Origin of the sequence: Pectobacterium artocarpous, from assembly GCF_046159765.1 — a bacterium.
GTDB lineage: Bacteria > Pseudomonadota > Gammaproteobacteria > Enterobacterales > Enterobacteriaceae > Pectobacterium.
The window spans coordinates 115,343-173,013 of sequence record NZ_JBJXVK010000003.1 but is presented as its reverse complement, the minus strand read 5'-3'; the positions used below and the strand labels follow the sequence as shown (position 1 = coordinate 173,013).

The following is a 57,671-nucleotide window of genomic DNA, read 5'->3' as shown; positions in this document are numbered from 1 at the left end:
AAAGACGCGCTGAACAGCAACGTCTTTGGCGAGCCAGGCTGGATGGGCACGGGCTGGCGCGCAGGTCGTGACTTGAAGCGTCGTGATATCGGCGGTAAAACCGGCACAACGAACAGTTCTAAAGACGCCTGGTTCTCCGGCTATGGTCCGAATCTGGTCACCTCTGTCTGGATCGGCTTCGACGATCACCGCCGTGATCTGGGGGCCAGCAGTGCCTCTGGCGTCATCAAAGATCAGATCTCCGGCTATGAGGGCGGGGCGAAATCAGCACAGCCTGCGTGGGATGACTTTATGAAATCCGCGCTGGATGGCGTACCGGAACAGCCGCTGACGCCACCATCTGGCGTCGTCAGCGTGGTCATTGACCGCAGTAGCGGTAAGCTATCCAACGGTGGCGGGAACAGCCGTTCCGAATACTTTATTGACGGGACGCAGCCGAAAGAATATGAAGTACACGAAGTCGGCACCACGCTGATGGATAACGGGCAAAGCGAAGAGCTGTTCTGATATCCGGCATCATGTTCACTGATGGCCTTCCTGACGGAAGGCCATTTTTATTGCACATTTAGCTCGAGCTAGACCGGGCTATCGGCGTTCAATTCATCACTTCAAACCACATCACTTCGGCATCACGGTGACAATCGCCCGACGATAGGAGAACAGGTTCGGTGTTCCCTTATCTTTCGCCTGCAAAATGATATGGAAAGGCGTCGGCGTTTTAACGTCCGGTGCAACAAACTGCGTTTGCATCCCTGATGCGTTGGCCAACTTCACTTCTGGCGCAAAATGTACGCCTATCGCAGTGGCCGTAGGTTCCTTATATTGCCACCAGGTATAATTCACCTTGTCGCCATCACGATCGTGAGAACCGTCGGCGGACAGCGTCACGGTTTCTCCTGCTTTCACGTTAATTGCCACAATAGAACGCCCAGCCTGACCATTCAGCACAAGGTCGGGATTATGGTTAGCGTTGTTATTCTCCTTCGCCAGCGTCCAGTCCATACGAGCAGCAAAATCATTCTGGAATGCGTCACGCCAGCGCCAGATTGTGGCCGAGGCGGTACGGTACATTTTGCCGTTATGACTCATGACCTGATCGGAGGTGCTGACACGTAGCCCACTGGTGTCGCCCGGTACGATGGCCGCATAGCGGCCTCCCCAACTGCCATACTCCGCATGTTCTGGATCGCCAAGCCCGTTTTGAATCAGATAGAGGAATGAGGGCGTATCCCCTTCCATCGTATATTCTATCGCTGGGTAGACCGCACCGAGCGGACCTTTGCTACGGATATGTTTACTTAACCATTCGTTATTTACCTGACTCATGTCGCTGCCCTCGGCAAACGACGAGGAGATGCCGATCCAGGTAGAGAGGAAATAATCATTCCAGGCATGGATACTGGTGATATAGCGCAGCGTCGGAAAATTAGCCCGAATCCAGGCACCGGTATTATCCTGATCGGAGATCGCATACACGCGAATCTTACTGACAAACGTCGCCACCTGCTCCGGTGTGCGAGTGGCGCGTACGTCATGCAGCGCCTGCGCTAAATCTACCGCCCCGCCCCATACCGTAATCCACAGCGGGCGGGCGTCCTGTTTGTCCACCGCCTGAATAATCAAAGCAGAGGCCTCCGTCGCTTTATTCTCACCCACGACGTCCATACCAAATCCGGCTCGGCCAGACCTGACAACCTGACGTAATGCTTCCGCAGAAGGGTAGCCGGACGCGTGCTGACGCAGATTAGGCAACACCTGTTCGTAAGCATCAAGACGCTGCATAATCATTTCAGGATTGACCTTATCCCTCAGCCAGGTTGAGGTGGTCGCCACAATCCCTTCGACATCGAACTCGTTACTGTAGAGCAGGAAGCGAACCAAAGACTGCGAATCATCAGGTTCGTTACCAATGTCCGTCAGAATAAGTATTCGGGTTTTCTCCGGCACGGTTTCCGCAGCCTGACCCAGCACAGGACATAACAGCATGCTCACCAACGCCAGTAACATCAACGGCGCACGTATGATCCCCTTCGGTCTATTCATCATATTTTTCCTTTTTCGTCGGTGTTGTTTTACCCATTTATCAGGGCTGAAAAACAAAAAAACCCGCCGTGAATAGCAGGTTTTGCTATCCACGGCAGGTTCGCCTTCATTCATCAGTCACGCCCTGTGCAGACGTTATAGACGTCCGCATCGGTCACGACAACGAGTTAAAAAGGGATGTGTGACCAATATCACCGGAAAAGACGTGTGCTTTCCGTTATGTCACAGGAAATTAGCGGGGTGTACGACGCAGCCAGTCGTGAGCCAGAAACAACGCACTGACGTTACGTGCTTCACGGAAATCAGGCTCTTGCAACAACGACATCATGTTCTCCACAGGCCAACGGATTTGCGGCATGGGCTCCGGTTCATCCCCTTCCAAACTTTGCGGATACAACCCGCGCGCCACCACAATATTCATCTGGCTGGAAAAATAGGAGGGTGCCATGGTTAATGTCACCAGTAACTCCAACTGCTCCGCCCCAAAGCCGATTTCTTCCATCAACTCGCGATTAGCGGCTTCAAAGACCGTTTCACCGGGATCGATCAGCCCTTTGGGGAAGCCTAATTCGTATTCCTCAATGCCGACGGCGTATTCACGGATCAACACCAGTTCATCACCAATGACCGGGACGACCATCACTGCCTGCCGACCGCTTGAGCGCATCCGTTCATAAACCCGACGTACTCCGTTGCTAAATTCAAGATCGACGGATTCCACATTGAACAGGCGCGAACGTGCTACCGTTTCTACCTTGAGGATTTTAGGTTTTTGCAGGTTTTGACTCATTGATGCCCCCAGAGCGTTACGACCAGAACGGCATCTTAGTCCAACCCCCATGGGAGACTGCGTTTAATGCAATCTGAATATGGCATGCTGCTGGAGTAAGAAGAGATCGTAAATATTCTTTTTGATTCTGTTCACATTGTGCGTTAACAGTCGCCTTCGCTGCAACTATCGTGACGACGAATTTACGTGTGCGCAACATACAGGGTACATCCTGTATGAGAAAGCGCCGCTAAAAGTCAATAACGTAAGAAAAATAGGAATATCCTCATTCATGAAGCGTTTTTTGCTTGTTACTATTATCACCTTGTGCGATTAATTCTATGCACAATTATCTTATTAATCTAAGAAAACAATGCCATACGGGTTATCATCAATTGTATAATTTTGTTAAACTCCGGCGAAAACAAGGAGCCTCGCGTTTTGGAAGGGAGATGACATGAGCACAATATTTACCTTATTGGCGATATTGCTTGCCTGTCTGATCGTGACCGGAGGTCTTGTCGGCTACCGACTGCGCCGTCGTTTCTTATCTACCCCACCATTACCCGTTTCGCAATCGCTTCCCCGACGGCTAACTGAAGATGAACGCATCGCCGTTGAACGTTATCTGGCTCAGGAAAACAGCCAGCAAACCACGCCGCTTGATACACCGAATGCGCAGCCAAAACTGCCGCGTTCCCTGCAAAGTAATCGGGTTTACCCCATCACCCATACGATAACCCGCTACGGCCTGAGCACCGATGCCCAGAATAAGTGGCGCTACTACATCAATACACAAGAAATCCATCTGCCGCCCAGTTGGGAGCAGTTCATTACCGAAAATAACACCGTAGAACTGATAAAGACACGCTCGATCCCGCTGGTGATTTCCCTGAACGGGCACTCGCTAACAGAGTGCCTTGATGATCGCCCACTGGCTCCACTACCGAGCGAAATTCCTCTCCCTAATGCCTCCATCTATCAGGAAGGCAGTGAGCATGCCGAGTTGGTCACGATCCGTAAGGAAACACGTGAAGAACACGCCATGCATCACTCTGCGGGCTTGAAGGAAACCGCCGTACTCTGCCTGTCTTTTCTGCTCTTGTTCATTAGCCTGAATAGCCCTGTCACCCTGCTCCCTTGGCTGATCGGCACCGCATCCTTATCAGCGGGCTGGAGCCTGTGGCAACTTTTTCGATCGCCGTCCGCTCAGGAACTGCGGGATGTGCACTGCCTTCACGGCACGCCACAAGGCTTAGGCCTGTTTGGCGAATCCAATCAGGGGACGCTCGGCAATATCTCGCTCGGTAATATCGATTTGATTTACCCGCCTCATTGGCAACCCTACATCACACAGGATCTAGGCAGAAAAACGGATGTCGATATCTACCTCAATCGACAGGTCATCCGTCAGGGAGAACACCTGTCACTGCATGATGAAGTGAAAAATTTCCCGCTACAGCGCTGGGGCAGGAATCTGCTGCTGTCCGTTGGTTCACTGCTCAGCCTGATTTTACTGGTTACCAACGTGCAGCTTGAACTGCCGCTCAAGCTCAGTCTGGCCTGGCTTCAGGGCGCACAACGTATTGAGGTCACGCAGGTCAGCGATCTGGAAAAGGCTCAGATCCGCATTGGGGATACGCTGGCGGTGCATGGCAACGGCATGTGCTATGTGCCCTCAGGAATTCGTCCCGTCTCCACGCCGTCGTCCTACGCGTTCAGCCCATTCGACTGTTCCGCCATTTACTGGAATAAAGCCGCGCCGTTGCCATTACCGGAATCCGAGACGATTGAAAAAGCCTCTGCCTTGCTGAAATCCGTCAACAGTCAACTCCACCCACAAGCGGAAAAAGAAGGTCAGGTTAATTCCCAGCTCGCATCCACGATCCAGAAATCAGGGCTGATCCTGTTGAAAAACTTCGCTGACGTTGTCCTGAGAACGCAAGATCTGTGTAAACAGGAAAACGATTGCTCCCGCCTGAAGAATGCGCTGGTGAATCTGAGCGACGTCAAAAACTGGAATACACTGGTAAGAGACGCCAACTCCGGCACGCTGAAAGGCATGAATGTGGTGCTGCCCGCCGTCAGTGCGGAAACGCTGGAATCCCTGGTCAACAGCTCTACCGAGCAATTCTTCTATCAGGAAATCAATAACGCGGCAGAGTCGCTGAACAGCCCACCGCCGGGTGGATTCCTGATTCGCAGCGGCGAAGGAAAGCAGTTCGTCAGCCATCCGCTCCCGCCGATGCCGCTCAATGAGTACCGCCCATCGGATCAGTGGCAGGAACTCCAGCGGCTTTCAGCGATGCTGCTGCATACCCCGTTTAATGCCACGGGCGTTATCACCCACCTCAGCACCGATGCCAACGGAACGCAGCACATCAGCCTGCACAGCGAACCCGACGTTATTACCGTCTGGCGCTATCTCGGCAGTTGCCTGCTGCTGCTGCTGTTTTCTGCAACGTTTATCGTTAATGCGGTTCTGACCGGCATTAAAATGCGTAAAAGCCAGAAACGCGTTAGCGATATTCAGCGCTATTACGCTTCTCGGTTCAACATGATGACGAATGCGTTCCCGGACAACCGTCCCTTGCTCCCCCGCTAACGGCATCGTGCCCGTTCTGCGGTTATGCTAACCTAGCGGAATCGGTTTCCCGTCACTATTGCATTGCGCGCCTCCAGCTTCATCATCCCTATGGCACGGCGCAACATCTGGAGTCGTTATGAATCCCCACGTTAACTGGCACAACATCGACACTGTGATACTGGATATGGATGGCACGCTGCTCGATCTGGCGTTTGACAGCTATTTCTGGCTTCAACTGGTGCCACAGTCGCTCAGTGAAAAACGCCATATCAGCCTTGAGCAGGCACACCAGCTTATCGAACAAGAGTATCGTGCCGTTCAGCACACGCTAAACTGGTACTGTTTCGATTACTGGTCAGAACGTCTGGATCTGGACATCTATAAAATGACGACGGATATCGGCGCACGTGCCCGACTGCGCGATGACACCACGCCGTTTTTAGCGGCGCTGCGCGAATGCGGCAAAGAGACGATTCTGCTAACCAACGCCCACCCACACAGTCTGGCGGTAAAAATCGAACACACGGGGCTGGATCAACACCTTGATTTATTACTTTCCACCCATACTTATGGGTATCCGAAAGAGAATCAGCGCTTGTGGCAGGCCGTACAACAGCAAACCGGCTTCGACCCCGCCAGAACGTTATTCGTAGATGACAGCGAGCCGATTCTGGATGCCGCGAAAACGTTCGGTATCCATTACTGTCTGGGCGTACGTAATCCAGATTCCGGCCAGCAGGAAAAGGCATTCCTGCAACATCCGTCAATGAACGACTATCTTGCGCTGCTACCAGCCCTGCGCCACTCCGTTAACGCCGGATAATGCAGTGGCCTGAGGGGGAAACACGGCGATGAGGTTCCCGCAGGGATGCCTCGCGCCGTGGTCGCCCCCAGTATCTCGATCCTTAAACGATCGGCATTAGGATAATCAGGGGGATTGATGGTGAAAGCTACCGAGCAGGCCGACGACGCCGTTCGTCTGGATAAATGGCTCTGGGCCGCCCGTTTCTATAAAACCCGGGCCATTGCCCGCGAGATGATCGACGGCGGCAAAGTGCACTATAACGGACAACGCGGTAAGCCGAGCAAACAGGTCGAACTGAATGCCGAGGTTAAACTGCGTCAGGGCAATGATGAACGCACCGTGGTCATTTTGGCCGTCAGCGGCCAGCGCAGAAGTGCGACAGAGGCGCAGACGCTGTATCAGGAAACAGCCGAAAGTATTAAGAAACGAGAAAAGCTGGCGCTGGCGCGGAAAATGAATGCGCTAACGATGCCACACCCCGATCGCCGCCCTGATAAAAAAGAGCGACGCGATCTGATTAAATTTAAATACAGCGATCAGGAATAACGCTCCACCCTTCATTTGTTGGTCATCAAACTGGTGACAATAGGGAGAAGACCGCACCTCATCGCCGCACCATTACGACGAGAAAACACTATGGCTCACGACCAATTACACCGTTACCTGTTTGAAAATTATGCCGTTCGTGGCGAACTGGTCACCGTTAACGAGACGTATCAACGTATTCTGACCAACCACGACTATCCGTCTGCAGTGCAAACGTTACTGGGTGAAATGCTGGTTGCCACCAGCCTGTTGACGGCCACGCTGAAATTCAGCGGCGATATTACCGTTCAGCTTCAGGGTGACGGTCCACTGAAACTGGCGGTAATTAACGGCGACCACCAGCAGCAAATGCGCGGCGTTGCCCGCCTGCAAGGGGATATCGCACCGGGGAGTTCGCTGAAAGAGATGGTCGGCAATGGCTATCTGGTGATTACCATTACGCCGACGGAAGGTGAGCGTTATCAGGGTGTTGTCGGTTTAGAAGGTGAAACCGTTGCCGACTGTCTGGAGAGCTATTTCCAACAGTCCGAGCAGTTGCCGACACGACTGTTTATCCGTACCGGACAGCACGAGGGCAATCAGGCGGCCGCCGGCATGCTGCTTCAGGTATTGCCCGCACAGGATGCCGATCGTGATGATTTTGATCATCTCACGCAGCTCACCACCACGGTCAAAGCTGAAGAGCTATTTTCCCTGCCCGCGGCCGAGGTACTGTACCGCCTTTACCATCAGGAAGAGGTGATCGTGTATGAACCACAGGATGTCGAATTCCGCTGCCACTGTTCGCGCGATCGTTGCGCCGATGCATTAATGACGCTGTCCGAACAGGAGGTCAATGAAATGATCGAGCAGGACGGTGAAATCGATATGCACTGTGATTATTGTGGTACGCACTACTTGTTTAATTCACTGGACATCCGTGCCATACGGCATGATTCATCAGGAAATCTGTTGCATTAATCGTTTTAACGGGTACGAATGTACCCGTTGTATTTTGCTTATTTTCCCACCAGCAAACCACCATGATTATTTTTCAAACACCCTAAATAAGCAAAGTTATTAATGAATTTATTTAATTTTATGATTGCTATCGCGGTTAAAATAAGCTCACTCCCTACAATGTTTAGTAGTACGACTATAATTTGAGGAGTAGCAACATGCAGATCAACGGTATTACCCCACAAGCCCTGACGGCTTATGGAATCCACGATGTCCGCGATATTGTCTACAACCCCAGCTATGAACTGCTTTTTGAAGAAGAACGCTCCCCTACTCTACAAGGCTATGAACGCGGTATAGAAACTCAACTGGGTGCAGTAGCCGTCGATACCGGCATCTTTACCGGCCGTTCCCCGAAAGATAAATACATCGTGCGCGATGACGTTACGCGCGATACCGTGTGGTGGTCTGATCAAGGTAAAGGTAAGAACGATAACCACCCATTGAGCCAGGAAACCTGGACGCACCTGAAGCAGCTCGTCACCACGCAACTCTCAGGCAAACGGTTGTTCATCATCGATGCCTTCTGCGGCGCGAATCCAGACAGCCGTCTCAGCGTGCGTTTCGTGACGGAAGTGGCCTGGCAGGCGCATTTCGTCAAAAACATGTTTATCCGCCCGAGCGATGAAGAACTGGAAGGCTTTGAGCCGGATTTCATCGTGATGAACGGCGCAAAATGCACCAACCCGAACTGGCAGGAACAGGGGCTGAACTCCGAGAACTTTGTCGCGTTCAACCTGACAGAGCGCATCCAGCTAATCGGCGGCACCTGGTACGGCGGTGAAATGAAAAAAGGGATGTTCTCCATCATGAACTACCTGCTGCCGCTGAAAGGCATCGCCTCCATGCACTGTTCGGCAAACGTCGGTGAAAAAGGCGATGTGGCGGTGTTCTTTGGTCTGTCTGGTACCGGCAAAACCACACTTTCCACCGATCCCAAACGCCAGTTGATTGGCGATGACGAACACGGCTGGGACGACGACGGCGTCTTCAACTTTGAAGGCGGCTGCTATGCCAAAACGATCAAGCTCTCCAAAGAAGCCGAACCGGATATCTTTGGTGCCATCAAACGTGATGCGCTGCTGGAGAACGTCACGGTGCTGGCAGATGGTACTGTAGACTTCAACGACGGTTCCAAAACCGAGAACACCCGCGTCTCTTATCCGATCTACCACATTCAGAATATCGTTAAACCCGTTTCCAAAGCGGGCCATGCGACGAAAGTGATCTTCCTGACGGCTGACGCGTTCGGCGTATTGCCACCCGTTTCTCGCCTGACGTCCGACCAAACGCAGTATCACTTCTTGTCCGGCTTTACCGCCAAGCTGGCGGGAACCGAGCGCGGCGTAACGGAACCGACGCCAACATTCTCCGCCTGCTTCGGTGCGGCCTTCCTGATGCTGCACCCAACGCAGTATGCTGAAGTGCTGGTAAAACGCATGAAAGCGGCTGGCGCGCAGGCGTATCTGGTGAACACCGGCTGGAACGGAAGCGGCAAGCGTATCTCGATTAAGGATACCCGCGGGATTATTGACGCTATTTTGAACGGCAGCATCGATGATGCAGAAATGCAGACGCTCCCTGTCTTCGATTTGGCTATCCCAACCTCACTACCCGGCGTCAACCCTGACATTCTCGACCCGCGTGATACCTACGCGAGCGTCGAACAGTGGCAGGAAAAAGCGGACGATCTGGCACAGCGCTTTATCACCAACTTCGATAAATACACCGATGCTCCGGCAGGCGCAGCGCTGGTGAAAGCAGGACCAAAGCGCTAAACACTGAAGAGAGTCCATAACGAAAAAGGCGCGGACTCCGCGCCTTTCTTATTTTAGGACTGAAAAAGAGACTCATGATTCATACTGGTGCCTAAAGCCTCATTTTAGGAGAACACGGGAATGAGGTTCCCGCAGGGACACCTCGCCCCGTGGTCGCTCCGTGTATCTCGGTTCTTAAACGATCGGCATTAAGGTTATGACTCTTTTGCCGCACCATTATCTGCTACCAAAGCTTCCGAGAGCAGCGGCAAATACGCACGGACACAGAGCCCACCGCGTTCGCTGGTGCCGACATCCAGCACACCATTGTGCGCATCGATAATACGCTGCACAATCGCCAGCCCCAGCCCCGTCCCGCTGGTAGTGCGGGCGCTGTCGCCACGGACAAACGGCTGGAACAGATGCTTCAACTGATCGGGCGCGATGCCTTCTCCGTCATCTTCGACCTGAAACCACACGCGCTGTAGCTCACGTCCGGTACTGACTTTTATCCAGCCGTTACCGTAACGCGCCGCATTCACCACCAGATTCAGCGCCGCCCGTTTTATCGACAGCGAACTGATGCACACCAGCAGTTCGCCGGTAGCAAACTCGCTGTCGATCTGGCGTTCATAACCGCTCTCTGATGCCACGACTTCACCCATAATGGCGTTCAGATCGGCCACTTCCGTCTGCATTTCCTGACCAGTACGCAGGTAGTCGAGGAACTGCTCAATAATCGCATTACACTCTTCAATATCCTTATTGATCGACTCCGCCAGATAGTCATCTTCCTTACCCATCATTTCGGTCGCCAGACGAATTCGCGTCAGCGGCGTACGCAGGTCATGGCTCACGCCCGCCATTAACAGCGTGCGGTCATCGGCCAGCAGCTTCACGCCAGAGGCCATCTGGTTAAAGGCGCGCGTCACGGAACGCACTTCTGAGGCACCATATTCACGCAACGGCGGCGGAATAATGCCCTTGCCGACCTGCAAAGCCGCATGCTCCAGCTCAACCAAGGGTCGGTTCTGCACCCGGATAAATAGCCAAGCGCCACCAATCACCAACAGCATGATCGCCAGCGTATAGCGGAAGAGCGGCGAGAAATCGCCCTGATGAATTTCAGTGAGGGGAACGCGCACCCAAATGTCCGGTGACAGCCAGGTTTTCAGCCACACCACCGGCGTGTTCTTACTGACCTCAACGCGCACATCCGTCGGGCCGCCCAACTGTTGCGCCATCTGCTCACTCAGAAACTTGTAGTGCTGCGCCCAACGCAGGCCGCTTTCCTCCGCCGCCGCATTGGTGTACAACGATATACCCAATTCGCGGTAAATCTCACGCCGGAACGCAGGCGGCACCTCAAGCGTGGAGCCATCTTCCAGTTGCAGGCTGTCCGTCATCAGCATTCTCACTTCGTATGCCAGCACTTTATTGAACTGCTGCAAACTCGGCAAAATAGCAAAGTTGAGCACCACCAGATAAGTGGTGACCAAACTGACAAACAGCAACGTGACAATCAGTAGCAACGTCCGTGCAAATGAGCTGCGCGGAGAAAAGCGCCATTGCATCATGCCTTACTGCCGTCCGGGACAAACACGTAGCCAAGACCCCACACGGTCTGAATATAGCGCGGGTGCGCCGGATCCTCTTCCACCATACGGCGCAGACGAGAAATTTGTACGTCAATGGAACGCTCCATCGCACTGTATTCACGGCCACGGGCCAGATTCATCAGTTTATCGCGGGACAGCGGCTCACGCGGATGGCTGACCAGCGCCTTGAGCACGGCAAATTCGCCGCTGGTCAACGGCATCGGTTCATCATCGCGGAACATTTCGCGCGTGCCCAGATTCAGCTTGAATTTGCCAAACGCGATAATGGCTTCTTCCTGCGACGGCGCGCCTGGCAGTTCATTCGCCTGACGACGCAGCACCGCACGGATGCGAGCCAGCAGTTCACGCGGGTTGAAAGGTTTAGGAATATAGTCGTCCGCACCGATTTCCAGTCCGACGATACGATCCACTTCTTCCCCTTTCGCCGTCACCATGATGATCGGCATTGGGTTGCTCTGGCTACGCAAGCGACGGCAGATGGACAGCCCATCCTCGCCCGGCAGCATCAGATCCAGCACCATGAGGTGAAAGGATTCACGGGTGAGTAAACGGTCCATCTGTTCAGCATTGGCTACGCTACGTACCTGAAAACCCTGCTCGGTCAGATAACGCTCTAACAGCGCCCGCAACCGCATGTCGTCATCTACAACCAGAATTTTATAGTTCTCTTGCATTCTCTTTCTCCAAAGGCGTAATAGCGCCGACGCTGCTATTGTTCAGAAACATACGAATTACTGACAGTCGTTTCTGGTATACATTCTAGGCAAAATTGTTACAAAGCATATTAAAATTCGTGTAATCAATCATTTCCTTTGCCGTCAGTCATAAAATAATCGGCGAGTTACGATGGTTGCAGCGAGCGAAGATCGTAGCTTACGATGATTCTCTTGTTCACGATGATTATAGTAACGTCGCCGCTAATAAAAAAACGCGGTGGTGGCAAAACAGGGAAAAGGAAAAGCAGGAGGGGCTATCGCCCTAAGACGGGGCGATAGCATGAAGCGGTTAACGCATGAGTTGATCCAACACCACACTCACCGACGGCAGCGCGGGCTGGAAAAAGTGGCGCGTTGTTTTATAGGGAAACAGGCTCTTTTCCGTCACGATCGTCTGCATAATCAGATTCTTGCAAAAAGGTTGTCCGGTCTTCCAATGGTAAACCGATACGCGGGGATCTTCGTAATCGAGCAGCGCGCAAGGTATGTGCTTTAACCCCAGTTCGGTGGCCGCACGTAGCCGATGGTTGCCGTCCATAATAATCCCAGTCTCTTTCTCTATCGGCACCGGTGTCGTCCAGCAGCCACAGCGGCAAATATCCTCCATCAGACACTCCACGTTCGACATATCAACATTTTCAGAGGGAAGCAGGAACTGCACGGGCGTAAGAGCAATGTGGTAACTCATACCTTCAAACATTATCCACCTCCTGACGTTACGGTCTCGTGTAGCTCCGGTTTATCTACCGGAGCCGCCTCTTATTGACTTACTGCTCAAGACTGACGAAATAACCCGGCTGGTAGTCAACCGGTAAGAATTGCTGATGAAGCTGGCGGAAGGTGTCATCCGCATTGATATCGCGGAATAGATCAGGGTGGAACCACTCAGCCAATTGCTGAATCGCAATGAAATCATAGGGGCCGTTGTAAAACTGATGCCAGATGGCATGGAACGCGCGTTGCTGTTTCGCAACGGTGTTGGTATACGCAGGCCGTCCCAAAAACCATTCAAGCCGCTTGCGCCCTTCCGTCATGTCCTGCCCCGGCCCCAGCCCAATCCAGCGTCCGCCTGGCACAAAGGCTTCAAAGTTGCCGCTGGTGATCACCACCACTTCCGGGTTTTCCACAATCACCTGTTCCGGGTGCATCTGCATAAACGTGTTCGGCGCATTTTTCGCCGCAACGTTATCGCCACCGGCCAGTTGCACGAACTTACCGAAGTTATCCCGGCCGAAGGTCAGGCAGCATTCATCGGTGTACCCCCCCAATCGCTCAATAAACACGCGCGGAGAACGCGGTTTTTTGGCCGCCAATACGTCGGAAACGCGTCTTAGCTGCGCCTCACGGAACGCAAGAAACGCTTCGGCACGCGCTTCCTGATGAAACAGCTTGCCGAACAGACGCAGGGTCGGCGCGGTGTTTTCCAACGGGTGATAACGGAAATCGACATACACGATCGGAATACCGACACTATCCAGTATCCGGTCATAGCCCGCATCGACAATCGCCCGCTGCGCCTCAATGTTCATAATGATGACGTCCGGCTTGAGCGACACCGCCTGCTCCACGTCAAACGTGCCCTTCTCCGTGCCGTCGAACGTCGGGATTTTCGCCAGTTGAGGAAAACGATCGCGATACTGGTGCCACGTTGCCGGATCGGACTGAATCAGATCGCGCCGCCAGGCGACAATCCTTTTCGCCGGATCGTCTCGATCGAGCATCGCGACCAGATAAAGCTGACGCCCCTCTCCCAACATAACGCGCTGCACCGGCGTGTTGACTCTCACCTCACGCCCCAGCACGTCCTTGATGACGGTTGAGGTTTGCCCGCTTTTCTCTGCGTGTCCCGCCAGCGGCGACAGGCCTACCATCAACAGCGCACCCAGTAATAACCGACGGCCATGTTGCCGCGTCCAACAATTACACATTTTCGATATTTCCCTTTGTCGAGAGAGCGTCATGCTTTTCCGCCTGTCTCCGCAGGCGTCCTAGCAGCATCAGCGAAACCAGAAAGGTCACCAGATAGGCGGCGCCAACGCAGAAGAACAGCGAACGTAGCCCGGGGGAGTAGAGCACCAATCCGCCCAAAGAAATGCCCAGAATCGAGGCAAACTGGCTGACGCTTTGCGCCACGCCAAGTAGGTAACCCTGCTGTCCAGCCCCCGCGGCGCGGGAAATCAGCGCCATCAGAACCGGCGTCGTCGCCCCCAACAGCACGCCCCACAGGAAATAAAGCGGAATGAAAATAGCAATATTCAGGATCGTGGCAGCCATCAACGTCACAATGGCACAGGCCAGCATGACCACACACAGACGGCTCAGCGTCTGTGACAGCGTGAGATTTTCAAAATAGCGCGCCCACAGAGAAGCGGAGACAATCACACCGGTCGCCTGCAAACCATAGCACAGCCCGATAATCCATTTATCCACCTGAAAAAAACTGTCCATGTAGAGGGAAAACGGCGTTTGCGGAATCATGCGGCTGGTCAGCAGCAGGCCAGAAATCAGCAGCAGACCGGAAATCGGCGACAGTGCCCAAAACCGCCTGCGCGGCGTGTCCTTCACCTGCGCGTCCGCAGGCGGGGCAACAGGAACGTCGGGGGCGACATGCGGCAGGAACAGCGCTACGGTCATGCCGCACAGCGCACACAGGATCGCGGCACTCAGGTTGATCCAGAAGAAGTTCAGGTAATCGAGGATCAGCCCGCCGACAATCGCGCCCAGCAGCGATCCCACGTTGGTGGAAACCTGAAGCCAGGCGAACAGCCGCGTGCGCTGTAATGGGCTAACCACCGCGACGCCATAGGCCTGCGCGGGGGCGATATAGCCTGCACAGGCGCCCTGAATAAAGCGCAGCGCGACTATCGTCCAGATATCATTCGCCCACGCCAGCCCGAGCTGGGTCAACGCCAGCCCAAACAGCGCGCGGATCATCATGGCTTTGTTGCCCAGCCGATCGCCCATCCGTCCCCAGAAGGCGCTGGTCAGCATGATGCCCAGCATTGGCCCGACGTACACGGCAATCCCCGCGATACTCAGTTCCGCGCCGGACGACATACTTTCCAGATGCAGCGGCCAAAACGGCCCGCTCATCTCCATCGCCCCCATCGCCACCAGTTGTACGACAAACATAAAGTGGATGATGAACGCAACCTGCCCGCTCAAGCGCATGCGCCAGCTCCTTCTGCTTCCACGGCGTCACCCCGCCTCATTTCAGCCACTGTGACGGAAAATAGTCGGGACGATCCTGCGTGGACGCGCCCATATAATCGCTGCACCACCGGTAGACTTCCTCAATGTATGGCACGCTAACCGCCAGATTCTCCGCAATCGTCACCAGCAGGCTCAGACCGTAGGCGATATCCTCCTGAAATACCCGATGCTGCGTATCAAACACGTACCCGCCAGCATCATACTTGCGCAGCGGCAAACCGATGCCGTGGTAAGCCTGATTGGTGCGCAGTACAGAGAGCATCGTATGCGCATTGGCAATCTGATCGCCATAGGCATCGATAATCTCCTGTTTGAGCGGCAGTACCGAGTCCAGGCGCACGCCGAGGCGTGCTTCCAGCGCGGCGCACAGTTGCTGGTTCTCTTCATCCATGCGTTCCAGATAATAGGCGCCAAGCTCCGGGCAATCGTTCCACCAGCACAGCGGCTGCGAGAACGGTCTGGCATGCCATTGACCGTAGGGGCCAATCAGGCCATAAATCACCGCACTGTGCATAATCGGGTTACCCGGCGTCAGCGTGATCTCCAGATAATCCGGCAATAGCACCACCGGCGCGGAATAGAGCCGTTGCAGCAGCACCATCAGCGCCTGCTGGCTTTCAGCCGTTTCGCGCCGATGCGTGGCAACATACAGCGTGGCCTTTTCGCCGCCCATTTTGATCGACTGGCCGGGCAGCAAATCAAACGCGATGTGCGCGACGTCCTTCATGCCCCAAATCACCGCGTTTGGACGAGCAGCCAGCTCACGTTCGGCCAGCCAGTCAAAACCGCAAAAACCGGGGATCGCGCCAACGTAAACCGGCTTGTCGGCGGGCAGATGGGGAACGATCCGCGCCAGAAGATCGGCGCGGAAGTTGGCGGGAACGGTAATAATCACGACATCCGCGTCGCGGCAGGCTTCCGCCGGGTCGCAGGTCACACAGTCCGGCGTGGCCGTCAGCGTCTCGCCATCCGGCAGCAGCGCGTGTAGCCGTTTACCGTGCTGCTGATAGGCTTCCGGCAAACGAGGATGGCTGCCCAGTAACGTCACCTTGACGTCCGGCAGTTGCTTAAACAGTACCGTGGTGAGATGGCCGGTCTTGCCAGCCCCGCAAATCACCACGTTAAGCGGCTGCCCGCTCAGCGTTTCGGTCATCCTTGACTCCTTAGCTTGCCTGCTCCAGAGAAATCGCGTTGCCCAGCCAGCGATCCAGATCGTGCCACACGCTGCTGTCCGTCAGATTACGTGACGCCAGCCACTCTTCGTTAAACACGGTATGCAGGTATTTTTCCCCGCCGTCGGCGATCGCCAGCACGACGTTGCCACCGATACGATCCTGATAGATCAGCTCCAGCGCTTTATAGATCACCCCACCCGTCGAACCGCCGACCAGCAGGCCGTAGTGCCGTGCGATATAGCGTGCCGTTTCAAACGCCTGCGCATCCGACACCTGCTCACCACAGTCGATGCAGCTGTAATCCAGCACCAGCCCCACAGTATCCCCTGCTGGCGTACCGGTGCCGGATTGATAATAAGGTTTGCCGGGGTGGCCGAAGACGATAGACCCCACCGGTTCAACCGCAATGGTCGTGATATCCGGGTTATGGACTTTCAGACCGTGTGAAATACCGGTCATCGATCCGCCGGTGCCCACGCAGCCAACAAACGCGTCGATCTTACCAATCTGGCTGAACAGCTCGCGGACAAAATCGGCATAGCCGCCCGCATTCGCCGCGTTGTCCGACTGGTTCATAAACACCGCACCGGGAATGTCCTGCGCCAACTGTGCCGCCATGCGCTGGCGTTCCACCACCGCCACTTCATCCTCGCCATAGTCACCGGAGACATAGCGAATTTCCGCCCCGAGCGCGCGCATGATGGCAATTTTGTCCTGTGCCGCATGATGATCGACCACGGCGATAAAGCGCAGACCGTATTCAATCGACGCCAGCGCCAGCCCGATGCCGGTATTGCCCGATGATGACTCAACAATGGTGCCGCCGGGGCGGATTTTGCCTGACTTCAGCCCGGCGACAATCATGTTTCGCGCCATGCGGTCCTTCATGCTGCCGCCGGGATTGTTCTTCTCCACTTTTAAAAACAAACGCGTATCCCGATAGGGAACCGGAATTTGTATAACGGGCGTATTACCAATCAAATCAGTTACTTTATTCAGGATCATGGTTCTGCTCCATTCAGTTATCACTGGAAAAAATCAGATCACCTTTCTTACCTTTGAACGCACAAAGGCGCGCAGGCAGCGGATGCCGATGAAACGCGTTTTCCAGCAGGTCCATCTGGTATCCCGCCGTATTCGCGTAAATCAGTAAATCGCCAGGCTGCGGCACGGTTCGAAAATGAATCAATCGGTTCGTAATGACATCGTCGTCCAGACAGCTGTGTCCGGCGATCCAGGCTTTGCCCGGTACCGGACGTGTGTCTTTTTTGACGGAAAAAACATGCAGAGGATCAATCAAAAACTCAGAGTTAAACCAGGTTTCGCACGCGCTGAAGCTGCTGCCTTCCACAAACACGACGTGGTTGCCATCAGGCTGGCGGCGCGTGCGCGTGACGCGAAACACCGTAATCGCACTTTGGTCAGCCAGACTGCGCCCCGGTTCAATCGCCAGAATCAGGCCGTGCTGCTTGAGCACGTCCGCCACCCGGCGTTCTCCGATGGAAGCGGACAGAAATGCCTCAAGATAGTCAGCCGCCGAACGCTCACCGCCATACGGATAAAACGAGTCCGGCACCTGACCGTGGCGGTAATCCGCCTCATTCTGCTTCGCGACATAATCCTGATAGCGTGAAGCCGAAAGATATTGAATCGGCAACCCGCCACCAATATCAATAATAGCGGGCTGCAATCCCTTTGAGCGCGCACACTCCAGTAATGGCAGCACTTCAGCCAATGCGTCCACGCGGGTATCGGGTGCATAACCGCCCAGATGGAAGTGGAAACCTTCAAGATGCAGCACATCCTGTCTGGCGCTCAGCGTCTCCAGACAGAGTGCGACTTCATCAGCCAGCATGCCAAACCGGCTGTTTTGTGCGAACGACGGGCGATAGCGCAGCAGTACCCGCACTGACTCAGTCACACGCAATAACTCAGCCAGCGCAATCACTTCATCGAACTCTTCCGGCGAATCCAGCACGATAAGGGCACGGTGATGAACCAGCGCCGTCAGGAACTCGCGCGTTTTCGCCGGGCCGGTCGCGCACAGCCGCGTACCGTCACAGCCTGCCCGCAGTGCATCTTTCAGTTCCTGTAAGCTGGAAACATCCACGCCGACGCCCGCGTTAACGGCCGCCTGTACCAGCCCCGGCGATTTGTTCACCTTCGCGCCGTAGTACAGACGGCAATCAATGTCATGATGCTGCAACACCGTTCGCAATGCCGCGATATTGTTGGCTACGGTATGCGGCCAGACAATATTCAGCGGCGACCCATACTGCTCAACCAGCCATGACAGCCTTTGCGGCGAGTTGAACAGGAACTGCTCAATCTCACTATCCAGATAAGGTGTCAGTCTCTCAGGCCAGTGGGCCTGCGTGACAGCAGGGGAAGACACTGCGGCAAAACTAAACAGGTTGCTCATCGCCATCTCCTTAACGTTCGGTTCCTGAAAAATGCCTATCCTTAGAAATCAACCGCAACGGAGAGCATCAGCGTCCGCGGCGTTCCTTGCGATACCGTGCTGAACGACGTCACACCAGACCAGTAATTGCGGTCAAAGGCGTTGAGGACATCGGCACGGAACGTGGTAGGCGCGTTAGAGATTTTCGTCTTGTAACGCGCGCCGAAATCAACGGTGGTCCAGGAAGGAATAGATTGGGTATTGAGGGTGTCGACGTTCTGCTTCCCGTTATGGGTGACGTTGGCATTCAGCGTCAGATCGCGCAGGAACGGTAGGTCATATTCCACCCCGGCGTTAGCCTGAAAACGCGACGTACCCGGCGCGCGTTTGCCCTGTGCTCCCGGCGTCACGCTTTTGGTCAGCTCGGCATCCAGCAGCATCACGCCACCGGTCAGACGCAGATCTTCCAGCGGTGAACCGACCACATCCAGTTCGATGCCCCGATTACGCTGTTCGTTGGCTTCAACAAACGTACCGTCAACCAGCGCACCGCTCGGCTTGGTGATCTGGAAAACGCTCAGCGTAGAGATCGTCCCCAGCGCGTCCACTTTCACCCCAGCCTCGTACTGTTTGCTCTTATACGGCGACAGCACCTGCCCCGCATTGCTCGCCGTCGTGGGTGCCACATCCCCTTTACTCAGCCCTTCGATGTAGTTGGCGTAGAGCGAGACGTGCTGCCAGGGTTTAACAATCACCCCGAGCATCGGGGTGATTGCGCTCTTGTCATAGGAAGAGCGCGTTCCGTAATCAGGTGCGGCGAAATTATCTGAGTTGATTTGCTGATAACGTAGCCCGCCCGTCACTTGCAACGCATCATTCCAAAATCCGAGCGTATCCGCCAATGCGATACCGGATAGCGCGGTGGACGAACGTTTGTATATGCTTGACGGTGCAGCGATGTCCTGTGCTGGTACCGACACAGGGTTATAAATATTTGAATCAATTGCCGTTCCCGCTCTGCTGGCGCTGGCCTGACGATCGCGATAGTAGCTGGTCTGTGCCGACAATTTGTGTGTTACCGAGCCCGTTTCCACATCCGCACGAATACCGGTCGCCAGATTGTAACGACTGGTAGCAAAGCGATAATTCCCCACGGCGGAATTAACATCACCGTTATTATTAATCACCTGCGGCACCTGCTCCGACAATCGGCTTACGTGTGAGCTGGAGCCGCCCAGATCGGTAAACCAGGTCACATTATCCGCCAGATCGTATTCAGTATGCAGCAGCACCGACTGATCTTTGGAATGCCAGAATCCCCACGGTTGAGAGATATTGTTATTGCCATCCGGCGCGTCGGGCACGGTTACGCCAGCCGCAAACGAATAGGGACGAGATGGCGCACGGGTTTTCAGGTGTTGAGTAATGAGATCCAACGTGGCGCGAAAGCGTTCTGACGAGAAATCCAGCCCCAGTGCGCCGACCTGCGTACGCTTGTCGCTGCCGTCCCACACCGTATCGCCGTAGCCGTAATTACCGTTAAAGCGAATGCCGAGCAGATTGTTGTTTTCCAGCGCATAGACGCGGGAAATATCCGCATGCTGCGTGAGTTGAGAATCAGACTGCCAACTGGTAGTCAGTCGGGTCAGATTGCCCACGCTGGTCGGGCGTTTGGTGACGGCGTTAATCACGCCACCCACGCTGCTGTTAGGCGACAGTCCGTACAGCAGCGCCGACGGCCCTTTCAGCACTTCCACCCGCTCAATGTAATCGGTCATCAGTTGATAGTTGGGCGCAACACCGTAGACGCCGTTCATGGCGATGTCGCTCAGGTTCCCTTCGTTGAGTGGAAAACCGCGGATGTAATAAGAATCCAGCAGGCCGCCCTGAGAACTGCTCACCCGCACCGAGGCGTCATGAGCTACCACCTGCCCCAGCGTCTGTGCCTGTTTGTTTTCAATAAACGACGAGGTCATGTTGCTGACGTTAAACGGCGTATCCATAACATCCTTTTTGCCCAGCAGCCCGGTACTGGACGAACGCGCCGACATGCCGCCCGCTACCAGCCCCTGAACGGCTTCCGCGTCTTTGGCTTCAACCACAATCGTGGAATCATCGCGCTCGCCCGTTGCAGCTTGCACGGGTATCGCGATGCCGCTTAATACTGCCATTGCCGTCGTGACGGCGGTAGCCAACGTGGAGGGAATAGGAAAACGGGTCTTCCCGGTAGACGGAGTGAAGTTCTTCCTGGCGTTCATCAACAAAGTTATCCATCTCAAATGAGGATTGAAAAAGATGCTCCCGTTTCTCAGCCTGTGAGGCGGGAACATCGCCATACATCACGATCCCTTGCAGGTTTCTTCCTCTTCAATGAGGAAGGGATTGCTCAGGCCGTGCTGAATTCGATAGTCGCGATATTCCTGGATATGCATGCGCAGCAGCGAACGCGTATACCAGGGCTGGGTCAGAAACATGTCGCGTTCGGTCTGCCACAGCTCGCCATCAACGCGCGGCTTCACCGCATCAAACGCCGCGGCGGTTTCTTCTTTCATCACCTGCCACAGCCGGGCATCGGCAAAGCCGTATTCCGCACTCAGCGCCAGCGCCAGTTCGTGTAGGTGACTGACAAAACAGGCATCGACGACAAACATCCGCACCGGTTCGATGTCGTCTTCAAATACCGTTGGCAGAATGCCGGGCCAGACGTAGGGTTGCAGATGATGACCACGCTGGCGCAGCAGCGGCGCGTAGGTGCGTCCGTCGCCGAAATCGCGGATTAACAGCCCCTGCGCGACACCTTCGGGAGAAAAGAGGATCTGGCTGTTCTGCTGATGCGCTTCCAGCCCAATGCCGTACACCAGATAGATAGCGATGACCGGCCGGGTAATCGCGCGAACGTATTGACGGAACCACGCTTCAACGCCAAGCCCAGACAGCGTCACGAGCTCGGTAAACAGCGGCTGGTCGCGGTGAGGCAGCGCGGTAAACAGCGTGGCGACGGTCACGGGCAGCGCGCCGTCGGTTCGTTCATAAACGCGGGCATCGCGGAAGACGACAGAAAGATGCTTACCCGGTGCATCATCCTGATGAATCGCGTGCTTGTAGTGGAACGCGGCCTCTTCGCGGAAAAATTCCAGCCGCTGCTCAAACCCGCCTTCCTGCGCCAGAATCGCGTCGATAATGGTGCTGATACGCGGCCCCATCTGGATGGATTTCGCCTGCAAGCTACGCATTTCGCTGGTCATCCAGATAGCGACAGGCAGTTTGATGAAGGGAGAAGCGGGCGGTTCAACAGGTAAGACGGTACGGAATGACATACCCGGCAGCGTAATGAGATCCGGGCCGTCGGTGAGTAAAATCCCTTCGGCGATCTCCTCCGCGTAGTGGGATTTCACCCAGTTTTCCAGATGCCAGCTATGGATGGGCAGCGGGAGCCACTGCGTTTCATCCAGCCCTTGCTGATTCAGGCGCTGCTTCCAATCCTGCCAGAGTGCAGGAAATGCCTGAGCAAACCACGAATGAAAATCATCGACGTGCGGCATGCATTCCACATACGCCATATCGCGGCGCAGTGCGGTAATACGCAACGGCACGCGGGCATTGAATTCGGGTGACAGTTGCTGGACATCCTCATCACTCAGGCCAGGGCGGGATTTCCAGGTTGGGTAGTAGGGGTGGCCTTCCAGCGATCCCCACTGATCGAGGAACATGGCGGCATCGCGAGTACTTAACTGCCGGCGCAACCATTGCGTGAAATATTCCTGCCCGTCCCGCTGCATGGCATCAGCCACCTCAGCACGCCATTGGCACCGATAGCGCCGGGCATTGGTATCATTACGAATACTGTTACCAACATCTTTTTTCAGGCCGCTGATACCGCTCTCTTCAGGGCGAAAATCAAAATTATCCCGAAGTAAATCAATTAATCGATCGTGGTTGGTGACGGGAAAAGACGTGCCATCTGAATTAATGTGATAAATATTTCCATTATTAATATAAGTGTTTGCCGGTGATGGGGAAATATCATCAAATTTCAATATACCTTTGCCACCTTGCAAATTTAGTGTTGCTCCTTTGGAATTACCCGCAATAAATGTCAGGTCATCCCTATTCAAAATTCCCTCTGCAAAAAAACAGCGAATCAATCGCCTTAACGCATTTTTATTTGAATAATCAGAAAGAAAATCATCTACATCCTGATGTATATCCCTGTGTTTAACATCGTCAGCCTTGATATTCATAACCACTCCCCATACCGATAAAACAAGTAAAATTGATTGCAGTAACGTATAAAAGGGTGTCATTAAAGCCCGGGTTAACACATCCCGAAACTTAATAAAAATGTCGTGATAGATGGATTGAAAAATAATGAACCGAAAGCTAGCATATCATCAATGTCAATGTAAATAGGTATCATTCTTATTCGCGATCATTTGGTTAAATTTTAATTAAATCACATTTAATCAATGAATTAATGAAAGGAGAGCAGCATGGAACACGCTAAAACCTATCTCTTTGTGCCCGGTAATGCGCCCCACCGCTTTCAACATGCCGTCAACTGCGGGGCCGATGCTGTGATATTTGATTTAGAAGATGCCGTTCATCCTGATGAGAAAAATCAGGCCAGAGAAAATATTATCCAGTGGGATAAAAATGATACATCCGTCTCTGAAGAAAATTGCAAAAAATATATACGTTTAAATAAATTCGGTTCAATGGCGTTCAGCGAAGACATTAAGTTTCTGAATAAACTCAAGAATAAAAAAAGATTAGAAAATAACGAAGTATCCAAAAACAAAATAGTCACATGGGATATTGTTTTACCTAAAATAGAGTCCGCAGAAATGCTGAATGAAGCACGGGAAATGATAAATCGCAATAGATTGGAAAATGTGAATATTATTGCGATTATTGAAACCGCACGCGGGTTGCATAATGCAGAAGAAATTTGTGCGGCAGGGATAGAAAGAGTCGCATTTGGCTCACTGGATTTCTCGCTCGATATCCATTGCGATCAATCCTTGCATGCCTTGCTGTACGCCAGAAGCCGTATTGTCCTGGCCTCCAGACTGGCCGACTTGCCCCCGCCAATAGATTGCGTCAACCCTGACTTCACGCATCATGACCGGGTGTTAGCTGACGCATTACATGCGCGCTCGCTCGGCTTCTCGGCCAAACTCTGTATCCATCCCTCACAGATCGATGCCGTTCAGCAGGCATTCGCAACGGATCGTAGCAAAGTAGACTGGGCAAAGCAGGTCCTAAAAGCGGCCGAACACAGCTACGCTTTCCAGATAAACGGCGAGATGGTGGATTTACCCGTGATTGAGCAGGCCAGACAGCTATTACGGACACAAAATGTAGATGACTAAACTTGTAACACGAAAGGGGGGTCTTTCTCACGACCACATTCGCCCGGCTTACCACACACGCGTTGGAGCCGGGCCGCTTATTACTTAATGTAATCAATCGTGTTAACGAACCACTCACGTGGGCCGTCTGGCGTATTCACGGTGAATTCCTCATCAACCGCTTTTTTCAGCATCGCACGCGCCATGGGGGAATCGATCGAGATGTAGTCTTTATTGTCGCCGTAGATCTCGTCCGGGCCGACAATTCGCAAGCGCTTCACATCCCCTTGCTCATTTTCGATCTCGACCCAGGCCCCAAAGAATACGCAACCGTCCTGCTGTGGCGAGTAATCAACGATTTTCAATTCCGTCAGACATTTTCGCAGGTAGCGCACGCGACGATCGATCTGGCGCAAGAGACGCTTATTGTAGGTGTAGTCCGCATTTTCTGAACGATCCCCCAGGCTGGCCGCCCAGGAGACAATTTTCGTAATTTCCGGGCGCTTCACATTCCAGAGATGGTCGTGCTCTGCCCGCAGTTTGTCATACCCCTCGCGGGTAATCAGGTTGGTTTTCAAGTCATTAACCCCGTTGCGCTTTAGCGCGTACACCATTCTTCACGATTCACGTGTGCAAAAATCACACGTTCGTTACACAGATTTACAGTTTTGGCTAATAATCTATCAACAGACATAAATATGTCATTTCTATCCCGTACTTTTAGCCACGGAGAGCTACGGAGAACGATTTATGTTTAGCTTAGACGCCATTCTGCAAGATCTTGCCCCGCATCGCCATACGCCACCCTGGCAGAAAACGGTTTTACGTTCTCTGCTATTTGAAAATGAAATGCAACAATTTGCCCGGCGTTACCCACATTTGAAAGGATTGGATCTGGTCGAACAGATTCTTGATTACTTCAACTTCAATTGTGAAATGGTCGAGGGGGATTTAGAAAATATCCCCAGTCAGGGGCCGGTGGTGCTGGTTGCCAACCACCCGATTGGTTCACTGGACGGTCTGGCGCTACTGCGCACCGTCGCCAGCGTCAGGCCCGATGTCCGCATCGTCGCCAGCCAGCTACTCTCTTATGTCGCCCCGCTCAAAAATCTGTTTTTTTCCGTCGATAACTTCAATAACCGCACCAAACGCCAGCAGGTCAGCGCCATCCAGCAGCATCTGGAAGGTGACGGGGCGATTATTGTCTTCCCGGCAGGTGAGGTTTCACGTGCCAGCCTGCAAGGTATTCGTGATGGTCACTGGCACAACGGATTTATCCGCATGGCAAGCAAAGCCCGTGCTCCCGTGGTTCCGATTCATATCAGCGGACGCAACAGCGCGCTGTTTTATCTCTCTTCTATGGTTTATCGCCCGCTATCCACCCTCTTGCTGGTGAGAGAAATGTTTGGTCAGCGCAACCAAACCCTCAAGCTACGCATCGGTGCCAGAATTCCCTATACGTCCTGGAGTCAAGGTGAATGGAACGCCAACGATCTGGCGGCACGCTTCCGGCGCCACGTTTATCGGTTAGGACAAGGAAAACCCGGCTGTTTTTCTGGTGAAAAACCCATTGCGCTGGCCGAAGACCGTGTGATGCTGAAGCGCGCGCTGTCAGAATGTGAAACGCTGGGTACCACGCCGGATGGCAAGGTTGTCTACCTCTATCGTCGCGGTGAAGAGGATTACGTGCCACTGCTACGAGAACTCGGACGCCTGCGCGAAATCGCTTTCCGCGCGGTGGGCGAAGGCTCCGGGCAGCGTCGCGATCTGGACAGTTATGACGATGACTATCTGCACCTGATCCTGTGGGACGAGCACGAACTGGAGATTGTCGGTGCCTATCGTTTTGTCTCGACGGCAAACCTGATCGCTGAAAAAGGCAAAAGTGGTCTCTACAGCCATAGTCTGTTCCAGTACGGCGACGAAATGGATCCGATACTGGCGTCAGGCATTGAGCTGGGGCGCAGTTTCATTCAGCCCAAATACTGGGGCAAACGCGGGCTGGATTACCTCTGGTTAGGCATCGGCGCTTATCTGGCGCGTTATCCAGAACACCGCTATCTGTTCGGTCCGGTATCGCTGTCCGGCGCGTTGCCGCCTCATGCACGCGATTTACTGGTTGCCTTTTACCGCCTGCACTTTTCACCCGATCAGCCGCTGGCAACGTCGCGGCGCCCTTATCCAGCCTCGCTGCCTGATGTACTGAAACAGTTTGAAGGAACGGACTACCAGCAGGATCTCACGCGGTTGAAAAGCATGCTCAGTAACATGGGCTGCGCTATCCCGACACTCTACAAGCAGTATTCGGAGCTGTGTGAACCGGGTGGCGTGCGGTTTATCGACTTCGGCATCGACCCCGATTTCAATAACTGTATCGACGGCCTGGTGCTTGTCGACCTGCAACAGCTTAAAGAATCACGCTATCAGCGCTATATCGCGCCATTTGTCAGCGACAGCGTTTCTTGATTGACCGGCGCGTTAGCCTCTCCACGGACTAACGCGCCACGCCTCCCCCGCATTCTTCTCTTAGACCACACATTTCATACCAAATCCCGCTTACCGTAATTTACGTGTTCAACTGAACGCTTTTCCTGCCGAATTAAAGATATTCTTATCTAGCTATTTTTGCATGCGGCAACCAGCCTGCGCGAACAATCATCCCATCTGGTTACACTCATGAACCATTTCCACCTGCGCGGCACACCAGCAGCCCGTCCGGCACCAATGGCGAAGCAAGCGCAACCCGCCCGTTTAGCCCTCGCACCAACCGGCAACACACAGGATAACTGGGAAAAATTCTAGGTTTATTCCTGCTCGCACTCACCATGATGCGCCAGTATCAACATCATGGTGGTAATCGCGTCAGCCTTTCTGAGAGAAAGGCTATTTTGGGGAAAGTTTTATTTTTTTGGAAACTCATGTTTTTTTGAGAAACTCACGCTTTTTGAGAAACATAGTCCCGACGCGGCTGCCCGGTATAAATCTGGCGCGGACGGTAGATGTTGATCGCTTCCTGCTTGTGCATCTCATCCCAATGCGCAATCCACCCGATCGTCCTGCCAACGGTGGAGATAACCGTAAACATTGACGGTGGCAGCCCCATCGCTTTCAGAATGACCGAGGTATAGAAATCAACGCTCGGGTAGAGTCTATTCTCCAGAAAATACGCATCGGTCATGGCGATATGTTCCAGCTCCATCGCCACCTGCAACAGGCTGTCTTCCGTGCCGAGTTCGCTGAGCACTTCATAACAGGTTTTACGCAAAATCGCCGCGCGGGGATCGAAATGCTGGTAGACCGAGTTGCCGAATCCCATCAGGCGGAAAGAATCACAGCGATCTTTCGCACGTCGTACGAATTCAGGCACGCGATCGACCGTTTTAATCTCTTCCAGCATCCGCATGCAGGCTTCGTTCGCCCCGCCGTGCAGCGGCCCCCACATGGATGCCAGCCCGGCCGCAATGCAGGCAAACGGGTTCGCGCCGGAAGAGCCAGACGCTCTGACGGCCATCGTAGACGGGCATTGACCATGATCGGCATGCAGAATCAGGATGCGGTTCATCGCCCGTTCCAGCACCGGATTGACTTCATATTTCTCTGCCGGAATCGAAAACAGCATGTGCAGGAAGTTGCCCGTATAGGAGAGTGCATTACGGGGATAAACGGACGGCTGTTCGATGGAATATTTGTAGCACATCGCCGCCAGAGTCGGCATTTTCGACAGCAGCCGCACCGCCGCCAGTTCGCGATGCTCTGCGTTATGGATATCCAGGACATCGTGATAGAACGCAGCCAGTGCCCCCACCACCGCACACATCAGCGCCATCGGATGGGAATCGCGACGAAAGCCGCTGAACATACGAGTAATTTGCTCATGAACCAACGTATGGCGAGTGATGTTGTCGGCAAATTTCGCATACGCTTGCGCCGAAGGCGCTTCACCATGCAGCAAGATGTAACAGACTTCAGTAAAGTCACACTGCTCGGCAAGCTGCTCGACGGGGAAGCCACGATGCAGCAGTACGCTATTTACCGCATCAATATAGGTAATCGCCGACTCGCATCCTGCGGTGTTAGCAAAACCGGGGTCATAACTGCATAACCCGTGTTCACCGAGTGGGCGGATATCCACAGCGGCTTTCCCCAGTACGCCGGAACGCATGTCCAGCGCGATGCTCGCCTGCCCTTCTGCCGTCAACGTGGACGTTCTGACTGTCATGCACCTTTCTCCTGCCCGAATAATAGTTTGTTCCCATTCGCTCTCACGGCCTTCCGAATAGGCCATACCGTGCAGCATCCCCTGATTAAAACGGCAAAAAGCCAACGTATGTCATACGCTAAAATCGTGAGCGGGTTGCAAGAATCTGACGGAATATTGATTTAGGTAAATTTTGCGCTCTCGCTTCCCCTTTCTCTGGTCGTAATTTGGCGAATAGCAGCGTTATCGCCGCCGTATTCCAGACGGTGACGGCTGGCATTTTGCACGCTCAATCCGTATAACTGTCCTCACTTATTTACTCCACTATTTACTCCACTAACTTGATGACGATTGATATCAGACCCATGAATGATTCATTAAGCCACATCATCGCCCGCGAATTGCAGGCGCGCACGGAGCAGGTAGACGCGGCAGTCCGCCTGCTGGACGAAGGAAATACCGTCCCTTTTATCGCCCGTTACCGTAAAGAAGTGACCGGCGGGCTGGATGACACCCAACTGCGCCAGCTCGAAACACGCCTCGGTTACCTGCGTGAACTGGAAGCCCGACGCCAGACTATTCTGAAATCCATCGACGAGCAGGGGAAATTAACCCCACAGCTCGCCACCGCCATTAACGGCACGCTGAGCAAAACCGAGCTGGAAGATCTCTACCTACCGTATAAACCGAAACGCCGCACGCGCGGACAGATTGCGATTGAAGCGGGTCTGGAACCGCTGGCCGACGGCTTGTGGCAAGACCCAAGCCAGGATCCTGAGCTGACGGCACAGGCTTACGTCGATGCCGAGAAAGGCGTGGCGGACGTGAAAGCCGCGCTGGACGGTGCCCGTTACATTCTGATGGAGCGCTTTGCCGAAGATGCCACCCTGCTGGCAAAAGTGCGTAACTATCTGTGGAAAAACGCCCATCTGGTTTCCCGTGTCGTGGAAGGGAAAGAGGAAGAAGGGGCGAAGTTTCGTGATTATTTCGATCACCACGAACCGATTGCTCAGGTGCCTTCACACCGCGCGCTGGCCATGTTCCGTGGCCGTAATGAAGGTGTGCTGCAACTGGCGCTGAACGCCGATCCGCAACATGAAGAAGCGCCGCGCGAGAGCTACTGCGAACAGATTATTATCGACCACCTGAACCTACGATTAGGGAACGCGGCAGCGGACAGTTGGCGACGCGCCGTGATTAGCTGGACGTGGCGTATCAAAGTGCTGTTGCACCTTGAAACCGAGCTGATGGGCAGCGTGCGCGAAAAGGCTGAAGACGAAGCGATCAACGTCTTCGCCCGCAACATGCACGACCTGCTGATGGCCGCCCCGGCGGGCATGCGGGCCACGATGGGGCTCGATCCCGGTTTGCGTACCGGTGTAAAAGTCGCGGTAGTGGATGCCACTGGCAAGCTGGTCGCCACCGACACCATTTACCCGCATACCGGTCAGGCCGCTAAAGCCGCGACGGTTGTGGCCGCGTTGTGCCGCAAACATCAGGTTGAACTGGTGGCGATAGGTAACGGTACTGCCTCACGTGAAACCGAGCGTTTCTTCCTCGATACGCAGAAGCAGTTCCCAGATATTAACGCACAGAAAGTGATCGTCAGCGAAGCGGGCGCATCGGTATATTCCGCGTCCGAGCTGGCCGCACAAGAATTCCCCGATCTGGATGTGTCGCTGCGCGGTGCCGTATCCATCGCCCGTCGTTTGCAGGATCCGCTGGCGGAGCTGGTGAAGATCGACCCGAAATCCATCGGCGTTGGCCAGTATCAGCATGATGTAAGCCAGAGCCTGCTGGCGAAGAAACTGGATGCGGTGGTCGAAGACTGCGTAAACGCCGTCGGCGTTGACCTGAACACCGCGTCCGTGGCGCTGCTGACGCGTGTTGCAGGGCTGACGCGCATGATGGCGCAAAATATTGTGGCCTGGCGTGATGAGAATGGCCGCTTCCACAACCGCGAACAATTGCTGAAAGTCAGCCGTCTGGGGCCGAAAGCCTTTGAACAGTGTGCGGGCTTCCTGCGCATCAACCACGGTGATAACCCGCTGGATGCCTCTACCGTTCACCCGGAAGCGTATCCGGTCGTGGAACGCATTCTGGCGGCAACGGAACAGGCGTTGCAGGCGCTGATGGGGAATCCAAACGCACTGCGTAACCTGAAACCCTCCGACTTCACCGATGCACGTTTCGGCGTGCCGACAGTGACCGACATCATCAAAGAGCTGGAAAAACCGGGCCGCGATCCACGTCCTGAGTTCAAAACCGCCAGCTTCGCCGAAGGCGTAGAAACCTTAAACGATCTGCTGCCGGGCATGATTCTGGAAGGGTCGGTCACTAACGTCACCAACTTTGGCGCGTTTGTGGACATCGGCGTCCATCAGGACGGTTTGGTACACATTTCATCACTGGCCGATCATTTCGTCGACGATCCGCACAAGGTCGTAAAAGCGGGCGATATCGTGAAAGTGAAAGTGATGGAAGTGGATCTGCAACGTAAGCGCATCGCGCTAACCATGCGTCTGGATGAGCAACCGGGCGAGACGGCATCACGCCGTGGCGGTGGCAATGCGCGCGGCGATAACAATACCTCAGCGCGTCAGCCCGCAGGTAAATCACGCCCACGTCCAGCCAATGCCCCCGTCGCAGGCAATAGCGCGATGGGTGATGCGCTGGCCGCGGCCTTTAAAAAGCGCTAATCACCTCATGTCGATCGTTTAAGCATCGAGATACACGGGGCGACCACAGGGGTGAGGCCTCCTGCGGGAACCTCCCCCTGTGTTTCCCCTAATAACGGGCTTAAGTGACCTATACCCTAAATAATTCGAGTTGCGTGAAGGCGGCAACCGCGCGACAAATTCGTCGGGAACGAATTTGACCAGCCAACGGCTGGCCTTCGGTGAGAGACAGGATGTCTCTCATTTCATCCCCAGGAGCTTACTCAGGTAAGTGACTGGGGTGAGTAGAGGCGGCCAACGCACAAGAAGCTTGAAGTATGACGGGTATATATTAGCTAATAACCGTTCTACTATTTGCCAGATCTTATTTTCATAAGGTCTGGCATCTTTCTCTTTCCCGCCAAAATATCGCTATTTTGTTTCCCTAATAAAACCACATTTCACTTATATTGAAATATTCAACCATTTCTATATTTTTTTGTGATCTGTATCTAGGTAAATAAATTACCGTTGCGTTATTATTGTTCTATATAGGAAACCATAGTTTTATATATAGAACAATCATGAATATATTCCAACAGCTCGAACACAGTAAAGCGCCAGCAGCCGTCCGTTTGGTGATGATTATTGACTACATCGCTAAACATGATGAAGCCAGCTTCACTGAGATTTGCACTGATTTGTCTATCCCCAAAAGCAGCGTGCACCATCTATTAGAAGTGCTGGTCGTCACGCAATTGCTGCGCCAGCGCGCTGACGGGCGTTATGTTTTGGGATTAAGGCTATTTGAGCTGGGCGGTTTGGTAATAAAGAACATCGATCTGCGTAAAGACACCATTAATTTTATGCATGAGTTGGTCAAAGAGACCGAATTGACCTGCCATCTCGGTATTCTGGACGGCGATAACGGTTTCTTCCTGAGTAAAGTGGAATCGCCCAAGGCCATCGTAAAAACATCCTGGGAAGGGAAGAAAATCGTTTTTAATCGCATGTCTCTGGGAAAAGTATTATTAGCCTGGCTGCCACAGGAAAGAATTGATGCCCTGATTGCTGATTGTTCTTTTGAATATTTAACACCCCGGACCATTACCAAAAAAGAAGATTTCCTACAGCATCTGAAAATCGTCAAGGAACAAGGCTGGGCAATCGACGACGGCGAAGATATAGAAGAAATCTGCTGTATGGCCGCCCCGATTTTTAACCAGAACGGTGAAGTCATCGCCGCCATTGGCGTTAACGGCATGCAATCACAATATGCTAATGGAAAAAAAGAGAAACATCTGGCAAGCCTGATTAAAACCAGCAAAGCGATTACTGCGCATATTAACAGCAGGAATATCGATAGTAGATAATATATTTATCAAAAATAACCAGAGTAAATTTTAATGTGTGAATAAAGTCATGTACAAATCAGCGTGACGGATATGTCACGACATAACGACCTGTAAACGCTAATCAAGCATTACGGGAAAGCCACCTATCACTAAAAATAGGGGAATAGCCATAAATATCAAAAAAGAATACTATTCATTATCAATTTTATAATGGGGACAATCATTTTCACTCATTAATGAAATCGAATAATAACACCTCGGTGTTTTATTCCCCTTATTTATTACTTTATACAAATAACCCATCTGCTTTCACTGAAAGCGGGCTGAATATCTTTTTATTTTTAAATGAGGTCTGTTATGAAAATCAAACAAGCTATTGATAAAATCCCTGGGGGATTAATGCTGGTGCCGCTCTTTTTGGGAGCGCTCTGTAATACTTTTACCCCAGGGGCTGGGAAATACTTAGGGTCTTTCAGTAACGGCCTGATTACCGGCACCATTCCTATTCTGGCCGTCTGGTTTTTCTGCATGGGCGCGTCCATTGAATTTAAAGCAACGGGAACCATGTTGAGAAAATCAGGCGTTCTGGTGATCACAAAAATCGCCACCGCCTGGGTTGTGGCCCTGATCGCAGGCACATTCTTGCCGGGGGATGGCATCCAAAACGGCTTACTGGCTGGGATCTCCGTGCTGGCGCTGGTCGCGGCAATGGACATGACAAACGGTGGTTTGTATGCCGCATTGATGAACCAATACGGTTCGAAAGAAGAGGCAGGCGCCTTCGTCCTGATGTCTCTCGAATCCGGCCCATTGATGACCATGGTCATTCTGGGTGCCAGCGGTATCGCCACCTTTGAACCTCAGCTCTTTGTGGGTGCCGTCCTGCCTTTCCTGATTGGTTTTGTGCTGGGAAATCTCGATCCGGACTTGAGAAAGCTGTTCGGTAATTCGGTACAAACCCTGATTCCTTTTTTCGCTTTTGCGTTGGGCAACACCATTAATTTGGCCGTGATCCTCCAGACTGGCTTCGCAGGAATCTTCCTCGGCGTATTAGTCATTGTTGTCACCGGTATTCCATTGATTATCGCCGATAAATTTATCGGCGGAGGCAATGGAACCGCAGGTGTGGCCGCCTCCAGCAGCGCAGGGGCTGCGGTCGCCACACCTTTGCTCATCGCGAATATGGCGCCGGAATTCGCGCCGGTCGCTCAGCAGGCAACCGCGCTCGTCGCCACCAGTGTGATCGTGACATCAGTATTGGTGCCCATCATCACGGCATTATGGGCAAAACGCTTTTCACCTAAACACGCATAAAAAGGTAACAAAATGGACGTACGGCAAAGTGTACACAGTGAACATGCGAAAACGCTTGATACCACTGAACTGAGAAAGAAATTTCTGATTGAGCAGATATTTACGCCAAACCACTACACCATGACTTACAGCCACATCGACCGTATTGTGGTGGGCGGAATTATGCCGGTGGATGGCGAGATCACGTTTGATGACGGTATCGGCAAACAGTTTGGCGTGAACTATTTTCTTGAGCGGCGCGAGTTGGGGCTCATCAATATCGGTGGCCCGGCAAAAATCGTCATCGACGGTACAAGCTATCAGGTTGGCAATGAGGAGGCGTTGTATGTTGGAAAAGGCGCTAAAGCCTTAGCATTCAGCAGCCTGGACAAAGCCAAGCCAGCCAAACTGTATTATAACAGCGCTCCGGCGCATGCCGTTTACCCGACACGCATCATTACGCAGGATGACGCGATCAAAGCACCGCTGGGCGATGTGAAAACCTGCAACAAGCGAACGATTTGCAAATATCTGGTGCCGGAAGTGGTGGACACCTGCCAGTTGAGCATGGGATTAACGCGTCTGGCGGAAGGCAGCAACTGGAACTCCATGCCGACGCATACCCATGAGCGCAGAATGGAAGTGTACTTCTATTTTGATATGGCGGAAGACACCATTATCTTCCACATGATGGGTGAACCGCATGAAACGCGCCATCTGGTGATGCATAACGAGCAGGCGGTGATCTCCCCCAGTTGGTCGATTCACACCGGTGTCGGCACGAAAAACTATGCCTTCATCTGGGGCATGATCGGCGAAAACCTAACGTTTGACGATATGGATCATATCGCGATGTTGGATTTACGCTAATCCCTCTGGCGTTATGCCGATAGAGGAAGATGTAACAGGGTGAACCCTATTCACCCTGTTTTTTATAGCGTCGGTAAGAGGCCGAAGGACCTCCTTCAAGGTTATCGACACAGTTCGCCCCTCTCATCCTCTTCACGGCCACCGCGCTCACCATTTCAGTGCAATACCGCCGCCAACGCCCCACACCGTGCACCAAACCAAAGACTCGCTGCAATTGATTAGCTGACTAACAGATGAGTAAACATTGGTATAGAAGTTGCTTCTGTCCTTACTCTACTATGACAACAATAAGGACCTGCAATGCAACTCTCATCCATCGCCCGCACCATTACCGCCGCTTGCCTGATGCTATCGTCTCATGCGCTGTTGGCCGATGACGCCAAACCGGGCGTCACGATATACGCCACCGGCGGCACCATCGCCGGAAAAGCGGCCTCCAATACCGCCACGACAGGTTATCAGGCGGGTGCGATCGGCATTCAGGAGTTGCTGAACGCTGTGCCAGCGATTGGTGATGTCGCAACGGTAACCGGCGAGCAAATCGCCAACACTGCCAGCGGAAATATCGACCAGGCCATCCTGTTGAAGCTCTCCAAAGCAATTAACAAGCAGTTAAGCGATGCCAACACGCACGGCGTCGTCGTGACTCACGGTACTGACACGCTGGAAGAGACGGCGTTCTTTTTGGATCTGACGGTAAAAAGTGAAAAACCGGTGGTTATCGTCGGCGCAATGCGTCCCGCCACGGCTATCAGCGCAGACGGCTCCATGAACCTGCTGGAAGCAGTGACGTTGGCGACGAGCAAGAACGCAGAAAAACGCGGTGCCATGGTGTTGCTCAACGATCGCATCGGCTCCGCCTTCTACACCACCAAAACCAATTCCACGTCGCTGGACACGTTCAAAGCCAATGAACAAGGCTATCTGGGCGCATTCTACGGCGGCGTGCCGCGCTTCTTTTACCAGCCAGCCGCCCCGGAAAACAAGCCATTCTTTGACGTAAGCAATAAGGAATCGCTGGCGAAGGTCGACATTTTGTACAGCTATCAGGATCAAGACAGCGGCCTGCTGAATGCCGCCATTGAACAGGGCGCGAAAGGCATCATTATCGCGGGTAGCGGTAACGGCTCTACGCCCACTCGCGTTAAAGAAGACATTAAGAAAGCGGTCGCAAAAGGCATTCCGGTGATAATGAGCACGCGCACTGGCAACGGCTATGTCACCGATAAGAAGAAAGACGGCGCTATCGGCAGCGGATTCTACAACCCGCAAAAAGCACGCATTCTGCTTTCGTTGGCATTATCGAACGGCGACGACATCGAGAAAATCCGTACCTATTTCGAGCAGTAATCGCAAAGTCAGCCGTAATCAGCGGTATCCCGTCACGTGAAGCGGTCGGGATACCTTTGCAAAATCAGGTATTATTTTCGCGATGACCGCATTAGTAATCCAGCTCTACCGGTACGGGGTAATCCTGCAATTTAGCCGCCCCGCCTAACGTCTCACGAATCGTGGCGGAATAGCGCGTGGTTTCCATTCCACCGACAAGATTATCCAACTCGCTAAAGGCAAAGCGTAACGAACGATTATGAGCCCAACTTTCCAACGGTGCCAGATGATAGGTGAAATACACCACCGTCAGCTCCTGATTCACACGATCGATTTTCTCAATGCGGCTCACCTGCATACGGCCGTAGCACAGGTCGCCATGTTGACGCCAATTCTTCTCACCGACAGGCGATAACCGATAGACCTTGCCTGTTCCTTCAGGCGTCACGTGTGTCAACCCCGCTTCCACCAGCGCGTGTAAACGTCCACTGTTCCAGGGTGAATCCCCTTTAGGACTATGAACCGGCCACAGTTTCTCGCCCAGACACAGCGGCGGCTCCGCATCAAAAAACTCCTGTACGCGTTGCTGGTAATCCTGCTCACTGAGCTGCGCCCACGCCGTAAGAGGCGACAATAGTCCGAATGCGATTAATACCGATATTTTCATTTTGCCAGCATCGCCTCATTCACTTCCTTGTAGGCCTCATCGACCGATTGGTAGGACTGTTGCGTGATCACACGCTTGCGCTCCGACCATTCATAGAGCGGCACACCGGGATCGTCCCGTGAGGCTTTAAAGTCGTAAATGGTTAAAATGACTTTTGTGGGATCAAAGACATTTTCCCCCTGCTTCCTTGCCGTCACCAGAAAGTAATGCTTTCCAGACAGAAATAGCCGATTATCCTGCACCAGAAAATCCGCCGCAGCGGACAGACGATAGTCGAACCAGGTAAAGGTATTACTGTTGGCTACCGGCATAATGCTATGCCCACCGTCTGGACGGCGGACAAAAAAAGTCATCCCGAGATTAGGGTGTGAGGTATTGTTATCAAACTGGGCGACGACGACATAATCTTTCCCACCGTCCTGATTAAGATCCACCCGATTAATACCGTCTTTCAACACCACTGGAGACAGCGCCGCAGCCGTATTGCTGATCGCGCAGAGCGCCAGCCATCCTACAAATTTATTTAACATCACGTGTCCTTACTAATCGGAAGCCAATATCTGGCATAAAAAAACCGGGCGTGTGCAGATCGCAGCTTGCAAGACTGTGCGTCCGTTCCAGATAACTTCCACCGCAAAAGTAGTACATCGTTTTGCCACCCTCTACGGCATAAGACTCATTCAGCCATTCGGATACATTACCGCTCATGTCGTAAAGCCCCAGAGCGTTGGGACGCTTCGATGCCACCGGCACCGTGCCAAACGAGGATGAGTCAGAGGGAAACTGCGCCACACGCTCAGGATGTTCACTCCCGGCATAGCGCTGTCCGTACGTCCCTTGCGCCAGTCCCTTGCTGCCACCTCTGGCCGCAATTTGCCATTCTGCCAGCGTTGGCAAACGGTAACCCGAAGCCTGCGGATTCTCACGTATGGCTTTTTCACTGCCATCATCCGGCGCACGCTGTAGCGTTTTGCCGTCTGCTGTCAGGTAGTAAGGCGGCAGCCGTTCCCGTTCACTCAGCGCATTAGCGAAAATCACCGCATCCCACCACGACACATTGGTGACAGGATGAAGGCCGCCGTCCTGTTCAGGCGGCAAACAATCTTCAAAGGTCGCGCCGTTACAACCACCGCTGAGCTGATAACCGTGCGCATCAGCCCACTCCAGCAAAGCATGGTATTGCTGATAGGTGATTTCCGTTTTCGTCATGGCAAAAGATGCAACAGACGTGTTGGTATGGGCGGCATAGTCTTCCGAGCCGAAGACCGACCCAACATAGAAATTGCCCCCTTTAACCACCACCTCATCGGGAACAGCATTCTCTGCTTGAGCCACTAAGAGGGGAAAGGCGCAGAATAGTCCAACGATTAGCGTTTTCTTCAGCATGACGATACAGGTTCAATTTCGATGTTAGACAGTGGCACGGAGCAGCAAGGCAGAATGTAACCATCAGCGATATCTTTACGTGAGATGCCACCAGAATGATCCATGTTGACGCTGCCGGACGTCAGCCGTACTTTGCATACACCGCAGTAACCAGAAGCACAGCGATAAGGCAGTTCGACACCCGCTTCATAGGCAGAACTGAGCACGCTTTCATTCTCTGACATGGGAAAATCGATAGCCGTATCGCGAATATGACACTGAAACTTTGACATTACATCCCTCCTACGAGACGGCGCAGCAACTCCTTCTGCAAGAGTTTATTTTCCTTTTTGAAGGTTGCTGAGGCAACCGCGTTCTCTTCAATCCTGCGGAGTAAATAGGGCAACGACTTATCAAGCGGACCGTAAGGCAGGTATTTACAAACGCGGAAACCCGTTTGCAGCAGCGAATAAGTAATATGATCGCCCAGCCCGTAAAGCTGGCCTACCCAGGTGCGTTCCGCTCGTAGCGAGTCACTCGCCATAATCAAAGCGAGACTTTCCTCGTTGTGCGTGGCGAAAAACGGGGCGATTCGATCCAGACGCGGTGCGATGTAATCCACCGCCGCATTATAACTACGATCCGTTTCCTGTTTGGTTGCAAAACAGCGTATGCCCCCGTTCACGCGTTTCTCATCTTCGAGATAAGCACCGCGCACGACTTTCACGCCGAGCAGGAAATTATCCTGACAGGCTCGCTGGTAGCACTCGTCGAGAAAACGCAGTTGATCCTTTAGATAAAATTGCAGCGTCAGGGTGATTACCGCGCTATCGCGGTTGAATTCACACATCATGTCCAGAACCAAACGATCCACTGCCGGCTGAATCGCGGTCTGCTCCGCATCAACCATCACACGCACACCATGAGAGCGAGCATAATCGAACAGACGTGAGAAACGCGCGACGATACGTGACCATGCGCTGGCGGATGCCTCATCCAGCGTGAGCCCTTCACTTTGCCGGGCATACACGGCAACACTACCCAGCGAAGACGGTTTGATCACGACAAAAGGCAGGCTATCCGTTTGCTGCGACATCTCGATAAGGCGTAGCGTATTTTCCATCGCCTTATCGAACTGCGTCTCGTCATTTTCCCCTTCCACTGCATAGTCCAACACACAAGCAATGCCAGAGCGCGCCAAAAAAGTTGCTGTACTCTGAACCTCCTCCAGCGTTTCTCCGCCAAAATAAATGCTGTTAACCAAAGAGAAAAGGCGTCCCCGTGGCCGGGCAAGGCACTTTTTCAACGTAAAAAGCGACAGCCGACGTGTCAGCCTGTGCGTTAGCGTTGCTGTCGCACAGTATTTAAAAAACAGGGTCCTTGACGTGTAACGATGGTAGATAGCGTAAAGATCGTTAGGCATGATGGTTCCAGATCCATATCAATCCGGCACGTTTTCGCGCCGGAATCATGAGAGTTAGATATCGGCGGTTTGTCCGCGATACAGACGACGTACGATGTCGTCATCGTTAAACTCTTCACGCTCATGAATGACACGACGGTTGTCCATAATCAGCAGGTCACCATCTTCCCAGAAGTGTTTGTAGTAGTAGCGTGGCTGTTTTAAAAACGCCCCGAGTTCCTGGAAGAATGCATGGGTTTCATGATCGGTGAAACCGACAATCCGCGGCTCCCAGCTAGCTGGTTGTCCTTCGTCAAATGGGAAATAAATCAGCATCTTTCTGACCCATCCCAAATCGGTGAAGACTGGCACCTTGAACCAACCGTCCGGAGAAACATCCACGTAATAGCCCCGTTCCAGCACACGAACTTCGAACGTTTCCTCTTCCAGTACGCGCAGTAGGTGAGCCGGCATTTCCTGACAGGCCAGAGCATGGTCACATACCGTCGTCGCTCCACGGAATTTGACGTTTTTAATCTCAGCCGCGTAGAGGAAGACCTGATCCACCTGTGACAGCAGCAGGCCACCGTCAGCGTGGAAAGGAAGCTGACCACGCCCGGTAACGATTTTTCCTTTTTCCCCCTCCAGCTTCAACGTATCGCGATAGCCGAAGCCCACGCCGATCTTTTCATCCGCATACTCCACGATCGTTCCATAAGCCGAGTAGATATCGCGGAATGTGTCACCATCGATGTCGAGATTTTTGACCACGACAAATCCCTGACGCATCAGTAAGTTTTTAATCGTTTCGGTCTTGGCTTCCAGAAAGTCCCGATGATCGATATACGCGCCAAAACCGGACGGCATGATCGGATTAAACTTCACTATTTCGCTCATTTTCTTCCTTATCCTCAGTATTTTTTGCCAAGCACATTTTTGAAATGTCCCTGAGCGTCACGAGCCTGGAACGCTGCTTTATGGACAGCTTTGGAAGCGTCACGGGTTTGTTCCAGTAGATGGATGAACGGCTTGTTGACCGCTCGCTTCGTATTAATGAATGCAGAAGCCGGGTAGCCGGCCATCACGTGCGCCTGTGTGATCGCGGCATCCAGCAGCGCACTGCTCTCCACCACCTGATTAACCAGCCGATAGTCCACACAGCGTGGAGCATCGAGCGACTGGCACTGGTAGATGATTTCCTGCATTGTGCTAAATCCGTGGGTGAATCCCAGGATGGCGGCGCCAACCGAGCACCCGATACCATGCTTAAGCTCCGGCATCACAAAATTTGCTGTCGACGCCATCAGTCGCTGGTCAAACATCAGAGCGAACTGGAACCCCATACCAATCGCATAACCATCCACCGCCGCGATCGTTGGTTTATTCACATTCAGGACGGCCTGATACAAATCAATCACGCGGTCAATCCACTCTTCGATGTCCTCGCTGCGTGATAGCAGCTTAACTTCGTTGAAATCTCCGCCAGCGGAAAAGGAACGCGCTGCCCCGCCATACACTACGACAGCTTGCACGCTGTCGTCGGCATTGGCTCGCGCCAGCGCGTCCTTCACACTGTTTTCCAGCGAACGACTAAAGGGGTTATGTTTGTTCGGATGATCCAGCGTGATCACCCGAACCTCACCGGTATTTTCTTCCAAAACCATAGTTAGTCCTTTTAAATCAGTTCTTTAAGCTGAGATGGCGTCACATCTGTAATGGCGAGTCGGCCACGGAGGAAGGCTTGATAAACACGGTAGGTAAAGCGACTTTTGGTCTGGTAGTTATCCACCGTTGACCCGAGAACATTCGCAAAGGCCTGATTAACGGAGGAACCTTCGTGAATGCCGATTTTCTTGCGCCAGACAATGTCTTTCGGCAGCAATTGCAGAGAATCAGCGTATTCACGCAGGATGTTTTTGACTTCGTTGTCGAAAATTTTGTAATCAGGATGTAGCGCATGACACAGCGAGATTAAGGAATGGCTCCAGAAGGGGTGGCGAATATCAATGCCGTAACGGGAAGCGCCGTGGGTGGCAAACTCCCCCGTCCAACGCGTCCGATACACTTGCTCGGCAAGCAGTTGATTCGGGTTGTCATAATGCGCTCCCGGTTTCAGTATGCCGCCAAAGAGCAGGTCGGAACCGTATCCGGTGAGCATGCAAGACACCTGTCCCTGCGCTTGACGATAGACATTGAACAACCCGGATTGGATTTCAGCAGATAAGCCGTCAAATATTTCGTTGTAATAGATGGATTCGATGATGCCGTTGATCACCTCGGTTTCGGACAGAATTTTCACCTGATGGTGCGTGCCGAGTGCATCAGCAACCTGCTGAGAAAACTCAAACTCATTGCTGAGTTCCGTACCAATCGAATACGTATTCAACTGCTTGAAATGACGACTGGCGAGCGCCGTTACCAGGCTGGAATCCAGACCGCCGGACAATGGAATCCCCACGGTATCAAAGCGCGGCGCTAAATCCTCAAGCGGCGCATTCAGGTAGCGCTCAATCAATGCCAGCAGCGGTTCACGCGGGAGCGCTAGCAATTGGTTGCTGGCTGGAGTGGTCAGCGTGCGGCTTTCAACAAAAGGATAACCTTCGCTATCGTGTGTAAGGACATGCACCGCACCCGGTTTAAGACGCTGCGCATTTTTCACCGGCGTATAGGTATCCGCCCGCATCAGCGACTGGCACACCAACGCCTCTTCTTCAAACCACAGCGCGTCTTCACCTTCTACCGCAGTAACCAACTTCAGGCTATTGGTCATCCAGGTTTTTTTGCCCTGTACGACATGAACCGGTGAGAAACCACGCGACTCGGTAATCACCGTCAATTCGCCGTTTGGTTCATCAATGAAAAAACAGAAGTCACCTTCAGCCAGCGCCAGTGCATTCGCACCCAGACGCGTGAACAGCAACGCCAGCAGTTCGGCATCATTAGCCAGATAAGCCTCGCCCTCCCACACGCCGACCAATCCGATCAGACATGTCCGATTGTACAGCGACCCTATCAGGTAGGCCGGCCCTCTTTCCATCTCACACTTCTGATAATGGCCATTCTGTTCGATAAAAAGATAGCCATTAGATAATGCTTCGCCCTTTCCGTCGAAGTCGCGTTGGAGAGTATTTATATCGGCATCAGAACCTTTATAAACAACGCAAAAACTATTGCTCACAGTAATAACCCTTACCTTAATAACAACATGAGAGAAAACAACGTTTGAATTCGTCACGTATCATAGAAAAGGCAAAGATAAATATTAACCGTGTAAAAGTTCAGCTAATGTGTTTCTTTTAGATAGGGAGTAACTATTCTTTTGGATAGGCTCCTCCCTATTGGCAATGATGAATACATGCTAACGGGCGTCCATATGCCTCATCATTGCAGGTTCACAAGGGGAATGGAAAAGATTTAACTCAAGTGCTTTAGTTATAGCATGGCGGGAATTGATAACATCCAATTTGCGGACTGAGTTGTTAATATGGAACTTAACGGTGACCTCACTAATACCTAATATACGAGAAACTTCTTTGTAAGTTCGTCCACTACTCACCAGGAAAAGCACTTCGGTTTCACGCGGGAAGAGTAAGGCATTTCTTGAATTATCGGGGGGTTTATCTTGATCGTTGATAGCTCGCTGATAGGCCATCACTTTTTCATGTACGTTCACAAGCAACATCTGCAAATCATTTTCATAATTCTTCATGCATTTTTCGAAATTCGCATCGTCCAAATGGTTAGCTATACTCAGCGTCGCCACATTATTATCATGATCGTGCAAAACAAAGGTATAACCTGAACTTATATCGTGCTGTACAGAAGAAATAAAGACATCCTGATTCTTGGCTCTTAGCGTCACAAGATCGTTATCATCCCAGGAAAACGGCGTGATACGCGCTAATGAGGAAACAATTATAGGGTCACTCAGAAACATCTCTTTTTTTATATATTCCTTCATCCACGTTTCTGGATAATTTGAAATAATATAAGGTTGGCTGGTAGCGTTTTTACTCATCATAAAATAAGAAAACCATACATCACCGACCCCTTTCAACTTCCTTTTTATAAAAGAATGGATTTCATGATCCATATTACCCTCTCTTACCGACTTTGCTAAAACATTAAAAAACACTGTTTCCCTCAGAGTAAAATATAATTATTTTTAGTTATATCAGATATAATCACTAATATTTATCAAGGCGAAAAGTTATCAACTACCATACAAATAGTCAACATTTTATATACATGACCTGACGCAACAATAATTAATAGGATTACTATTATTCGTAATATTATTTACAACAAATAAATGGTAGTAACCGGATTGCTGTGCGTTACTGCCCCCAGGCCATAATACCTTAGAGACGCAGACCATTTACTGATTATGGGAATCGGAAGGTGTTAACCGGTGAGGAGAAAAGAGAGCATCGGACGCAGAAACGACACGTCCGATGCGAATACGGTTAGCGTAGCGACTTATTCCCCGCGCAACGCCGTGGCAGGTGATTGGCGGTAAGACAGCATCGCGGGGATGGTGAGTACGACAGCGGCAACCAGCAACAAGAGCAGGACGAAATGGATGTCTTCCCATTCCAGTGTTACCGGCAGGACAAAGCCGCTTTTCTCGCTCATCACTACCGCGATCGCACGTGCGGCAAGATAGCCCAAGCCGACGCCCAGCAGCACGCCAACGCTGACCAGCGACATCAGTCCGCTCCAAATCAGCGTGAAAATGCCATAGCGTGGTGCACCAAAGGCGCGCAGTGCGCCGATCTGTTTCTGCCGTTGCCGCAGGTGGATCACCGCCACCATCGCCACCGCAACGCCCACTAATCCCTGTGTACCCAGCGAGATATACGTCAGGAGTTCACGAATATCGCCCAACATCGAGTAAAGCTTCACTAGCACTTCGCCGGGGAACACCGCCAGCGTCGTGTTGCTGCGATACAGCGACCGCAACTGATAGGCACCCGCGATCGTTTTCGGTTTAACGACGATAGCGGGCAAGCCCGCCTGATGCGCGTGTCCATGCGCTTCTGCTTCGCCGTGCTCGTCATCGTGTGAATCCGTGACTGGTTGAGCGGCATCGGCATCGGCATCGGCATCGGCATCGGCATCGGCATGATGTTCATCGCTTTCCACTGAATGCGCTTCATGGTGATGTTCATCGGCATGGTGATCACCTTCCGCATGCGCGGCGTCATCATGATCATGTCCGCGATGTTCACCCTCATGTTCATCATGGGCGTGGCTATCATGAGAATGATCATCATGGTCGTGATCATCGTGATGCGCATCGTCCGCACCATGCGGTGGATGGATGCCATGCACTCGCCACACCGCGTTCACTGGTACCAAAATCGCTTTATCCCACGCGCTGCCGTCAGCAGGCAACACACCGACTACAGTGTAGGTGACGTCATCGTGCGCATGCGCCCCTTCCGTTCCCACCTGGCCGTGAATCGGGCTAAATGTACTCCCTATCGTCAGTCCCGTTTGTGCGCCCACCACGGCTTCAAAGCCGTCGTCAAACATGCGGCCTGAGGCAAGCTGACGCTTACCGTTATCCGTCACCAGCGGTGCTGTGGTTCCGACGATCGGCATCCCCTGATAGAAATCACCGAACGCGACCGGTGCTGCCCATGCTACCAGCGGATTTTTCTCCAAATCAGCTAGCACTTGAGCGGGGATCAGCGTCAGCGCAGACGGTTGCAGGAACACGGATGACAGCACGAGCTGGGTTTCACTCCCCGGCGCGCCGATCACCAGATCGAAACGGTCAGCGGCTTTGGCACTGCCCATGCGCAGCGCTCTTTCCTGCAAACTCACCGAAATACTTAACGCTGTCGCCATCGCGATCAGCAACACCACGACCAGCACACCCGGCCAGAGCCGACGCCAGTCGACCCAGATAAGACGCCATGGAATCATGCACGAACCTCCTGAGACAGCGTGTCCGCCACAAGGCGTCCTTTTTCCAGTTGAATACAGCGCGACATCTGCGAGGCCAGACGCGCATCGTGCGTAATCGCAATCAGCGTGGCACGACTGTCTCGTGCCAGCGTCACCAACAGATCGGAAATCTGCTCGCCGCTCTGCGCGTCCAGGCTGGCTGTTGGTTCATCGGCGACGATAATATCTGGCTTGCTGAGCAACGCTCTCGCCACGGCGACCCGCTGCTTCTCGCCGCGTGATAGCACGTCGATCGGGCGTTTTGCGGTATCCAGCCCTACCTGCGCCAGCAAATCCGCTGCCCGCTGTTTGAGCGACGCGGGTATCCGCCAGTGGTGAAACTGCGCGGGCAGTAAGACATTTTCCAGCGCATTCAGACCGGGGAACAGATGGAAATCCTGCATCACCAGCCCGATATGTTCTGCCCGCCAGCGGTCGCGTTCCGCTTCGCTCATCTGCCAGATATCCTGCTTTTCCCACTGCACACAGCCTGTTCCGCTGTGGTCCATCCCGGTGATGGCATTCACCAGCGTGGTTTTGCCTGAACCGGAAGGCCCCATCACCGCAACCCGCTCGCCAGAACGAATAGACAGCGCAGGAATATCCAGCACAGCCTCGGACGTATCGGGGAAGGTCACACTCAGGTGTTGAATCAATAACTCCGCCATCAGCGCTCCTAAAGGGTATCGAACGTGGCTTCACGCAGCCGCAGCAGGCTGACGAAACCCGTTTCAGGATCGGTCCACGATCCGTGTTCCAGCACGCCTTCCACCTCAATCATGGTGTTGTTCTGTACGAAGGTCTGACGTTTGGCGAGATAGACGACAACAATATCTTCGGGCCAGTCCGCATCAGACGAACAGAAAGGGCACAGCGCCATCGGCATTTTGGTTAAGACAAAGAATTGTGACTCCGCCTTAAGCGGCGGCGCCATAAAGCCGCGCATCGTTACCCGTTTACCGGAAAGCGCCTTGACGTCATTGGAGAATTCCAGACCCAGCACGCCGTAAGAGGCATACAGCTTCTCGAAGGAAAGTTCAGACTGTGCGGCTTTCACCGGCGCAATACCTCCGAGAAGGAGGAGCACCAGTACCGCACGCAGCCAGGCGAATAAAAGCGGGGTTTCCCCCGCTTTGCCACATTTCGCATTATTCATCGCGTTGTCGGATTACTTTTTGTCCTGCGGTTTTACCGCCAGTGCATCAACAATGACCCGGAACAGATCGGTGTTTTCCATGTAGCCACGAATGCGCTCTGCGCCAGGGCCGCTAGCTTGAATCACCATATCGTCAACCGCATGAACGCCCGTATCGGAAGAGCGTGGCAGAATCCCTTCGCGGAATACCGCCCCCTCCACTTTCTCGTAGGCTTTGTTGGCAACGTATTCATCTTTTTCGTTCTTGATAGCAGGAACGAACTGGCTATCCAGCTTCGGACGGAACGTTTCGTAATAGTCAGGGAAATTATTGAAGAACACCGCCAGACGTTTGGAGACGTTCAGGTCATCGGGGTAACCGTCTTTGTTGGCATCCTGATAGTTCGGGTAGCCCGCATCTTCATACACGCCGACTTTCTCGCGCATTTCGGTGCCCGGCTTGTTGTCATCCACCGTACCGATGATAGACAGACCGTGCGTATGATCGCCCGTCACGATGATCATCGTATCCGGGTTTTTCTCGGCGAATTTCTTCGCGATGGCCACAGACTGATCCAGCATAATGGTGTTCGTGAAAGCGCGCTCCCAATCCAACGGGTGCGAGGCTTTGTCGATCAGCGCGGATTCCACCATCAGGAAGAAGCCGTCTTTGTTTTTGGACAGCACATCCAGCGCCGCCTGCGTCATGTCCGTCAGGTCAGGCTGGTTAGGGAATTTCTTGGCCACATCGTTTTTCAGGAAACGACGATCCATCACACCATCCATATTGCCAGTGTGGAACAGTCCCAGCAGTTTGGTGGCCTGCGCCGCGTTTTTCTTCAGCGAATCCGCATCGGTCACCAGTGAGTAGCCAGCCTGCTGGAATTTCTCAACGTAGTTGATTTCATCTTTACGCTTTGAGCCCGGCGTACTTTTCGGCAGGAAGTAAGCAGAACCGCCGCCCAGCATGACCGTAGGCTGCACGTTGTAGAACATCTCGACGATCTCGGCTTTATCCGCACGACGGCGAGTATGAGAAACGACTGCCGCTGGTGTGGCGTCCTGAAGTTCAGCATCGCTGACGACGCCAACAGACATCTTGGTAGAACGGGTCAGCAACTCACCCAGCGTTTCCTGCTTCGGGTGTTCCAGTGAATTTTTGCTACGACTGACGTACACACCCAGCGCGTTCACGCCGGATTTGTGACCGGTCATGTAGGCGCTCATGGTGTTGGCGCTGTCGGCCGCGATAGAGTCGGTACTGGACGTACCGGCAAACGCCATATATTGCAGGTCATCGATCGCCAGACGACCAGTTGCCTTGCCTTCCGTCACCCCTTTGGACAGGATGCGTGCGCCTGTGCGGTGCGCAACAGACAGGCCATCGCCGATGAACAGAATCACGTTTTTCGCTTTACGCGTACCGGACGCCTGATAAACCTCCCAGTTCACTTGCGCCTTTTTACCTTTGGCTTCCGCCTCTACCACATACTTGCCCGCTTCCGGCAAGCTCACGTCTCGCAGCCAGATCGTGGAAGCGTTGCCGCCATCTTCACGCTCAACAAACGACGCCGTTTTGCCCAGCACCTGCTGGTAATCTTTGCCGTTAATCAGAATACGAACGTCTTGTGGCTTAAGTACTTCATCAAACTCGACTTTAAAATCGAATTTCCCGCCCGCTAGCATGGTGGCGCGGTCAATAGGATAAATAGCCTGAGCCTGCACCATCCCCGGTAAAGCAGCAGAAATCAGTAAAGGCAGTAACCAGCGAGCTTTCATTGTTATGTCCTTGGTTGCGTCATTTAGCAGGACATAACGTAGTTACCTTTTTTTACAGTTTGATGAATTTCACCATAAATTATTTCACTTATATCTAACCTACTCTGGCTTCTCTTTTAACGGAAAGCGACGCCGCACGACGACAAAGAACAGCGGCACAAAGAAGATGGCGAGGAAAGTGGCGGCCAGCATACCGCCAATCACCCCCGTTCCCACGGCATGCTGGCTGGCCGAGCCCGCGCCGCTGCTGGTCGCCATCGGCAGAACGCCGAAAATAAACGCCAGTGACGTCATCAATATCGGCCGTAATCGCTGACGGGAGGCCTCCAGCGTGGCCTCAACCAGATCCTTGCCTTTTTGGTTCATCTCGTTAGCGAACTCCACAATCAAAATGGCGTTCTTCGCCGATAGCCCGACCACCGTCAGTAATCCAACCTGAAAATAGACATCATTTTCCAGACCGCGCGCCCAGGTGGCTAGCAGCGCCCCCAGCACGCCCATCGGCACGACCAGCATGACGGAGAACGGCACCGTCCAGCTTTCATACAGCGCTGCCAGACACAGAAACACCACCAGCAGCGAAACGGCATACAGCGCTGGAGCCTGCGCTCCGCTCAGCCGCTCCTGCAACGACATCCCCGTCCACTCTACGCCAAAGCCTTCCGGCAGCTTCGCCACCAGCGATTCCATGATCGTCATGGCGGTACCGGTACTGACGCCCGGCATCGCTTCACCGACGATTTCCAGCGAAGAATAGCCGTTGTAACGCTCAAGACGCGGCGAACCGCTTTCCCAGTCGGTTTGCGCAAAGGCACTGAACGGCACCATGCCGCCGCTGTTGTTGCGCACATACCATTTGCTGATGTCGTCCGGCAGCATACGGAACTTTGCCGCCGCCTGAACGTAGACCTTCTTCACGCGGCCACGATCAAGGAAATCATTCACATAGGTCGAGCCCCAGCCCGTTTTCAACGTGCTGTTGATGTCATCCACCGACACGCCCAGCGCCTGTGCTTTGCGCTGTTCGATATGAATCCGCAGTTGCGGGCTGTCGTCCAGACCGTTGTGGCGCACGCGCGTCAGTTCGGGGTTACTGTCGGCCATATTTAACAGCTGATCCCGCGCCGCCATCAGCCCATCGTGTCCCAGTCCAGCGCGATCCTGTAACCGCATGGCAAAACCCGCCGCACTCCCCAGCCCGTTAATTGACGGCGGACTGCTGGCAAACACGCGCGCCTCCTTGATGTCGTGAAAGGCTTTGGTCGCGCGTTCGATCACCGCAAACGAACTGCTCTCCGGTGTGGTGCGTTCGCTCCAGTCTTTAAGACGTATAAACAGTCGCGCCACGTTTTGCCCGTTTCCCCCCGGCCCCGAGCCAATGGTGGAAAACACGGACGTCACGGTGTCTTTTTCCTGCGTGAGATAGTACTGCTCGATCTTGTGGACCACCTGTAAGGTCTGCTGCTGCGTCGATCCCGGCGGTAGCTGCACTTGTGTCGTGAATACGCCCCGATCTTCCTGTGGCAAAAACGAGGTCGGCAGTCGGAAGAACAGGAAAGCCATAATCCCGATGATGCCCATATACAACAGTAGCCAGCGCCCGCTGCTGATCACTATCTTGCCGACGCCACGCTCATACTTCAGCGACGTGCGGGTAAAACTCCGGTTAAACCAGCCGAAGAACCCTTTGCGGCCGTGATGCTGCCCTTTAGCAAGTGGCTTAAGCAATGTCGCACACAGCGCGGGCGTCAGAATCATCGCCACCAGCACAGACAGAATCATTGACGTCACAATCGTGATGGAAAACTGACGGTAAATCGCCCCTGTAGTACCACCAAAGAAGGCCATCGGCACAAACACGGCAGACAGCACCAGCGCAATCCCGACCAGCGCGCCTTGCACCTGTCCCATCGATTTACGTGTCGCCTCCCGTGGCGAAAGCCCCTCCTCACTCATCACCCGTTCGACGTTTTCCACCACCACAATGGCATCGTCCACCAGCAGACCAATCGCCAGCACCATCGCGAACATCGTCAGGGTATTCAGGCTGAACCCACAGGCGTACAGCACAGCAAACGTGCCGAGCAACACCACCGGCACCGCAATCGTGGGAATCAGCGTGGCACGGAAATTCTGCAAGAACAGGTACATCACCAGAAAGACCAGCAGCACCGCTTCAAACAGGGTTTTCACCACGTCGGTGATAGAGGCTTTAACAAAGGGGGAGGTTTCGAAAGCGATGTTGGCTTCCAGGCCGTGTGGAAAATAGCGTGACAGTTCCTCGATTCGTTCTCTGACGCGCTTATCGGTTTCCAGCTCGTTCGCGCCGGACGCCAGCTTCACCCCCAGGCCGGAGGCAGCCTGACCGTTGAAGCGACTGAGAAAATCGTAGCGTTCGGCACCGAGCTCCACTTCCGCGACATTGCCAAGCGTCACGGCGGAGCCGTCCTGATTGACGCGCAGCGTGATATCACGGAACTGCTGTGGCGTCTGTAACAGCGATTGCGCGTTGATCGCGGCGTTAAGCGCCTGATTATCCACCGACGGTACGCCGCCGACCTGCCCTACCGAGACCTGACTGTTCTGCGATTCGATAGCCCGCACCACATCACTGGTCGTCAGCGCATAATCCATCAGTTTGGCCGGATCAAGCCAGATACGCATCGCATACTGCGATCCGTAGGAATCGACCTCACCGACCCCGCTAATACGGCTGATCGGCTCCTGAATATTGGTCGCGACATAATCGGCGATGTCCTGTTTGTCCATGCTGCCATCGGTAGAGACAAACGCGACCATTAGGATATTGGTATCGCCCGTTTTACTCACGGTCACGCCCTGCTGCTGGACTTCCTGTGGCAGCCTGCGGGTAGCGGACTGAAGCTGGTTTTGCACCTGCTGGCGAGCTTCATCGGGGTCAGTACCCGCCTCGAAGGTCAGCATGATGCGGGCTTGCCCGGTATTGCTGCTGTCTGAGGACATGTACATCAGATTATCCAACCCGGTCATGCTCTGCTCAATAACCTGTGTGACGGTATTTTCCAGGGTTTGCGCCGATGCACCGGGGTAGCTCGCCGTGATCCGCACACTGGGCGGTGCCAGATCGGGATACTGTTCCAGCGGTAATGACTTGATGGCTAACATACCGCACAGGCTGAGAAGGATAGCCAGCACCCACGCAAAAATCGGGCGATCGATAAAAAAACCCGCCATCGCTTTCAGACTCCTCAACCGTATTTCGAAGGGGTAACCCCCGACACAGACTATGTAAACTATCGGCAGACTCAATCATTACCACAGGGTGGCAAATTACCTTACCTGCGTAAACTGTCGAAATCGTGGAGAAATTGAGGAGAAAATGTAAATTATCGTCTTTGCGTATCGGTGAACATCTAGCGAGGGAATGGACACAGCCTGCGTGTCCATTCCTGATTGATATTGTCTTAACAACGTGAAAACAGCATTTTTCAGGTAACGATTACAGCACCATCTTTGCAATCATCAGCCCCACCACTACCGAGACCACGACACTGACCAATCCCGGACGCATAAAGCTATGGTTCAGCACATATTTACCAATGCGGGTCGTCCCCGTCGTATCGAATGCCAGCGCAGCCAGACATTGCCCGGCGACAGGAATGAAGAAATAACCATTTACCGCAGGCCATGCACCGATGAGCGCGTAAGCGGGCAAACCCAACGCGATCCCTAATGGTAATAAGATCATCGTCGTTGCCGCCTGACTGCTGACCATCGCGGAAACAAAAAACATCATTACCGCAATTAACCAGATATGTTCCTGCAAGATGGACTGCACACCGGCTTTAATGAAGGGTAAATTTCCACTCACAAACGTGTCGCTCATCCACGCCAGACCGAAGGCACACACAATCGCCAACGCACCAGCCTTGAATACCGTCCCGCTCAAAATCTGGTCAATGGACGGACGGCAAAATAAAACGATCAGACAAGCGAACGACAACATGGTTATCTGAATCGTATATGACATGGATAACAACTGTGGACCTTTTGCGGTTTCAACCATCGGCCTCAGGGACGGAAAAACGCCGAGCAGCACAATCACTACCGCACCTAACAAAAACAGCAGGACAGACAGCTTCACTCGCCAGGTCGCGGGAGTACGCGCTTTCCGCTGTTCGGTGCCCTGAATCAATCCTTCTTTTACCCGACGTTGATATTCCGGATCATCGGCCAGTTCTTTCCCCATGGAAAACGTTGATAGCGCCCCTGCTGCCACACCAATAAGTGTCGCAGGTACACAGACCAGCATGATGGAGGAAATACTGATGTCTAACGGCATCATGAAGCCGATCATTGCTGCCATGGCCGCAGAAATCGGACACGCCGTTATCGCCTGCTGTGACGCAATCACCGAGATGGACAAGGGCCGCTCAGGCCGGATACCTGAATCACGAGCAACCTCAGAAATCACCGGTAACAGGCTGTAAACGACATGGCCGGTGCCAGACATAAAGGTAAAAAGGTAGGATACAAATGGCGCGAGTATTGTAATGTATTTCGGATGCCGTCTGAGCAATCGTTCAGCGACCGAAACGAGAAAATCCAATCCCCCCGCAGCCTGGAGTGACGATGCTGCCAGCACGACAGAAAGAATAATCAACATCACATCGACGGGAGGTGAAGACGGCGATAGCTGGAACAGGAAGACCAGTACACCAACGCCTAAACCGCCGATCATTCCCAAAAAAACGCCACCGATTCTGGCACCGTACATCAGAGCTAATATAATGAAACACAATTCTGTCCAAAACATATATCACCCCAACTTTTATTTTAATATCCCGCCATACTTCAAGTTGCATGTGAGTTGGCTGCAAATCGAATTATTTAGGGTATAATGTCAAAATGAATTTCGGATAATTATTCGGCTTCTAAATAAGATTTACTTATTCTTTGAATGACTTTCCATAACCGAATGCCCCGAAGTATCGCAATGTTTTCCCTGCTAACTGGTTGCCTTTCTCTATTGCCGTTAATATCTTTTCTTTTTTAGTGCCTTTAAACTGTTCATCAGAAAACAAGAAAGAGACTAAAAAGCCAGTAAGAAAAGAATCGCCTGCGCCTAACGTATCAACAGGCTTGATATAATCAGGCCGATAAAAAGTCATTTCATCGCCATCATAATGGTAAACGCCTTCATGGCCACGCGTTGCAACCACAGTATTACAACCATAATCAAACAGCATATTTAATTTATTTTTTGTTTCCTTTTCTGATAAATGACTACAGGAAACAAAACCATAATCGATAAAAGGACACACTTGCCTGAAGTAATCATCCGTACCACGCATAGAGAAATCGAATGATAACAGGACACCTTGTTGTTTAATGATCTCTAATTGGTTTTCCAAATAGCTATTCAAACTTACATGAACCAAATTAAACCCTGAGATATAGTCTAAATCAGCAGATTCAAAAACAAGTGGATGTTCACGCAGCACACCACCTTTATTACTGTGGAGAAAAGTTCTTTCACCGTCGATCAGGTCAATGCAGGCATAGCCATTCTCCCCTGAATAATGGCGGCATCGTTGCGTATCAATACCAAGATGATGTAGCGTGTCTTGCACGTGCCTGGCAGGTTCATCGTCACCAAATACCCCCATGAATGCGCTGTCTAATCCCAATTGTTTGGCATAAACGGAAAAATTTAGCGTATTTCCACCTGGGTACATCAACCCAGTGTGTAAATATTTATCAACAACATTATCGCCAATACCAATGACTCTGTATTTCATTTATTTTCCCGCCGTCTTTCTCAGGGTAAATAACGGTATCTCATTTTATTAAGACAATAACGATCCACCGACAGAAAAGGAGCAGCATCCCTGCTGAAATACCCTTTCATACAAAAATGACACATCAATTTTATTAGAATAATCTGGGGTATCGTTTTTATAAAAACAATATCATTCGTTTATCAGTAATCAACTTTCCACATATAGCGACGTGTTGTTAGCGGATGTTGACGAATCGCTGCCAATGCACGATTGTATACCGGATAAACGTTATTAAATAAAGAGTGGTTAAAATAATCGACAACCGAGACATCAAGAGTAGAAATACCTAACTCTTTTGCATCAATCACTTCAATACGCTTGCCATATTTTTTAAGGAATGTCAGCGCACGTTCATCCAGCGCTCTGGTTTTCCCTTCAGAAAGTTGAATAAAGAATGGCGTGTTGGCATCAGTAATCTCAAATGGCCCATGGAAAAACTCACCGCTATGCAGACAAGCAGAATGAATCCATTGCATTTCCATGAAAATACAAATGCTTTGCAGATAAGCTGAACCATAGCTCGCACCACTACCCATCGTATAAATCACCGGGTCGTCTTTATATTCTTCAGCAAAAGCCTGTGCGCGTTTTTCAACGTGAATACAAGCCTGTTTAACGATTTTGTCGATCTTACCTGCCGCGTCCAGGAACTTATCGTAATGGGCATAGCCTTCCGTCTGGTTGAGAATCTCAACACCGGTTAACAATGCTTTTATGGTTTTTTCTTCAGCAATATCTTTATCGTCACCAAAGCTATAAGTCACCACGTGATCGCAAAACGCCACCAGCGGAGAATCAGTGAGCCACGTTAAACCAATAACCGGAACCCCACGACTCTGCGCCAATTCTGCGGCTTTAATGGTTTCTGGCGTATTGCCTTTATGTGATGCAACAATCAATACCGCGTTTTCACCTAACGCAGCAGGCGGGTTATTGACGAATTCACTACTGTTGTATAGCCCGACAGAAATGTCTTTGCCTTCTGTTTCCAAAAGGCTTTTTACCGGATAAAACGCTGCATAGGAGCCACCACAGGCCGCGTAGTAAACATGCTTAATCCCGCCGACGTCTGCCTTGTCTGCAATAATGCCCGTTACAATCTCTTTTATGCTCATGATTCCTCTCAATAGCGCTTGTGCTTGGATACTCAGTTCACACGTTAAAAAATGTATCAAAATGAACTATAAATTACATATAACATTACAATACATATCATTCAACAAATCGTTCGCTACATGCAAAAAAACTATGGAGCAGATCACTTTTCCCGCATTAACGACGGGGAGTTAATCCACCTGCGGAATGGAGGCGACAAAAAAACCGCCGCGGGCGGTTATTAGCAGTGAAGAACAGATGGAGCGGCAACGCTGAGGAGTATTAGACAAAGAAACGGATTTTATCGCCCACAATAAGCTGGGTGGATGAGCAAGAAGCCTTACCGTGATTATCAATAATACGACTGGTAATAGAGATTAGCGGATACCCTGTCGGTATCGCCAGATAATGGGCAACGTCGTAGCTCGCGTATACCAGCTCAATAACCTTGGCTGAGCGGGTAAAATAGATATCATATTTTTCCTTCAGAATTTGATACAACGACTGTTGGTTAAGCTCTTCCGTCAACAGGAAGGAAAACGTTTCGGGAAAACGGGCGATTTCCAGTGAAACCGGAATATCATCGGCGTAGCGAATACGCTCCAACGTGATAATACGGTCATCGTCGGCCAGTTCCAGTGCATCGCGAACCTCTGTTGTTGGCATTTCAATGACGGATTTAATCGTCCGGGCTCCCGGTCGACGCCCTTGCGAGCGACAAAGCTCCGAAAAGCTGACGATTCCGGACATATCACGTTGAAATTTTTCCGCCGAGACAAAGGTTCCTTTGCCGGAAATTCGCGTGAGCAAATGATCTCGCGTTAACGCTTCCAACGCCTTGCGAACGGTAATGCGGCTGACCTGATAATTCTGGCTGAGTTCCAGTTCCGTGGGGATTTTCTGTCCGGCTTTAAACTCACCATCCAAAATCGCTGATTTGATCTTCTGTTCTAACTGCTTATACAAGGGCAGTGCACTGTCGGTATCCAGTTTCGCCACGATATTGACCATCCTTTTTTATCAGGCATTACGCTGTACGCCCATACAACACGCGCTTTACAGCGACGTATCCATAATCTGTCCGCATGTTAAGCATAACATTATATAACAAAGGCGTTAAATAACCCATCGTCCAGCCTGTTTTCTTCCCTGACGACTTCATCAGGCTGATATCGTTCGTTGCGAAAACGCCATAATAGCTTCAACAAATGCGTCCGGATGAGAAATAAACGGCGCATGTGCCGCCTTGGGAATCACCAGCGATGATGAGTCAGGCCATTGTTGATCCAACAGGCTCGCCACCTTGCGCGGTACCAGACCATCCAATGCGCCATACACTCTCAGGAAGGGTTGTGTCAGCGCGGCGAGCGACTGACGCAAATCAGCCTGACGAAGAATATCCAATCCGCCATTGAGCACCTCAACGGAAGGCATCGGTTGTTCCAGCACCACACTTTTCAGTAAACGCGCATCCTGCCGTGCACTGTCCGTCCCCAGCGTTTGCAACGCCAGAAACCGCTCGACCGTACGCTGGAAATCTTCGCTAAGCTGCTGCTGAAATCCCTGCAATACGTCCGGCTTGATCCCCGGCCAGTTGTCCTGTGCGCTAAAACAGGGGGACGATGCCACGGTAATCAGCTTTTCCACCTGCGAAGGTGCGCGCAACGCAATCTGGCTGGCAACCAATCCACCCAGCGACCACCCTAGCCAGACGGCACGTTCCGGTGCCTGCACCAGCACGCGGTCCGCCATGTCACTCAGCGACATCGGCCCAAATCCCTGGCTTCTGCCATAGCCCGGCAGATCGACCAAATGCAGACGAAAATGCGGGGCGAGTCGCGCAACAATGTTCTGCCATACCTGCGCATTCAATCCCCATCCGTGCAGCAACACAAGATCCGTGTTTCCTGCGCCTTCGGTCTGCCAATACAACGCTGTCATCCGTTATCTTCTCCTCAGGGAAAAACATTTTCAGGGAAAAATATGTTAACCATCACCGCCCGTTGCTGGCTATGTTTATTACCGCTTCATCGTAGCCGGCAGGGAATTTGCTCGTACTGCCAGCGCCATTTGCCGCGTTTACCCGCCTGCTGCCCACGTTGTGGTTTGCCCTCCGGCGACACAATGCGCCAGTGCGGGCGCTGCCTGCAAAACCCGCCGCCCTGGCAATCGCTCATCTTTATCAGCGACTACGCGCCGCCGTTCAATACGTTGCTTAAGCATTTCAAGTTCCACGGCAAAACCGAGCTAGCAATGGTGCTCGCCCGGCAGTTGCTGTTGCGCTGGCAGATGACCTACCGCGAGCGGAAACTCACCGGACAGATTCCCCTGTTGCGACCCGATCGCCTGTTCACCGTTCCCCTGCACCGAAACCGACAGTGGCATCGTGGCTTCAACCAGACCGAATTGCTCGCTCGTCCTCTCGCCCGCTGGTTAGCCTGTGCTTACGATCCTTGCACATTACAACGCACCCGACGCACGCCGCTACAGCAAACGCTCAGCGCCAGCGCGCGGCAGCAAAACCTGCGGGGTGTGTTTTCCTGTGATATCTCGCTGTCCGGACAACAGGTGGTTTTACTGGATGATGTGGTCACCACGGGCAGTACCGCCGCTGAAATCAGCAGGCTGTTGCTGGCTCAAGGCGCAGCAGGCGTTCAAGTCTGGTGTTTGTGCCGAACCTTGTAGTCGGGGGGAGGATGGGCGTATTATAACCGATAAGTGCAGTCAACTATTGAGCTTACTATTATGATCCGTATTACCGATGCTGC

At 52.6% G+C, this 57,671-nt stretch carries 49 protein-coding genes (2 of these 49 running past the window's edge); 16 read left to right on the top strand and 33 right to left on the bottom strand.

Going from position 1 to position 57,671, the window contains the following annotated elements; genetic code table 11:
* Positions 1-507: the end of a peptidoglycan glycosyltransferase/peptidoglycan DD-transpeptidase MrcA gene (gene mrcA / locus ACKQAD_RS02850; protein WP_409158755.1), read on the top strand. 2,049 nt of this gene lie to the left of the window's left edge; only the last 507 of its 2,556 coding nucleotides appear in the window; its start codon lies beyond the left edge, outside the window; it ends in the stop codon at positions 505-507.
* A gap of 111 nt (positions 508-618) precedes the next feature.
* Here the strand turns inward: mrcA and ACKQAD_RS02845 are convergent, their stop codons facing one another.
* Both ACKQAD_RS02845 and nudE read right to left on the bottom strand, forming a co-directional pair.
* Positions 619-2,046, bottom strand: coding sequence for a DUF1593 domain-containing protein (locus ACKQAD_RS02845; RefSeq protein WP_409158754.1), 1,428 nt, complete (start codon positions 2,044-2,046; stop codon positions 619-621).
* 229 nt (positions 2,047-2,275) lie between these two features.
* Positions 2,276-2,833: an ADP compounds hydrolase NudE gene (nudE, locus tag ACKQAD_RS02840; protein WP_409158753.1), complete on the bottom strand. Its 558-nt coding sequence runs from the start codon at positions 2,831-2,833 to the stop codon at positions 2,276-2,278.
* A 436-nt stretch (positions 2,834-3,269) separates the two neighbouring features.
* Here nudE and ACKQAD_RS02835 point away from each other — a divergent pair, with 436 nt between their 5' ends.
* The 5 genes from ACKQAD_RS02835 (at position 3,270) to pckA (ending at position 9,527) form a co-directional block, all read left to right on the top strand.
* Entirely contained in the window at positions 3,270-5,417 is a 2,148-nt protein-coding gene (locus ACKQAD_RS02835) for an intracellular growth attenuator family protein (RefSeq protein WP_409158752.1), read from the top strand.
* Between the two features lie 118 nt (positions 5,418-5,535).
* Positions 5,536-6,222 (top strand): GMP/IMP nucleotidase, encoded by a 687-nt coding sequence (gene yrfG / locus ACKQAD_RS02830; protein WP_409158751.1) that lies wholly within the window; start codon positions 5,536-5,538, stop codon positions 6,220-6,222.
* A gap of 117 nt (positions 6,223-6,339) precedes the next feature.
* The gene (hslR, locus tag ACKQAD_RS02825) at positions 6,340-6,750 is read left to right on the top strand and encodes a ribosome-associated heat shock protein Hsp15 (protein ID WP_409158750.1); all 411 of its coding nucleotides are present in this window, start codon (positions 6,340-6,342) and stop codon (positions 6,748-6,750) included.
* 90 nt (positions 6,751-6,840) lie between these two features.
* Positions 6,841-7,710, top strand: a complete 870-nt coding sequence (gene hslO, locus ACKQAD_RS02820; RefSeq protein WP_409158749.1) for an Hsp33 family molecular chaperone HslO — start codon at positions 6,841-6,843, stop codon at positions 7,708-7,710.
* Positions 7,711-7,907: 197 nt separating this feature from the next.
* Complete coding sequence (gene pckA / locus ACKQAD_RS02815; RefSeq protein WP_409158748.1) at positions 7,908-9,527, top strand: phosphoenolpyruvate carboxykinase (ATP); 1,620 nt, start codon at positions 7,908-7,910, stop codon at positions 9,525-9,527.
* Positions 9,528-9,721: 194 nt separating this feature from the next.
* Here pckA and envZ read toward each other — a convergent pair whose 3' ends face one another.
* The 10 genes from envZ to ACKQAD_RS02765 all read right to left on the bottom strand — a co-directional run bounded on the left by envZ (position 9,722) and on the right by ACKQAD_RS02765 (position 22,871).
* On the bottom strand, positions 9,722-11,083 hold the full coding sequence (gene envZ / locus ACKQAD_RS02810; protein WP_409158747.1) for a two-component system sensor histidine kinase EnvZ: 1,362 nt from the start codon (positions 11,081-11,083) through the stop codon (positions 9,722-9,724).
* Positions 11,080-11,799, bottom strand: coding sequence for an osmolarity response regulator transcription factor OmpR (ompR, locus tag ACKQAD_RS02805; RefSeq protein ID WP_005969424.1), 720 nt, complete (start codon positions 11,797-11,799; stop codon positions 11,080-11,082). Before ompR ends, envZ begins: the two co-directional genes overlap by 4 nt.
* 331 nt (positions 11,800-12,130) lie before the next feature.
* Entirely contained in the window at positions 12,131-12,541 is a 411-nt protein-coding gene (locus ACKQAD_RS02800) for a ParB N-terminal domain-containing protein (RefSeq protein ID WP_409158746.1), read from the bottom strand.
* A gap of 67 nt (positions 12,542-12,608) precedes the next feature.
* Positions 12,609-13,769: an ABC transporter substrate-binding protein gene (locus ACKQAD_RS02795; protein WP_409158745.1), complete on the bottom strand. Its 1,161-nt coding sequence runs from the start codon at positions 13,767-13,769 to the stop codon at positions 12,609-12,611.
* Positions 13,762-15,012, bottom strand: a complete 1,251-nt coding sequence (locus tag ACKQAD_RS02790) for an MFS transporter (protein ID WP_409158744.1) — start codon at positions 15,010-15,012, stop codon at positions 13,762-13,764. Before ACKQAD_RS02790 ends, ACKQAD_RS02795 begins: the two co-directional genes overlap by 8 nt.
* 37 nt (positions 15,013-15,049) lie before the next feature.
* Entirely contained in the window at positions 15,050-16,207 is a 1,158-nt protein-coding gene (locus tag ACKQAD_RS02785) for an NAD/NADP-dependent octopine/nopaline dehydrogenase family protein (RefSeq protein WP_409158743.1), read from the bottom strand.
* A 10-nt stretch (positions 16,208-16,217) separates the two neighbouring features.
* A complete protein-coding gene (locus tag ACKQAD_RS02780) occupies positions 16,218-17,234 on the bottom strand; it encodes a PLP-dependent cysteine synthase family protein (RefSeq protein WP_409158742.1) in 1,017 nt (338 codons plus the stop codon).
* 13 nt (positions 17,235-17,247) lie between these two features.
* Positions 17,248-18,651 carry a Y4yA family PLP-dependent enzyme gene (locus ACKQAD_RS02775; RefSeq protein ID WP_409158741.1) on the bottom strand — a complete coding sequence of 468 codons (1,404 nt, stop codon included), beginning with the start codon at positions 18,649-18,651 and terminating at the stop codon, positions 17,248-17,250.
* Between the two features lie 41 nt (positions 18,652-18,692).
* Complete coding sequence (locus ACKQAD_RS02770) at positions 18,693-20,888, bottom strand: TonB-dependent receptor (protein ID WP_409158740.1); 2,196 nt, start codon at positions 20,886-20,888, stop codon at positions 18,693-18,695.
* 81 nt (positions 20,889-20,969) lie between these two features.
* A complete protein-coding gene (locus ACKQAD_RS02765; RefSeq protein WP_409158739.1) occupies positions 20,970-22,871 on the bottom strand; it encodes an IucA/IucC family protein in 1,902 nt (633 codons plus the stop codon).
* Between the two features lie 249 nt (positions 22,872-23,120).
* On the opposite strand from ACKQAD_RS02765, the gene ACKQAD_RS02760 reads away from it, so the two are divergent.
* A complete protein-coding gene (locus ACKQAD_RS02760) occupies positions 23,121-24,002 on the top strand; it encodes an HpcH/HpaI aldolase/citrate lyase family protein (protein ID WP_409158738.1) in 882 nt (293 codons plus the stop codon).
* A gap of 80 nt (positions 24,003-24,082) precedes the next feature.
* Here ACKQAD_RS02760 and greB read toward each other — a convergent pair whose 3' ends face one another.
* Positions 24,083-24,559, bottom strand: coding sequence for a transcription elongation factor GreB (gene greB, locus ACKQAD_RS02755; protein ID WP_409158737.1), 477 nt, complete (start codon positions 24,557-24,559; stop codon positions 24,083-24,085).
* Positions 24,560-24,731: 172 nt separating this feature from the next.
* Here greB and olsF point away from each other — a divergent pair, with 172 nt between their 5' ends.
* The gene (olsF, locus tag ACKQAD_RS02750) at positions 24,732-26,447 is read left to right on the top strand and encodes a bifunctional ornithine lipid synthase OlsF (RefSeq protein ID WP_409158736.1); all 1,716 of its coding nucleotides are present in this window, start codon (positions 24,732-24,734) and stop codon (positions 26,445-26,447) included.
* 210 nt (positions 26,448-26,657) lie between these two features.
* Entirely contained in the window at positions 26,658-26,783 is a 126-nt protein-coding gene (locus ACKQAD_RS02745; RefSeq protein ID WP_409158735.1) for a hypothetical protein, read from the top strand.
* A 133-nt stretch (positions 26,784-26,916) separates the two neighbouring features.
* Here the strand turns inward: ACKQAD_RS02745 and ACKQAD_RS02740 are convergent, their stop codons facing one another.
* Complete coding sequence (locus ACKQAD_RS02740; RefSeq protein WP_409158734.1) at positions 26,917-28,200, bottom strand: citrate synthase; 1,284 nt, start codon at positions 28,198-28,200, stop codon at positions 26,917-26,919.
* Positions 28,201-28,544: 344 nt separating this feature from the next.
* Between ACKQAD_RS02740 and ACKQAD_RS02735 the strand changes: the two genes are divergently transcribed.
* From ACKQAD_RS02735 to ACKQAD_RS02715, 5 genes are all read left to right on the top strand, one after another.
* The gene (locus ACKQAD_RS02735) at positions 28,545-30,878 is read left to right on the top strand and encodes a Tex family protein (RefSeq protein WP_409158733.1); all 2,334 of its coding nucleotides are present in this window, start codon (positions 28,545-28,547) and stop codon (positions 30,876-30,878) included.
* Between the two features lie 542 nt (positions 30,879-31,420).
* Positions 31,421-32,209, top strand: coding sequence for an IclR family transcriptional regulator (locus tag ACKQAD_RS02730; protein WP_409158732.1), 789 nt, complete (start codon positions 31,421-31,423; stop codon positions 32,207-32,209).
* 339 nt (positions 32,210-32,548) lie between these two features.
* Positions 32,549-33,505, top strand: a complete 957-nt coding sequence (gene kdgT / locus ACKQAD_RS02725; RefSeq protein ID WP_409158731.1) for a 2-keto-3-deoxygluconate transporter — start codon at positions 32,549-32,551, stop codon at positions 33,503-33,505.
* Positions 33,506-33,517: 12 nt separating this feature from the next.
* Positions 33,518-34,354 carry a 5-dehydro-4-deoxy-D-glucuronate isomerase gene (gene kduI, locus ACKQAD_RS02720; protein ID WP_409158730.1) on the top strand — a complete coding sequence of 279 codons (837 nt, stop codon included), beginning with the start codon at positions 33,518-33,520 and terminating at the stop codon, positions 34,352-34,354.
* Between the two features lie 300 nt (positions 34,355-34,654).
* Complete coding sequence (locus tag ACKQAD_RS02715; protein WP_409158729.1) at positions 34,655-35,704, top strand: asparaginase; 1,050 nt, start codon at positions 34,655-34,657, stop codon at positions 35,702-35,704.
* Positions 35,705-35,795: 91 nt separating this feature from the next.
* On the opposite strand, the gene ACKQAD_RS02710 is transcribed toward ACKQAD_RS02715, so the two are convergent.
* From ACKQAD_RS02710 to bioH, 19 genes are all read right to left on the bottom strand, one after another.
* Positions 35,796-36,350: an SEN1982 family lipoprotein gene (locus ACKQAD_RS02710; protein ID WP_409158728.1), complete on the bottom strand. Its 555-nt coding sequence runs from the start codon at positions 36,348-36,350 to the stop codon at positions 35,796-35,798.
* Positions 36,347-36,880, bottom strand: a complete 534-nt coding sequence (locus ACKQAD_RS02705; protein ID WP_409158727.1) for a carbapenem self-resistance protein CarG family protein — start codon at positions 36,878-36,880, stop codon at positions 36,347-36,349. Before ACKQAD_RS02705 ends, ACKQAD_RS02710 begins: the two co-directional genes overlap by 4 nt.
* Complete coding sequence (locus ACKQAD_RS02700; RefSeq protein ID WP_409158726.1) at positions 36,870-37,736, bottom strand: formylglycine-generating enzyme family protein; 867 nt, start codon at positions 37,734-37,736, stop codon at positions 36,870-36,872. The genes ACKQAD_RS02705 and ACKQAD_RS02700 overlap by 11 nt, the downstream gene beginning before the upstream one ends.
* Complete coding sequence (locus ACKQAD_RS02695; protein ID WP_409158725.1) at positions 37,730-38,008, bottom strand: 2Fe-2S iron-sulfur cluster-binding protein; 279 nt, start codon at positions 38,006-38,008, stop codon at positions 37,730-37,732. The genes ACKQAD_RS02700 and ACKQAD_RS02695 overlap by 7 nt, the downstream gene beginning before the upstream one ends.
* Positions 38,008-39,138 carry a carbapenem biosynthesis protein CarD gene (gene carD, locus ACKQAD_RS02690; RefSeq protein ID WP_409158723.1) on the bottom strand — a complete coding sequence of 377 codons (1,131 nt, stop codon included), beginning with the start codon at positions 39,136-39,138 and terminating at the stop codon, positions 38,008-38,010. Before carD ends, ACKQAD_RS02695 begins: the two co-directional genes overlap by 1 nt.
* A gap of 54 nt (positions 39,139-39,192) precedes the next feature.
* Complete coding sequence (locus tag ACKQAD_RS02685; RefSeq protein ID WP_409158722.1) at positions 39,193-40,014, bottom strand: TauD/TfdA dioxygenase family protein; 822 nt, start codon at positions 40,012-40,014, stop codon at positions 39,193-39,195.
* A gap of 14 nt (positions 40,015-40,028) precedes the next feature.
* Positions 40,029-40,781 (bottom strand): carboxymethylproline synthase, encoded by a 753-nt coding sequence (gene carB, locus ACKQAD_RS02680; RefSeq protein WP_409158721.1) that lies wholly within the window; start codon positions 40,779-40,781, stop codon positions 40,029-40,031.
* 11 nt (positions 40,782-40,792) lie between these two features.
* Positions 40,793-42,295 carry a carbapenam-3-carboxylate synthase gene (gene carA / locus ACKQAD_RS02675; RefSeq protein WP_409158720.1) on the bottom strand — a complete coding sequence of 501 codons (1,503 nt, stop codon included), beginning with the start codon at positions 42,293-42,295 and terminating at the stop codon, positions 40,793-40,795.
* 180 nt (positions 42,296-42,475) lie between these two features.
* A complete protein-coding gene (gene carR / locus ACKQAD_RS02670) occupies positions 42,476-43,210 on the bottom strand; it encodes a carbapenem biosynthesis transcriptional regulator CarR (protein WP_409158719.1) in 735 nt (244 codons plus the stop codon).
* Positions 43,211-43,596: 386 nt separating this feature from the next.
* Positions 43,597-45,051, bottom strand: a complete 1,455-nt coding sequence (locus tag ACKQAD_RS02665) for an FtsX-like permease family protein (protein WP_409158718.1) — start codon at positions 45,049-45,051, stop codon at positions 43,597-43,599.
* A complete protein-coding gene (locus tag ACKQAD_RS02660; RefSeq protein WP_409158717.1) occupies positions 45,048-45,740 on the bottom strand; it encodes an ABC transporter ATP-binding protein in 693 nt (230 codons plus the stop codon). The genes ACKQAD_RS02665 and ACKQAD_RS02660 overlap by 4 nt, the downstream gene beginning before the upstream one ends.
* Before the next feature lie 8 nt (positions 45,741-45,748).
* Entirely contained in the window at positions 45,749-46,228 is a 480-nt protein-coding gene (locus tag ACKQAD_RS02655) for a hypothetical protein (RefSeq protein WP_409158716.1), read from the bottom strand.
* A gap of 12 nt (positions 46,229-46,240) precedes the next feature.
* Positions 46,241-47,986: an alkaline phosphatase gene (locus tag ACKQAD_RS02650; RefSeq protein ID WP_409158715.1), complete on the bottom strand. Its 1,746-nt coding sequence runs from the start codon at positions 47,984-47,986 to the stop codon at positions 46,241-46,243.
* A gap of 99 nt (positions 47,987-48,085) precedes the next feature.
* Positions 48,086-51,199: a multidrug efflux RND transporter permease AcrD gene (gene acrD, locus ACKQAD_RS02645; protein WP_409158714.1), complete on the bottom strand. Its 3,114-nt coding sequence runs from the start codon at positions 51,197-51,199 to the stop codon at positions 48,086-48,088.
* Positions 51,200-51,464: 265 nt separating this feature from the next.
* Positions 51,465-52,781: an anaerobic C4-dicarboxylate transporter family protein gene (locus ACKQAD_RS02640; protein WP_409158713.1), complete on the bottom strand. Its 1,317-nt coding sequence runs from the start codon at positions 52,779-52,781 to the stop codon at positions 51,465-51,467.
* 133 nt (positions 52,782-52,914) lie between these two features.
* The gene (locus tag ACKQAD_RS02635) at positions 52,915-53,766 is read right to left on the bottom strand and encodes a fructoselysine 6-kinase (RefSeq protein WP_409158712.1); all 852 of its coding nucleotides are present in this window, start codon (positions 53,764-53,766) and stop codon (positions 52,915-52,917) included.
* A 182-nt stretch (positions 53,767-53,948) separates the two neighbouring features.
* A complete protein-coding gene (locus ACKQAD_RS02630; protein WP_409158803.1) occupies positions 53,949-54,926 on the bottom strand; it encodes an SIS domain-containing protein in 978 nt (325 codons plus the stop codon).
* A gap of 259 nt (positions 54,927-55,185) precedes the next feature.
* Positions 55,186-55,914 (bottom strand): GntR family transcriptional regulator, encoded by a 729-nt coding sequence (locus ACKQAD_RS02625; protein ID WP_409158711.1) that lies wholly within the window; start codon positions 55,912-55,914, stop codon positions 55,186-55,188.
* Positions 55,915-56,064: 150 nt separating this feature from the next.
* Complete coding sequence (gene bioH / locus ACKQAD_RS02620; RefSeq protein ID WP_409158710.1) at positions 56,065-56,844, bottom strand: pimeloyl-ACP methyl ester esterase BioH; 780 nt, start codon at positions 56,842-56,844, stop codon at positions 56,065-56,067.
* Between the two features lie 42 nt (positions 56,845-56,886).
* Here bioH and gntX point away from each other — a divergent pair, with 42 nt between their 5' ends.
* Positions 56,887-57,588, top strand: a complete 702-nt coding sequence (gntX, locus tag ACKQAD_RS02615) for a DNA utilization protein GntX (RefSeq protein ID WP_409158709.1) — start codon at positions 56,887-56,889, stop codon at positions 57,586-57,588.
* A 60-nt stretch (positions 57,589-57,648) separates the two neighbouring features.
* Positions 57,649-57,671, top strand: the 5' end (the start) of a protein-coding gene (gene nfuA, locus ACKQAD_RS02610) for a Fe-S biogenesis protein NfuA (RefSeq protein WP_180743298.1). The gene runs 553 nt beyond the window's last position; 23 of the gene's 576 nt are visible here — the first part of the coding sequence; it begins with the start codon at positions 57,649-57,651; the stop codon falls past the right edge of the window.

What these genes read in the sequence shown, in the direction of transcription:
- ACKQAD_RS02845 (WP_409158754.1), bottom strand. Translation starts at nt 2,046, where the DNA reads ATGATGAATAGACCGAAGGGGATCATACGTGCGCCGTTGATGTTACTG.
- nudE (WP_409158753.1), bottom strand. Translation starts at nt 2,833, where the DNA reads ATGAGTCAAAACCTGCAAAAACCTAAAATCCTCAAGGTAGAAACGGTA.
- ACKQAD_RS02835 (WP_409158752.1), top strand. Translation starts at nt 3,270, where the DNA reads ATGAGCACAATATTTACCTTATTGGCGATATTGCTTGCCTGTCTGATC.
- yrfG (WP_409158751.1), top strand. Translation starts at nt 5,536, where the DNA reads ATGAATCCCCACGTTAACTGGCACAACATCGACACTGTGATACTGGAT.
- hslR (WP_409158750.1), top strand. Translation starts at nt 6,340, where the DNA reads ATGGTGAAAGCTACCGAGCAGGCCGACGACGCCGTTCGTCTGGATAAA.
- hslO (WP_409158749.1), top strand. Translation starts at nt 6,841, where the DNA reads ATGGCTCACGACCAATTACACCGTTACCTGTTTGAAAATTATGCCGTT.
- pckA (WP_409158748.1), top strand. Translation starts at nt 7,908, where the DNA reads ATGCAGATCAACGGTATTACCCCACAAGCCCTGACGGCTTATGGAATC.
- envZ (WP_409158747.1), bottom strand. Translation starts at nt 11,083, where the DNA reads ATGATGCAATGGCGCTTTTCTCCGCGCAGCTCATTTGCACGGACGTTG.
- ompR (WP_005969424.1), bottom strand. Translation starts at nt 11,799, where the DNA reads ATGCAAGAGAACTATAAAATTCTGGTTGTAGATGACGACATGCGGTTG.
- ACKQAD_RS02800 (WP_409158746.1), bottom strand. Translation starts at nt 12,541, where the DNA reads ATGTTTGAAGGTATGAGTTACCACATTGCTCTTACGCCCGTGCAGTTC.
- ACKQAD_RS02795 (WP_409158745.1), bottom strand. Translation starts at nt 13,769, where the DNA reads ATGTGTAATTGTTGGACGCGGCAACATGGCCGTCGGTTATTACTGGGT.
- ACKQAD_RS02790 (WP_409158744.1), bottom strand. Translation starts at nt 15,012, where the DNA reads ATGCGCTTGAGCGGGCAGGTTGCGTTCATCATCCACTTTATGTTTGTC.
- ACKQAD_RS02785 (WP_409158743.1), bottom strand. Translation starts at nt 16,207, where the DNA reads ATGACCGAAACGCTGAGCGGGCAGCCGCTTAACGTGGTGATTTGCGGG.
- ACKQAD_RS02780 (WP_409158742.1), bottom strand. Translation starts at nt 17,234, where the DNA reads ATGATCCTGAATAAAGTAACTGATTTGATTGGTAATACGCCCGTTATA.
- ACKQAD_RS02775 (WP_409158741.1), bottom strand. Translation starts at nt 18,651, where the DNA reads ATGAGCAACCTGTTTAGTTTTGCCGCAGTGTCTTCCCCTGCTGTCACG.
- ACKQAD_RS02770 (WP_409158740.1), bottom strand. Translation starts at nt 20,888, where the DNA reads ATGAACGCCAGGAAGAACTTCACTCCGTCTACCGGGAAGACCCGTTTT.
- ACKQAD_RS02765 (WP_409158739.1), bottom strand. Translation starts at nt 22,871, where the DNA reads ATGAATATCAAGGCTGACGATGTTAAACACAGGGATATACATCAGGAT.
- ACKQAD_RS02760 (WP_409158738.1), top strand. Translation starts at nt 23,121, where the DNA reads ATGGAACACGCTAAAACCTATCTCTTTGTGCCCGGTAATGCGCCCCAC.
- olsF (WP_409158736.1), top strand. Translation starts at nt 24,732, where the DNA reads ATGTTTAGCTTAGACGCCATTCTGCAAGATCTTGCCCCGCATCGCCAT.
- ACKQAD_RS02745 (WP_409158735.1), top strand. Translation starts at nt 26,658, where the DNA reads ATGAACCATTTCCACCTGCGCGGCACACCAGCAGCCCGTCCGGCACCA.
- ACKQAD_RS02740 (WP_409158734.1), bottom strand. Translation starts at nt 28,200, where the DNA reads ATGACAGTCAGAACGTCCACGTTGACGGCAGAAGGGCAGGCGAGCATC.
- ACKQAD_RS02735 (WP_409158733.1), top strand. Translation starts at nt 28,545, where the DNA reads ATGAATGATTCATTAAGCCACATCATCGCCCGCGAATTGCAGGCGCGC.
- ACKQAD_RS02730 (WP_409158732.1), top strand. Translation starts at nt 31,421, where the DNA reads ATGAATATATTCCAACAGCTCGAACACAGTAAAGCGCCAGCAGCCGTC.
- kdgT (WP_409158731.1), top strand. Translation starts at nt 32,549, where the DNA reads ATGAAAATCAAACAAGCTATTGATAAAATCCCTGGGGGATTAATGCTG.
- kduI (WP_409158730.1), top strand. Translation starts at nt 33,518, where the DNA reads ATGGACGTACGGCAAAGTGTACACAGTGAACATGCGAAAACGCTTGAT.
- ACKQAD_RS02715 (WP_409158729.1), top strand. Translation starts at nt 34,655, where the DNA reads ATGCAACTCTCATCCATCGCCCGCACCATTACCGCCGCTTGCCTGATG.
- ACKQAD_RS02710 (WP_409158728.1), bottom strand. Translation starts at nt 36,350, where the DNA reads ATGAAAATATCGGTATTAATCGCATTCGGACTATTGTCGCCTCTTACG.
- ACKQAD_RS02705 (WP_409158727.1), bottom strand. Translation starts at nt 36,880, where the DNA reads ATGTTAAATAAATTTGTAGGATGGCTGGCGCTCTGCGCGATCAGCAAT.
- ACKQAD_RS02700 (WP_409158726.1), bottom strand. Translation starts at nt 37,736, where the DNA reads ATGCTGAAGAAAACGCTAATCGTTGGACTATTCTGCGCCTTTCCCCTC.
- ACKQAD_RS02695 (WP_409158725.1), bottom strand. Translation starts at nt 38,008, where the DNA reads ATGTCAAAGTTTCAGTGTCATATTCGCGATACGGCTATCGATTTTCCC.
- carD (WP_409158723.1), bottom strand. Translation starts at nt 39,138, where the DNA reads ATGCCTAACGATCTTTACGCTATCTACCATCGTTACACGTCAAGGACC.
- ACKQAD_RS02685 (WP_409158722.1), bottom strand. Translation starts at nt 40,014, where the DNA reads ATGAGCGAAATAGTGAAGTTTAATCCGATCATGCCGTCCGGTTTTGGC.
- carB (WP_409158721.1), bottom strand. Translation starts at nt 40,781, where the DNA reads ATGGTTTTGGAAGAAAATACCGGTGAGGTTCGGGTGATCACGCTGGAT.
- carR (WP_409158719.1), bottom strand. Translation starts at nt 43,210, where the DNA reads ATGGATCATGAAATCCATTCTTTTATAAAAAGGAAGTTGAAAGGGGTC.
- ACKQAD_RS02665 (WP_409158718.1), bottom strand. Translation starts at nt 45,051, where the DNA reads ATGATTCCATGGCGTCTTATCTGGGTCGACTGGCGTCGGCTCTGGCCG.
- ACKQAD_RS02660 (WP_409158717.1), bottom strand. Translation starts at nt 45,740, where the DNA reads ATGGCGGAGTTATTGATTCAACACCTGAGTGTGACCTTCCCCGATACG.
- ACKQAD_RS02655 (WP_409158716.1), bottom strand. Translation starts at nt 46,228, where the DNA reads ATGAATAATGCGAAATGTGGCAAAGCGGGGGAAACCCCGCTTTTATTC.
- ACKQAD_RS02650 (WP_409158715.1), bottom strand. Translation starts at nt 47,986, where the DNA reads ATGAAAGCTCGCTGGTTACTGCCTTTACTGATTTCTGCTGCTTTACCG.
- acrD (WP_409158714.1), bottom strand. Translation starts at nt 51,199, where the DNA reads ATGGCGGGTTTTTTTATCGATCGCCCGATTTTTGCGTGGGTGCTGGCT.
- ACKQAD_RS02640 (WP_409158713.1), bottom strand. Translation starts at nt 52,781, where the DNA reads ATGTTTTGGACAGAATTGTGTTTCATTATATTAGCTCTGATGTACGGT.
- ACKQAD_RS02635 (WP_409158712.1), bottom strand. Translation starts at nt 53,766, where the DNA reads ATGAAATACAGAGTCATTGGTATTGGCGATAATGTTGTTGATAAATAT.
- ACKQAD_RS02625 (WP_409158711.1), bottom strand. Translation starts at nt 55,914, where the DNA reads ATGGTCAATATCGTGGCGAAACTGGATACCGACAGTGCACTGCCCTTG.
- bioH (WP_409158710.1), bottom strand. Translation starts at nt 56,844, where the DNA reads ATGACAGCGTTGTATTGGCAGACCGAAGGCGCAGGAAACACGGATCTT.
- gntX (WP_409158709.1), top strand. Translation starts at nt 56,887, where the DNA reads ATGTTAACCATCACCGCCCGTTGCTGGCTATGTTTATTACCGCTTCAT.